Origin of the sequence: Candidatus Neptunochlamydia vexilliferae (genome assembly GCF_015356785.1) — a bacterium.
In the GTDB taxonomy this organism is placed as follows: Bacteria; Chlamydiota; Chlamydiia; order Chlamydiales; family Simkaniaceae; genus Neptunichlamydia; species Neptunichlamydia vexilliferae.
This window is the reverse complement of the sequence record NZ_JAAEJV010000008.1, coordinates 1-49832: the sequence shown is the minus strand read 5'-3', so window position 1 is coordinate 49832 and position 49832 is coordinate 1. Positions and strand designations below refer to the sequence as shown.

General features: G+C 45.0%; 39 protein-coding genes and 2 tRNA genes. 30 read left to right on the top strand and 11 right to left on the bottom strand.

The window, feature by feature from the left end:
• The first annotated feature begins 309 nt into the window (after positions 1-309).
• The 6 genes from NEPTK9_RS02880 (at position 310) to NEPTK9_RS02855 (ending at position 6944) form a co-directional block, all read left to right on the top strand.
• Positions 310-1368: a DUF1207 domain-containing protein gene (locus tag NEPTK9_RS02880; RefSeq protein ID WP_194847324.1), complete on the top strand. Its 1059-nt coding sequence runs from the start codon at positions 310-312 to the stop codon at positions 1366-1368.
• Positions 1369-1580: 212 nt separating this feature from the next.
• A complete protein-coding gene (locus NEPTK9_RS02875) occupies positions 1581-2807 on the top strand; it encodes an amino acid permease (RefSeq protein WP_194847323.1) in 1227 nt (408 codons plus the stop codon).
• A gap of 46 nt (positions 2808-2853) precedes the next feature.
• The gene (locus NEPTK9_RS02870) at positions 2854-3735 is read left to right on the top strand and encodes an MYG1 family protein (protein ID WP_228546994.1); all 882 of its coding nucleotides are present in this window, start codon (positions 2854-2856) and stop codon (positions 3733-3735) included.
• A complete protein-coding gene (locus NEPTK9_RS02865) occupies positions 3732-4067 on the top strand; it encodes a histidine triad nucleotide-binding protein (RefSeq protein WP_194847322.1) in 336 nt (111 codons plus the stop codon). The genes NEPTK9_RS02870 and NEPTK9_RS02865 overlap by 4 nt, the downstream gene beginning before the upstream one ends.
• Positions 4064-5776 (top strand): HEAT repeat domain-containing protein, encoded by a 1713-nt coding sequence (locus NEPTK9_RS02860; RefSeq protein ID WP_194847321.1) that lies wholly within the window; start codon positions 4064-4066, stop codon positions 5774-5776. Before NEPTK9_RS02865 ends, NEPTK9_RS02860 begins: the two co-directional genes overlap by 4 nt.
• A gap of 7 nt (positions 5777-5783) precedes the next feature.
• A complete protein-coding gene (locus NEPTK9_RS02855; protein WP_194847320.1) occupies positions 5784-6944 on the top strand; it encodes a M24 family metallopeptidase in 1161 nt (386 codons plus the stop codon).
• On the opposite strand, the gene NEPTK9_RS02850 is transcribed toward NEPTK9_RS02855, so the two are convergent.
• The gene (locus NEPTK9_RS02850; protein WP_194847319.1) at positions 6914-7552 is read right to left on the bottom strand and encodes a hypothetical protein; all 639 of its coding nucleotides are present in this window, start codon (positions 7550-7552) and stop codon (positions 6914-6916) included. The genes NEPTK9_RS02855 and NEPTK9_RS02850 overlap by 31 nt on opposite strands.
• Entirely contained in the window at positions 7543-7962 is a 420-nt protein-coding gene (locus NEPTK9_RS02845; RefSeq protein ID WP_194847318.1) for a SufE family protein, read from the bottom strand. The genes NEPTK9_RS02850 and NEPTK9_RS02845 overlap by 10 nt, the downstream gene beginning before the upstream one ends.
• 620 nt (positions 7963-8582) lie before the next feature.
• On the opposite strand from NEPTK9_RS02845, the gene NEPTK9_RS02840 reads away from it, so the two are divergent.
• The 18 genes from NEPTK9_RS02840 to NEPTK9_RS02755 all read left to right on the top strand — a co-directional run bounded on the left by NEPTK9_RS02840 (position 8583) and on the right by NEPTK9_RS02755 (position 27267).
• Positions 8583-8903 carry a hypothetical protein gene (locus NEPTK9_RS02840; protein ID WP_194847317.1) on the top strand — a complete coding sequence of 107 codons (321 nt, stop codon included), beginning with the start codon at positions 8583-8585 and terminating at the stop codon, positions 8901-8903.
• Between the two features lie 126 nt (positions 8904-9029).
• Positions 9030-9248, top strand: a complete 219-nt coding sequence (gene infA / locus NEPTK9_RS02835; RefSeq protein ID WP_194847316.1) for a translation initiation factor IF-1 — start codon at positions 9030-9032, stop codon at positions 9246-9248.
• Between the two features lie 461 nt (positions 9249-9709).
• A tRNA-Thr gene (locus tag NEPTK9_RS02830) sits at positions 9710-9781 on the top strand.
• An 88-nt stretch (positions 9782-9869) separates the two neighbouring features.
• Positions 9870-11054, top strand: a complete 1185-nt coding sequence (tuf, locus tag NEPTK9_RS02825) for an elongation factor Tu (RefSeq protein WP_194847315.1) — start codon at positions 9870-9872, stop codon at positions 11052-11054.
• A 46-nt stretch (positions 11055-11100) separates the two neighbouring features.
• Positions 11101-11173: transfer RNA gene (locus NEPTK9_RS02820), tRNA-Trp, on the top strand.
• 21 nt (positions 11174-11194) lie between these two features.
• A complete protein-coding gene (secE, locus tag NEPTK9_RS02815) occupies positions 11195-11467 on the top strand; it encodes a preprotein translocase subunit SecE (RefSeq protein ID WP_194847314.1) in 273 nt (90 codons plus the stop codon).
• A gap of 1 nt (position 11468) precedes the next feature.
• Positions 11469-12029 carry a transcription termination/antitermination protein NusG gene (nusG, locus tag NEPTK9_RS02810; protein ID WP_228546993.1) on the top strand — a complete coding sequence of 187 codons (561 nt, stop codon included), beginning with the start codon at positions 11469-11471 and terminating at the stop codon, positions 12027-12029.
• Positions 12030-12052: 23 nt separating this feature from the next.
• Positions 12053-12481 (top strand): 50S ribosomal protein L11, encoded by a 429-nt coding sequence (gene rplK, locus NEPTK9_RS02805; protein ID WP_194847313.1) that lies wholly within the window; start codon positions 12053-12055, stop codon positions 12479-12481.
• 13 nt (positions 12482-12494) lie between these two features.
• Entirely contained in the window at positions 12495-13193 is a 699-nt protein-coding gene (rplA, locus tag NEPTK9_RS02800; RefSeq protein ID WP_194847312.1) for a 50S ribosomal protein L1, read from the top strand.
• Between the two features lie 4 nt (positions 13194-13197).
• The gene (gene rplJ / locus NEPTK9_RS02795) at positions 13198-13722 is read left to right on the top strand and encodes a 50S ribosomal protein L10 (protein ID WP_194847311.1); all 525 of its coding nucleotides are present in this window, start codon (positions 13198-13200) and stop codon (positions 13720-13722) included.
• A gap of 17 nt (positions 13723-13739) precedes the next feature.
• Positions 13740-14141 carry a 50S ribosomal protein L7/L12 gene (rplL, locus tag NEPTK9_RS02790; protein WP_194847310.1) on the top strand — a complete coding sequence of 134 codons (402 nt, stop codon included), beginning with the start codon at positions 13740-13742 and terminating at the stop codon, positions 14139-14141.
• A gap of 292 nt (positions 14142-14433) precedes the next feature.
• Positions 14434-18207, top strand: a complete 3774-nt coding sequence (gene rpoB / locus NEPTK9_RS09975; RefSeq protein ID WP_194847309.1) for a DNA-directed RNA polymerase subunit beta — start codon at positions 14434-14436, stop codon at positions 18205-18207.
• Between the two features lie 21 nt (positions 18208-18228).
• Complete coding sequence (rpoC, locus tag NEPTK9_RS09970) at positions 18229-22395, top strand: DNA-directed RNA polymerase subunit beta' (RefSeq protein WP_194847308.1); 4167 nt, start codon at positions 18229-18231, stop codon at positions 22393-22395.
• 408 nt (positions 22396-22803) lie between these two features.
• The gene (locus tag NEPTK9_RS02775; RefSeq protein WP_194847307.1) at positions 22804-23805 is read left to right on the top strand and encodes a hypothetical protein; all 1002 of its coding nucleotides are present in this window, start codon (positions 22804-22806) and stop codon (positions 23803-23805) included.
• Positions 23802-24791, top strand: coding sequence for a TOMM precursor leader peptide-binding protein (locus NEPTK9_RS02770; RefSeq protein WP_194847306.1), 990 nt, complete (start codon positions 23802-23804; stop codon positions 24789-24791). Before NEPTK9_RS02775 ends, NEPTK9_RS02770 begins: the two co-directional genes overlap by 4 nt.
• An 81-nt stretch (positions 24792-24872) precedes the next feature.
• Complete coding sequence (locus tag NEPTK9_RS02765) at positions 24873-26117, top strand: YcaO-like family protein (protein WP_194847305.1); 1245 nt, start codon at positions 24873-24875, stop codon at positions 26115-26117.
• Positions 26118-26127: 10 nt separating this feature from the next.
• Positions 26128-26937: a SagB/ThcOx family dehydrogenase gene (locus NEPTK9_RS02760; RefSeq protein ID WP_194847304.1), complete on the top strand. Its 810-nt coding sequence runs from the start codon at positions 26128-26130 to the stop codon at positions 26935-26937.
• Positions 26938-27057: 120 nt separating this feature from the next.
• Positions 27058-27267: a hypothetical protein gene (locus tag NEPTK9_RS02755; protein WP_228546992.1), complete on the top strand. Its 210-nt coding sequence runs from the start codon at positions 27058-27060 to the stop codon at positions 27265-27267.
• 85 nt (positions 27268-27352) lie between these two features.
• On the opposite strand, the gene tal is transcribed toward NEPTK9_RS02755, so the two are convergent.
• Genes tal through NEPTK9_RS02730 form a run of 5 tightly spaced genes read right to left on the bottom strand, consistent with a single transcriptional unit; the run spans position 27353 to position 32383 of the window.
• Complete coding sequence (gene tal / locus NEPTK9_RS02750) at positions 27353-28303, bottom strand: transaldolase (protein ID WP_320412044.1); 951 nt, start codon at positions 28301-28303, stop codon at positions 27353-27355.
• Positions 28304-28340: 37 nt separating this feature from the next.
• Positions 28341-29204, bottom strand: coding sequence for a DMT family transporter (locus NEPTK9_RS02745; RefSeq protein ID WP_194847301.1), 864 nt, complete (start codon positions 29202-29204; stop codon positions 28341-28343).
• Positions 29194-30501 (bottom strand): ATP-grasp domain-containing protein, encoded by a 1308-nt coding sequence (locus tag NEPTK9_RS02740; RefSeq protein ID WP_194847300.1) that lies wholly within the window; start codon positions 30499-30501, stop codon positions 29194-29196. The genes NEPTK9_RS02745 and NEPTK9_RS02740 overlap by 11 nt, the downstream gene beginning before the upstream one ends.
• Positions 30498-31772, bottom strand: a complete 1275-nt coding sequence (locus NEPTK9_RS02735) for an aminotransferase class I/II-fold pyridoxal phosphate-dependent enzyme (protein WP_194847299.1) — start codon at positions 31770-31772, stop codon at positions 30498-30500. The genes NEPTK9_RS02740 and NEPTK9_RS02735 overlap by 4 nt, the downstream gene beginning before the upstream one ends.
• On the bottom strand, positions 31769-32383 hold the full coding sequence (locus NEPTK9_RS02730) for a hypothetical protein (protein ID WP_194847298.1): 615 nt from the start codon (positions 32381-32383) through the stop codon (positions 31769-31771). Before NEPTK9_RS02730 ends, NEPTK9_RS02735 begins: the two co-directional genes overlap by 4 nt.
• A 64-nt stretch (positions 32384-32447) precedes the next feature.
• On the opposite strand from NEPTK9_RS02730, the gene NEPTK9_RS02725 reads away from it, so the two are divergent.
• A complete protein-coding gene (locus NEPTK9_RS02725; RefSeq protein ID WP_194847297.1) occupies positions 32448-34262 on the top strand; it encodes a GNAT family N-acetyltransferase in 1815 nt (604 codons plus the stop codon).
• Here the strand turns inward: NEPTK9_RS02725 and NEPTK9_RS02720 are convergent.
• A complete protein-coding gene (locus NEPTK9_RS02720; RefSeq protein WP_194847296.1) occupies positions 34234-35802 on the bottom strand; it encodes an amino acid adenylation domain-containing protein in 1569 nt (522 codons plus the stop codon). The genes NEPTK9_RS02725 and NEPTK9_RS02720 overlap by 29 nt on opposite strands.
• Positions 35803-35879: 77 nt before the next feature.
• On the opposite strand from NEPTK9_RS02720, the gene NEPTK9_RS02715 reads away from it, so the two are divergent.
• Positions 35880-37157: an aminotransferase class I/II-fold pyridoxal phosphate-dependent enzyme gene (locus NEPTK9_RS02715; RefSeq protein WP_194847295.1), complete on the top strand. Its 1278-nt coding sequence runs from the start codon at positions 35880-35882 to the stop codon at positions 37155-37157.
• Here NEPTK9_RS02715 and NEPTK9_RS02710 read toward each other — a convergent pair.
• Positions 37154-38248, bottom strand: a complete 1095-nt coding sequence (locus tag NEPTK9_RS02710; protein WP_194847294.1) for a TauD/TfdA family dioxygenase — start codon at positions 38246-38248, stop codon at positions 37154-37156. The two genes, NEPTK9_RS02715 and NEPTK9_RS02710, sit on opposite strands and share 4 nt — an antisense overlap.
• A 25-nt stretch (positions 38249-38273) precedes the next feature.
• Positions 38274-38990, bottom strand: a complete 717-nt coding sequence (locus tag NEPTK9_RS09885) for a 4'-phosphopantetheinyl transferase superfamily protein (protein ID WP_194847293.1) — start codon at positions 38988-38990, stop codon at positions 38274-38276.
• A gap of 62 nt (positions 38991-39052) precedes the next feature.
• Here NEPTK9_RS09885 and NEPTK9_RS02700 point away from each other — a divergent pair, with 62 nt between their 5' ends.
• Both NEPTK9_RS02700 and NEPTK9_RS02695 read left to right on the top strand, forming a co-directional pair.
• Positions 39053-40105, top strand: a complete 1053-nt coding sequence (locus NEPTK9_RS02700) for a TauD/TfdA family dioxygenase (RefSeq protein ID WP_194847292.1) — start codon at positions 39053-39055, stop codon at positions 40103-40105.
• The gene (locus NEPTK9_RS02695; RefSeq protein WP_194847291.1) at positions 40102-40950 is read left to right on the top strand and encodes a cupin-like domain-containing protein; all 849 of its coding nucleotides are present in this window, start codon (positions 40102-40104) and stop codon (positions 40948-40950) included. Before NEPTK9_RS02700 ends, NEPTK9_RS02695 begins: the two co-directional genes overlap by 4 nt.
• A 9-nt stretch (positions 40951-40959) precedes the next feature.
• Here the strand turns inward: NEPTK9_RS02695 and NEPTK9_RS02690 are convergent, their stop codons facing one another.
• The gene (locus NEPTK9_RS02690) at positions 40960-42645 is read right to left on the bottom strand and encodes an ABC transporter ATP-binding protein (RefSeq protein WP_194847290.1); all 1686 of its coding nucleotides are present in this window, start codon (positions 42643-42645) and stop codon (positions 40960-40962) included.
• A gap of 575 nt (positions 42646-43220) precedes the next feature.
• On the opposite strand from NEPTK9_RS02690, the gene NEPTK9_RS02685 reads away from it, so the two are divergent.
• Together NEPTK9_RS02685 and NEPTK9_RS02680 are read left to right on the top strand one after the other, a co-directional pair.
• The gene (locus tag NEPTK9_RS02685) at positions 43221-44075 is read left to right on the top strand and encodes an Rpn family recombination-promoting nuclease/putative transposase (RefSeq protein WP_194847289.1); all 855 of its coding nucleotides are present in this window, start codon (positions 43221-43223) and stop codon (positions 44073-44075) included.
• A 367-nt stretch (positions 44076-44442) separates the two neighbouring features.
• Entirely contained in the window at positions 44443-49350 is a 4908-nt protein-coding gene (locus tag NEPTK9_RS02680) for a putative nucleotidyltransferase substrate binding domain-containing protein (RefSeq protein WP_194847288.1), read from the top strand.
• Positions 49351-49832: the final 482 nt, after the last annotated feature.

Below are 49832 nucleotides of genomic sequence, written 5' to 3'. Positions count from 1 at the left end.
AGCTTGCTGAGTCTGTTGTCTCAGCAAGGGCACCTGTCAACGTGCCTATGGTAGCAGCAACTGCGCTAGCTACAAGCTCCTTCCTTTAGGGAGGAGTAGTTGACCCCCCTATCTTAACAGAAATGGGAATAAAGGCAATAATCGTTGTCTATAATTCTATTGAGCAGGTATATAGTGTTTTAAAACAAAATTATATACCTAACAGTGAAGTTTAGCAGTTTCAAGATATTTTTCTACTTGTGTTTAGCTCTTGGTATTCAAGGGTTTTCCAGCCCTGGCAATCAAGGTGACGCAGGGATTAAAGAGGTGGTGACCTCTGAGGATGATGCCTATCTAGAAGGGTACATCCAGGCCCTTGTTAACTCCCACTATTACGAATTTGATGTTCTCGTCTATGTGGAGAACGGAGACGTTTATCTCTACAACCTCCCCAAAAATGATCTGACTCGAGATAGTATCATCTCCTTTGTCTCCGATGTTCCCGGTGTTATCTCAGTGACTCCTGTTGAAAAATTTCCAGAAGAGAAGTTGGCAAAGCTTGAGGAGCGGGAAACCCGCCCCCAAATCAATGGGATTTGGTTTCCTCAGCAAACGGTCCTATACCCCCCGATGATTGCCAATCCGATGGCAACGATCTACTCCGCCGCTTACCGTATTGGGGACAATGTGGTGGGGACCAAGTCGATCGCCGTTTCTTATGGGGATGAGTTCCCGATCTTCCGTTGGCGCGATGTTTTCCGTTGGAATGGAGCGATGCAGATTGGGATTCAGGCGGGTGTTTGGTCGGTCTTTAAGATGGGGGTTCATCATGACAATGGGGAGATTTCAGAGCTTTTTAATACCGACTATTTAGTTGGCTTTCCCCTTACCTATGCAGCCAATAAATGGGCCTTTCGCCTGCGGGTTTACCACATTTCCTCTCACCTGGGCGACGAATTTATCGTCCACCATCCCGAAGTGAAGCGGGTCAACCCCAGTATGGAAGCGCTCGACCTTTTCGTCTCCTGGCAGGTCAATAAGGCGCTTCGGGTCTACGTTGGTCCTGGCTGGGTCTGGCATAGCGACAGTACCTACCCGATCAAGCCCCCCCTCTACGTCGAGTGGGGCGGGGAGGTGCGCCTCCTCGGCCAAAAGTTCTTCTACCACCGCCTCTATGGAACAGCCTTCCTTGCTGTCTACCTCCGGAACTGGCAGGTGAATGGCTGGAACCTCGATGGGACCTACATGGCCGGTTACGAGGTGAGTAAACTCGAAGGTGTGGGCCGAAAGATCCGCCTCTTCGTCAACTACCATCGGGGCTACTCAGTGGGTCAGTTCTTCAAGGACCGCACCTCTTTCACCGGCTTCGGCTTCTCTTGGGGCTTTTAGACCAGGGATAGTATGTTCAGATGTCTTGTTTAAGCGCCTCCTAGGGGAAATTTCTTTGTTGTCCTCCTTCAAAAGCCCGCTGCGGGGTTGCCTGCATCGGACGTTTCGAACTTTCCTCCTATGAGTCGCTTCTCCAAGCCATCTTAACACACTACCCCTGGTTTTTCGTTTGTAACTTAAATTCAAAAAAGGCATAGTGTAAGTACTTAAACATGAAAATTTATCGAAATAAAACATTTGGAAGTGCCCTCCTGGTAGGGGGAACCTCTATTGGGGCAGGGATGCTCGCCCTCCCCCTTGCAACAGGGGCGGCTGGCTTTTGGGGTTCGAGCCTTCTCCTTTGTATCGCATTTGCTTTTATGCTTCTCAGCGTCTTTTTCCTATTGGAAGCGACGCTCATGTCCGACAAGGTCAATGCCAATTTGATCACGATCTGCAAGGAACGACTGGGCTCGGTGGGGGAGTTTGTCGCCTGGCTCTCTTTTTTGATGCTTCTCTATGCGGTGGCAGCGGCTTACTTGTCAGGAGGGGGATCGCTCATTGCAGATGTTTTGGGGGCGGGTCTGAAAACCGAGATTTCTCCCAACATGGGGATCTTTATTTTCCTTGCTGTTTTTGGCTTTATTGTGGTCTTTGAAACAAAGGCGGTCGATGCGATTAACCGGATCTGCATGGCAGGGCTGATTGGAACATTTGTTTTTCTCTTAATTTTTGTCACCCCCCATGTCGACGTGGATCACTACCGAGGGGGAAAGCCCCAGTACCTTTGGGCAGCGGTTCCGGTTGTTGTCCTTTCGTTTACCTCTCATATCATCGTCCCAAGTTTAAGGAGCTATTTGAGTGGAGATGTGGCCAGTCTGAAGAAAGCGTTTCTCTTTGGAAGTCTCATCCCCCTTGTTTTTTATCTCGTCTGGGAGTTTTTAATCATTGGACTCCTTCCTTTAACGGGAAAACATGGCTTGGAGACGATTGGAGGGGGAACTCACCCAGTGGCGGGACTGACCGATGCGCTCAACGCCATTTTAGGGATCCCTTGGGTCGCGATTTTAGTAGGCCTTTTTTCGTTCTTTGCCCTTCTCACCTCCTTTTTTGGGGTGGCCCTTAGCCTTTACGACTTTTTGGCCGACGGTTTTAAGATTAAAAAGACGATTAAAGGGCGGGCCATTCTCCTGGTTTTTATGTTTACCCCACCCCTTCTTTTTGCCCTCTTTTACCCAAGCGGTTTTGTCCTTGCGCTTGGCTATGCGGGGGTCTTTGTAGCGATCCTCTATGGGATTTTGCCGGCCCTTATGGTCTGGCATGGGCGCTACAAGGAACAGAAAGAGGAGCGGTTCCGCGTCTTTGGGGGCAAGGTCACACTCACTTTAATGCTGGCCGGTTCTCTTGCGATTATCTTCTTCCAAATCGCCGCTACCCAGGGGTGGCTCCCTACACTTTAGAAAGTTCTTGAGCAATTAATTTTTACCTCTTAGAATAGGAAAGTTTATGAGCGATATAGAAATAAGACCCCGTAGCCTCGGAACCCACGATGGAAGTTTCCATGCCGATGAGGTGACCGCCTGCGCCCTTTTACTCCTTTTTAATAAAATTGACCGGGACAAAATCGTCCGCACGCGGGCTGAAGAAGAGCTTGCCGCCTGTGAGTATGTCTGCGATGTCGGAGGCATTTACGATGCAAAGATCAAACGGTTCGACCATCATCAGTCTAACTATGATGGAAGCTTTAGTAGTGCTGGAATGATCCTCAAACATCTCAAAGATGAGGGAACGATCGATGAAAAGCTCTACCACTTTATCAACCGCTCCCTGGTGATGGGGGTCGATGCGATCGACAATGGGAAGGGAACGCCGATGGTGGGTCACTGCTCGTTTTCCTCTGTAATTGCCAACTTTGGTCCTGCCCGCCACGATGCAGAAAGCTTTGCTTTCACCGAGGCTTTTTTTCAGGCGCTCGACTTCACCTTTGGCCATTTAAGACGCCTTATTGAACGTTACCACTACATCCAAGAGTGTCGAGGAAAGATCAAGCAAGAGATGGACAAGAAAGAGACCGTGATGGTCTTTGAAGAATCGATGCCGTGGATCGAGTCCTTTTTTGACCTTGGAGGGGACAGACATCCCGCCCAATTTATCATCATGCCAGCGGGGACCCAGTGGAAGCTCCGAGGGATCCCTCCAAGCTACGATAAACGGATGCAGGTCCGCATTCCGATGCCCAAAGAGTGGGCAGGGCTTATCGATCAAGAGCTGAAGGAAAAAAGTGGGATTGCTGGCGCTGTTTTTTGCCACAAAGGGCGGTTCATCTCCATATGGGAAACGAAAGAAGATGCCTTTAAAGCGCTCGACTACATAAGAGGAAAGAAATGACCACCCTATTTGGAAAAATTATCAAGGGGGATCTCCCCTCTGAAAAAGTCTTCGAAAGTGAAACCTTGATCGCCATCAAAGATATCAATCCTCAGGCCCCCGTTCACCTCCTGATCATTCCCAAAAAGGAGTACCCGAGTCTCCAAGGCGTTCCCGAAGAGGAGCTTCCCTTGATGGCCGAGGTGATTGCAACGGCCCAAGCCCTCGCCAAAGAGTTTGGGGTTGCAGACAATTATCGCTTACTGACAAATGTGGGAAGTGAGGCAGGACAGTCGATTTTTCACCTCCACTTTCACTTAATCGGTGGAAAAAGACTTGGCCCGATGGCATGAGACTTATATTAGTTTTACTTTTGACATATACCCTTTTTGCTTCTGAAGAAGAGGTGGTCCGGCGGGTTTACTCCCACCTCCTCATCCACGACTATCGGGGAGCCATTGCTGAGTCTGAAAAAGGGCTTGTAGCACACCCCGACTCACAGAAGGTCAAAAAAGCCTACATCCGGAGCCTTGCCGAAAATGGAAAGGATGATGAGGCTATCAGTTCTTTAGGCCGTTTTGGATTTAAGAAGGAAGAGGTGGGGAGCGATCTCATTGAAACTCTTGCTTGGGGGATTTTGATGCGCTCAGAAAATTCGCCCCAGTTCGTTGTCAATATGGCTTCGCTAGTGAGCGCCTACTACACCGATGATGTGCGGGCGGTCCGGATGCTTTTGCATCAGCTGAGCTCGTCTAATGCTTTGCTGCGGAGGGCGGCAGCACAGCTTGCTGCTCACTACCGCGATATTTCCTTGATTGAAGAGCTTGTCCGTCTTTTGAGCGCCGAGAAAAATTGGTTTGTCCGTCTAGAGGTGATCAAAGCACTGGGGGCGATGGAGGTCAAAGAGATCGAAGAGCCCCTGAAGAAGATCATTATCAGCAGCCGGACCACTCTCGAAGAAAAAGGAGAGGCGATTGCCTCTCTTGTGAACATCTATGAAGAGGTGGGAGAAGAAGAATTTTCCAAACTCGTCACCTCCAGGCGGGCCGGCCTCCGCCACCTTGCCTGTCAAATTGTCTCCCACCTCGATCTTAAAGAAAAAGCTTCTGCTATCTGCAAGCTCCTTGATGATCCCACCTCCGATGTTCGGATTGCAGCGCTCAATACCCTCTATTTTTTAGGACTAAAAAACCTGAGCTCTTCGACTCTTTCTAAGATAATCGACTTCACCGAAGATTCCCATCCCCCCGTTGCCTTGACCGCCGCTTGGGTCACCTCCCGCTTTGCCCCTGAGACAGCGCTTCAGGTCATCCGTAAATGGATCTACTCGACCGATGAGTCATCGCGCCGCTTAGCCGCCTTTATTTTGGGACGGATTGGGAGCGCTGGCATCCCCTTAGCGACACAGGTCTTTAAAATCACCCCCGACCCCTTTGTGAAGGCCAACCTTGCCCTTGGGAGCATTGGCCAGGGAGGGAATCACCAAAAGCTTTCTGACACCCTCTACACTTTTCTCCTTCTTAGGAAAGGAAAGCTGATGTGGGATCATTCAGAGAACCCCCTTTTCGAATTGATCGCCCCCTCACAGATTTGCCACATTCCGCAGGTGCCCCAATATCCCACCATGGTCGATCAGCTCACCCGCCTCGAAATTCTCGGGATGCTTGCCGCGCTCCGTTGCTCAAAAGCGGAAGAGGCGATCAAAGCTTTCCTCAAAGAAGAGCCCTTTGGAGTGACCTATGCCGCTTCCAACACCCTCCTTGAAGAAGGGGGTGAAGAGGCGATCGAAATCCTCCGCGATCTTCTCCAAGAAAAGGACCAAAACATTCGGGTCCAGGCAGCCCTTGTCCTCGCCCTTTCTGGGGGCGAATCTAAAGCAGTCCAGATCCTTCATGAAGCTTACCCCACCGTCGACCGGGAGACAAAGATCAATATCTTAGGAGCTCTTGGCTATATCGGGGACAAAGCTTCGATTCCCTTCCTGATGGAGCTCTTGAAAGAACCCCACCAGGTGCTCAAAGTGGTCGCAGCTTCTGCGTTGATTCAGTGCGTTTACCATTAGGAAAAAAATGAATATCGATGAAATACAAAGGCAGCTAAAGTTTTATCAAATCGACGGGTGGCTCCTCTATGATTTTCATGGGAGCAACCCGCTTGCCCTTTCTGTGATGGAGGTCCCTGAGCCTGTTCTCATGACCCGCCGGTGCTTTTATTGGGTCCCCCAAGTCGGGGCCCCCTCTAAAATCGTCCATCAGATCGAGTCTCACAATCTCGATCACCTTCCGGGAGAGAAAAAGGTCTACTTTAGTTGGAAAGAGATGCACCGGACCCTTGCAGAAACTGTGCAGGGAGCAAAAAGTGTTGCGATGGAATACTCTCCCAACCAAGACATTCCGACGGCATCGGTGATCGATGGAGGGCTCATTGAGCTTATTCGAGGATTTGGTCCCCAGGTGGTCAGCTCGGCCCCCTTTTTACAAACATTTACCTGCCTCTGGTCCAAGAAGCAATACGCCCAGCATAAAGAAGCGGCTAGGGTTCTCGAAGAGGCCGTTGAAGGGGCATGGAGAGGAATTGCTGCTGGAAAGCTGACCGATGAGTACCAGGTACAGCAGTTTATTTTAGGGGAGTTTGAAAAAAATGGGTGTGTGACCGAAGGGGAGCCCATTTGCGCAGTCAATGCGAATAGCGCCGATCCCCACTATGTGCCGACCCAGGACACTTGTGCCCCGATCCAAAAAGGGGACTTTGTCTTGATCGACCTTTGGTGCAAAAAAAAGGGTGGGGTTTTTGCTGACATTACCCGTGTCGGAGTGGTTGGAGAGCCCACGGCGCTCCATGAAGAGATCTTTGCGATTGTGAGGGAGGCGCAAAAGAAGGGGACCGACCTGATCATCGAGAGGTACCGCGAAGGAAAAGAGGTGAAGGGAGCTGAAGTCGACCAGGTGGTGCGTGAGGTGATCGAAAAAAAGGGATATGGGAACTACTTTACCCACCGAACCGGGCACAACATCCACACGACCAACCATGGGCCTGGGGCCAACCTCGATGGGATCGAAACCCTCGATGACCGTCCCCTAATTCCTCGCACTTGCTTTTCGATTGAGCCAGGGATTTACCTGCCAGGGGAGTTTGGTGTACGGCTAGAGTATGATGTTTACATCCACGAAGAAGGAACTGTAGAGGTGACCCTTCCCCCTCAGGAGAAGATTGATTTCGCGAGCTCCTGAGCCTTTGTTTGCTCTACTTCAAGGTTAGTGAACTCTCGACCTGTTTTCGTAAAAACAGCGAACTTTTCACACTCAATAAGATCGTTAATGTGGTACCGGTTAAAAGTGCCAAAGTCGGCAATTTTCCTTGCGTCTGTTTTGTTTGCATAGACATGGTAAAGGTAGGCTTGCCTGACCTTATTGCGGAGGTTTTCGACCCTTTGACGAATTACCCCCTCTCCATGTTCTGGCTCGTCTTTAGCCTTAAGCACCCGAAACTGTGCAGAAAGAACCTCGTTAAGTCCTTCGACCGTTCCTTTGTCAAGCTCTCCTTGAATGGCCCGGTATTGAGCAGCTTCTTTAGCTGCTGCTTCGGCCCAGAGAAGAATTTGATCGACGCTTACCTCCATGGCCGGGACATAGGCAACGATAAGGAGGGTGGCAGAAAGGATAAAATAGATTGGTTTAACTCTGCCAAATGCAACCATAACCGCCAAACCAAAGGCGCATAAGGCGATCCGGGTGACAAGGGCGATGAGCTCGAACTGCCTTTGATTCTCTCCGCAGGTTGTAATTTTTTGCGTTAGCGTATTCTGATCCCAGCTCAAAATCGGGTTTTCTACAGCCATTTTAGACACTCTTGTTGCAGTTTTTGGTAGAGACTCTTCAGTCCAATGGCCCGTCCAGGGGAGAGGGCATCAAGAAGGGCGATTTCCTTCAGGAAGAGGGGAGGACACTCGAGCACCGCCCTGGGAAGCTCCCCATTATAGACATAGGTAATAAGAGAGGCGAGTCCTGCCGAAATCAGGGCATCAGAACTCGCCTGGAGCTTTAGACGTCCATCAACGCAGCTCACCTTAAGGTAGAGGGTGCTTTGGCATCCCTTTACCCGGTTTTCCTCGATCTGGTCTTCCTTGGCGATAGGGGGAAGGGAGCGTCCCATCTTAATGACATGGTTGTATCGCTCTTCCCAACTCTTCAGGGTGGAAAAAACTTTTTTAAGTTCGGCCTGTTTCTCCAGGCAAGATTGTGTGCTCATAGGAAGGGATTTTACGCAATTCAAGGATTTGTGTCTCCAAAAATTCTCTTACTCTAAAGCCAATTACAAAATTACTGATTAATCGATTTTTGGGCATGGTTCAAAATACAGCATGCTGAGGTAACACTTCACGACGTAGCTTTTCTTCGCCTTCGGCTCCGAAGCTGTGTCGGTTCAGTGGATTTTTTTTGTTAAGCTGAAAGTCGAGCAAAGCGAATATGGTAAGTGGCTAAAAACCTGGAAAAAAAGAGGCTTGTTCCTTGGTGAAAGATGTGCAAGGTTTTCTAGGAAGGAAGCTTTCCAGCGAACTGACATGGCTTCGGAGCCGAAGGCGAAGAAAAGCCATGCGGTGAGCTGTCCGCGGCTTCAAAATAGCTCTGCAAAATCGCCCCGTATGAGGGCAGCAGGGGGCTTGCCCCCGACGCATCTTTCATAAGACCAAAAATTGTTACCCTATTTTGAACCATGCCGATTTTTGGAAGATTTTTGCAAATTTTGCAATTGGCTCTCTAGTTATGGTATTTTAAAGTATACTTTGCAGTTTTTTCTTGATGTTAGTAGCGTTCCGGGGTAGTATAATTATCGTTTGATGGGCCAATCTAAGATGTAAGGAAAAATATATGATTTCAAACATACTGTTTGGCAAGCTGCCAAAAGTCATATTCAATAGCTATCGGGGATGCTCCTTTTACAGGACTTCGGAACAGGTTGAACAAGCAGCTAAATATCACTTTCAATCTGAGAAAGACAAATTAGATTTCGAGCAGTTTAAGGATGAGAAAGTCAAAAGCTTTGAGGAATTTAAAAAATCTCCAAGAATTCAAGCTATATGCGGAAATGATCTTGAAAAAATTTCTGAAGCTTATGAAGGTTATTATTTTACGAAGTTTTATGGTTATAAGCACTCTAGATATGGTGGGAGACCAAGTCGACTGCTTTAGATATTGAAAAAAAAATCTTTTTGTCGAGCCAATTGCAATTGGCTCTTTCGAATAATTCCTTTTTGCTGTAAGATCGTGGGGATAGTGATTTTGACAAATTTTTACCGATGGTGAATAAGAGAGTATATGCCGAAAGAAGACACGATTAAGCTAGAGGGGACCGTTGAGGAGCTCCTCCCAAATATGACCTTTAAGGTCACCCTTGAAAACGGGATGGTGGTCCTGGCCCACCTCTGCGGGAAGATGCGGATGCGGAATATCCGGGTCTTTGTGGGTGACGTTGTTAAGGTCGAGATGTCTCCTTACGACCTGTCCAAAGCGCGGATCATCTACCGCCAGCGATAGTCTGTGTCTATAAAGTTCCTTGTATTAACCCTTCGATCAATCCACCACTCAAATACAGGACATCAAAAGCCGGTAATGAGAGATAAAGAACAAACAACTATAAAGCATACAGATAAAAAAGAAAAAAAAGGTTACCCCCTCTGTAAAAATCAAACGCTTATAGCCGGTATTTTTTTTTCTCTCGTTAGGAGTGTTAACTCTTTCTTTAGGGAGGGGGGATCTGGAAATACACAGACCTCTGGTTAAACAGGCCTAAAGCTACCTAAAATCGCTCTGGTTACAGAGAGGAATAGCGAAAAAAATCGATTTATTTTAGAATTATGGTTGCTTTTTTTTTACAGGGTAGATAAGCTTGAATGCATTCGCTTGAGAACTATAAGCGCGTCTGACCTTCCACATCTTTTTTGGGGAGTTAGGGGGCGAGTCCTTGAGTTAAAACCCCTACTTGTTAGGAGTGAAGAGCCCAGATAGCTCAGGGGTAGAGCATTTGCATGGTAAGCAAAAGGTCGTAGGTTCAATTCCTATTCTGGGCAGAGAATTCTTAAGGTCTAAGGAGATCTTAAGAGATAAGAAACTAAACATATTTTATAAGATTGGAGCCTAAGCGGAGGATACACTACAATGGCTAAGGAATCATTTCAAAGGAACAAGCCCCACGTTAATATTGGGACTGTTGGTCACGTCGATCACGGAAAGACAACACTAACCGCAGCGATCACAAACTACCTTGCAAAGAAAGGTGGCGCAAAATTCCGTGACTACGCTTCGATTGACAATAGTCCTGAAGAAAAAGCGCGTGGAATTACTATTAACTCAAGTCACGTTGAGTACGAAACAGAAAACAGACACTACGCTCACGTTGACTGTCCTGGACACGCCGACTACGTCAAGAACATGATCACCGGTGCGGCTCAAATGGATGGAGCAATCCTCGTCGTTGGAGCCACTGACGGACCGATGCCTCAGACAAAAGAGCACGTCCTTCTTGCAAAACAGGTTGGAGTTCCTTCAATCGTTGTCTTCTTGAATAAGATGGACCAAATCAGCAAGGGTGACGAGGAGCTCGTCGAACTCGTTGAGATGGAAATCGGTGAGATGCTCGAGGCGCAAGGCTATAAAGATTGCCCCATCATCCGTGGGTCTGCCTTAAAAGCTCTTGAAGCTGATCCAGAGTGGGAAAAGTGCATTGACGAGCTTATGGCTGCTGTCGATGAGAAGATCCCAACTCCTGAGCGTGAAGTTGACAAGCCTTTCCTTATGCCTATTGAGGACGTTTTCTCAATCTCTGGACGAGGAACTGTTGCAACTGGACGTATTGAAAAAGGGATCATCAAACTCAATGATAAAGTGGAGATGGTTGGTCTTCGAGACACAAAAGAGACTGTTGTTACAGGAATCGAGATGTTCAACAAACTTCTCGACGAAGGGCAAGCAGGGGAAAATTGTGGTCTCCTTCTCCGTGGAGTTGACAAAAATGATGTTGAGCGCGGGATGGTTCTTGCAGCTCCTGGAAGCTGTACGCCTCATACTAAGTTCCAAGGAACGGTTTATATCCTCAAAAAAGAAGAAGGTGGCCGTCACAAGCCTTTCTTCACTGGATACCGTCCACAGTTCTACATCCGTACAACTGACGTAACCGGAACGGTCACCCTTCCAGAAGGAACTGAAATGGTGATGCCTGGAGATAACGTCGAGATTACAGGAGAACTTATTAGCCCTGTTGCGATGGAAGAGGGAATGCGTTTTGCCATCCGAGAAGGTGGCCGAACCATCGGTGCTGGAACCGTTTCCAAGATCATCCAGTAAAACGGAAGTGAGAAGAGGTCCTCTTTCGGGAGGATCTCTTTATTGTGGGTGTGTAGCTCAGATGGTAGAGCAGCGATCTCCAAAGTCGCAGGTCGGGGGTTCGATCCCCTCCGCACTCGCTTAAGAAAAGTTAGAAATCAATGAAGAAAAAGCCAGATATGACGGTTTCGCAAAAGATAGAGCAACTAGCAGCAGCCAAAGCCAAAAAGGCGAAGAAGAAGGGAAGCTTCCTCCACGAAATGAAAGAGGAGATGAAGCGGGTCTCTTGGACCTCCAAAGAGGACCTCGTCTCCTTTGGGAAAGTGGTGATCGGTGCAATCTTTTTTCTTGGACTCGGTATTTATCTGGTCGATTTATTTATCCGCCTAGTCCTAAATGGAATAGGCAACCTCGTGCGATTAATAGGAGCGTAAGTTGAGTACAGAAGAAGGTCAGTGGTTTGTCATCCAAGTCATGTCGGGGCAGGAAAAAAAGGTAAAGAAAAACCTTGAAGAAAACCGTGCCTCATCGGGGATGATCGATCTTGTTCAGGAAGTGATTGTTCCCACAGAAAATGTGGCAGAGGTCAAGCGGGGAGAACAAAAAGTCACTGAAAAGCGGCTGTGGCCCGGCTATGCACTCGTTAAGATGAAACTGACCGATGAGTCGTGGATCTATGTCAAAGAGACCAATGGAGTGATCGATTTCTTAGGAGGTGGCGAGCCCGCTCCTTTAAATGATGCTGAAGTGGCAGAGATGCTTCATGACCTCCAAGCTCGTAAAGGAGAAGTGGCCTACAAACATAAGCTTAAAGTTGGCGATCATGTCAAGATCGTCGATGGAGTGTTTGTCAACTTCTTAGGAACAGTACTTGAGGTCAGTCACGAGAAAGGGCGCCTCAGCGCAATGGTCTCGATCTTTGGGAGAGATACCCGGGTCGACGACCTCGAATTTTGGCAGGTGGAAGAAGTTCCTGCAGATGCAGAAGTAGAATAAGGGAAGCAGAATAAGGAAAGATCATGGCAAAAAAGAAACTAGAAAAGAAAATCAAACTGCAAATCCCTGCGGGGAAAGCCAGCCCAGCGCCCCCTATCGGTCCTGCGCTTGGTGCGGCAGGGGTGAACATCATGGGCTTTTGTAAAGAGTTTAACGCAAAAACACAGGACAAGGCAGGGGATATCCTCCCCGTTGAGATCTCTGTCTTTTCTGACAAGAGCTTTACCTTTGTCACCAAGCAGCCTCCAATGGCACGCCTCATCTTGAAAGAGCTTGGCATCGAAAAGGGTTCGGGCGTTCCCAACCGAGATAAAGTAGGGAAAATGACCAAAGAACAGGTCAAAAAAGTAGCTGAAAAAAAGCGCCCAGATCTTCGCGTTCACTCCGATGAAGCAGCAATGCAAGTTGTTGCAGGAACCGCAAGATCGATGGGAGTCGATATCTTAGATTAGGGAAAGGAAAGAGATGGTAAAACATAGTAAAAGATACAAAGAAATTCAAAAGCTCCTAGAGCCTAACAAAAGCTACACGCTCGCTGAAGCGGTAGAGACCTTGAAAAAGGGACCTTCTGCAAAGTTCGACGAGTCGGTCGAAGTGGCTCTTAAGGTGGGCGTCGATCCGAAAAAATCAGACCAACAGGTCCGGAGCACCGTCTTCCTCCCCCATGGAACAGGAAAAACCATTCGAGTGGTTGTCCTAGCAAAAGGGGATAAGGCAAAAGAGGCCTTAGATGCAGGCGCTGACGAGGCAGGCGATAAGGAACTTATCGAAAAAATTAAGGGGGGATGGACCGACTTTGATGCGGTGATCGCCACCCCTGACATGATGCGTGAAGTTGGAAAGCTCGGAAAGGTTTTAGGCCCCCGAGGTCTGATGCCAGCTCCTAAGGCTGGAACAGTCACAACCGATGTGAAAAAAGCTGTTGAAGACCTCAAAAAAGGGAAAATTGAGTTTAAAGTCGATAAAAGTGGCGTCATTAATAACTTTGTTGGTAAACTCTCTTTCTCGAGGGAAAATCTCGTCGAGAACATTGAGTCCCTCCTGTCGGCCATCTCAAAATCGAAGCCGGCAACCTCAAAGGGACAATTTATGCAATCCCTCTTTATCTCATCAACAATGGGAGCGGGATTTAAAGTAGACTTAAACTCCATGGCTTTGGGTTAAAAATATGCGAAAAGAAAAACAGTTTCTCTTAGATGAGATTAAAGAAAAATTAGATCAGTCCTCTGCTTTTGTTCTAACAAGCTATCAGAAGATGGATCCTAACCTAACAGCAGACTTTAGAAGCTCGGTGATCCAAACCGGTGGAGCCTTCTCTGTTGTTAAAAAGAGGGTCTTTCTCAAAGCTGCAGAAGAAGCCGGAGTTGCCATCGATAAAGAGATGCTTAAAGGGCATGTCGCGATCGTTTACTCTGGTGACGATGTCGCAGCAACTACAAAGGCTGTTTACACATTTAAAAAATCAAATGACGAACTCCTAGACGTCCTTGGAGGCCTTTTTGAGGGAAAGATCTGTTCTCCTCAAGATCTGAAAGAGATTTCAGAGCTCCCTTCTATGGACGAGATGAGAGCTCAAATTTTAGGCCTCTTTAAAGCACCTCTTTCTGATATTGTCTCTCTTTTTGAGGCGCTTCAGTCAGATGTCATTGGCTGCATAGATGAAAAAGTTAAAAAAGAAGAATCAAAACAATAAACCTGAGGAAAATAACCGTGGCAAATCAAGAAGCAAATATTGAACAAATTGCAGATACGTTAAGTGGACTTTCTGTCTTACAACTTTCTAAGCTTAGCAAACACCTTCAAGAGGTTTGGGATGTAAAACCTGCTGCTGGAGCTCCTGTAATGATGGCTGCCCCTGCTGCAGGAGACGCTGGAGCTGCTGCTGAAGAAGCAACCGACTTCCAAGTGATCCTTGAAGAAGTTCCTACTGACAAGAAAATCGCATCTATTAAGCTCGTTCGAGAAGCAACAGGACTTGGCCTTAAAGAAGCAAAAGAACTCGTTGAAGGAGCTCCTAAGCCCGTTAAAGAGAGCGCTCCAAAGGCTGAAGCAGAAGAGCTTAAGAAGAAGTTTACTGAAGCAGGTGCAAAGGTTACCCTTAAAGGTGTCTAATTGTTACCTTACTAACGAATAAACCGATGGGCAGAATCCTTAGAGGGTGTTTTCAAATTGCTTTCGGTGGGGAAAGGAGAGGTTTTTTCCAGGGGAAACATGTTTGGAGATCGGAGCAAACTTGCATGAGTTTGTGTAAGTCGAAAACTGTTTCCTGGGGAAAAAGATCCCTTTCAAATCACCGGAATGATTTTGCAAATACCCTCTCAGATAAGGGTTCTTCTCCTGCGCATTTGCATTAAATGCTCCACGTGAGGAGCAAACGTATCAACCACTTTATGGAGGCATTTCCATGCTAAAAAAACCCCCAGAGCGGGTGAGTTTTAAAAGCCGCGAAGAGATTATTGATCTTCCAAACTTAATCGAGATTCAGGTTAAATCCTTCCGTCAGTTTTTCCAAGAGGATAAGCTCCCCCATGAACGAGAGAACATGGGACTTGAGGAAGTTTTCCGAGAGATTTTTCCGATCAAATCGTATGATGAGAAAACCGTCTTAGAATATCTCTCTTATAACCTAGGAGTCCCCAAGTACTCTCCTGAGGAGTGTATCCGCCGAGGGGTCACCTACAACGTCACTTTAAAGGTCAAATTCCGCCTCACCGATGAAACCGGAATCAAGGAGGAAGAGGTCTACATGGGAACAATCCCTGTCATGACCGATGAAGGAACCTTTGTGATCAACGGAGCCGAGCGGGTCATCGTCTCTCAACTCCACCGCTCACCTGGCGTCTCCTTCGAGCAGATGAAACACACGAAAGGAAACGTCCTTTACTCTTTCCGGATCATCCCTTATCGGGGAAGCTGGCTGGAGGCCTCCTTTGACATCAACGATCTCATCTATGTCTACGTCGACCGAAAGAAAAGACGGCGAAAGGTCTTAGCCACCTCTTTTATCCGTACCTTAGGCTACTCCTCTGATGCCGATATCATTGAAGAGTTCTTCAATACCTACCGTGTCAAAATCAAGTCAGATAAGGACTTCCCTAAACTTGTGGGTAAGATCCTTGCTGAGGATATCCTAGATGAAGAGACGGGAGTTGTCTTTGGAAAGGCTTCTGAAAAGTTGACGACGGCGATGCTCAAGCGGATGTTTGATGCGGGAGTAAATGCCGTTCGTATCGCTGAAGATGCCGATGAAACAAGCCCGATCATCAAGATGCTTGCCAAGGATCCAACCGATTCTTATGAGTCGGCCCTTAAAGATTTCTACCGGAAAATTCGCCCCGGCGAGCCTGCAACCTTATCGAATGCGCGCTCAACGATCATGCGCCTTTTCTTCGACCCCAAGCGCTACAACCTAGGACGGGTCGGACGGTACAAACTCAATAAAAAAATCGGTCGGGAAACAACCGATGAAGGACTTGAAGTTGTCACCTTGAAAAAGGAAGATATCGTCGATGCGCTGAAGTATCTCATTCAGCTCAAGCAAGGAAATGAAGATGCTCACATCGATGACATCGACCACCTAGGGAACAGACGTGTCCGTTCAGTGGGTGAACTCATTCAAAACCAGTGCCGCATTGGGCTAGCGCGGATGGAAAAGATCATCAAAGAGAGGATGAACCTCTTTGACTTTTCTTCTGACACCTTAACCCCTGGAAAGCTGGTTTCTGCTAAGGGACTCGCTGGCGTTCTCAAAGATTTCTTTGGACGCTCACAGCTCTCTCAATTCATGGACCAAACCAACCCCATTGCGGAGCTGACTCACAAACGACGTCTCTCCTCTCTTGGACCTGGTGGTCTCAATAGAGAGCGAGCCGGTTTTGAGGTGCGAGACGTTCACTCGAGTCACTATGGACGGGTTTGTCCTATTGAAACCCCTGAAGGACCAAACATTGGTCTGATCACCTCCCTTTCTTCTTTTGCGAAGATTAACGAGTTTGGTTTCATCGAGACCCCTTACCGGATCGTCAGAGAGGGAGTGGTCACCGAAGAGATCGAATATATGACCGCCGACCTTGAAGAAAGGTGTGTGATTGCGCAGGCCTCTGCAGTTCTCGATGAACATAATATGTTTAAGGAGGAGATTGTTTGGGCCCGTTATCGCGCTGAGCCTCTTAAGATTGAAGCTGACAAGGTGACCCACATGGATGTCTCCTCGAAGCAACTGGTTTCGGTAGTGACGGGGCTCATCCCTTTCTTAGAGCATGATGATGCGAACCGTGCCCTTATGGGATCGAATATGCAACGGCAAGCCGTCCCTCTACTAAAGACCGATGCGCCTCTTGTGGGAACAGGGCTTGAAAAGCGGACAGCGCGCGACTCAGGAGCCGTTGTCATTGCAGCAGAAGATGGTGTGATTGAGTTTGTCGATGGGTATAAGATCATCGTTGCTTCTAAAGCAAACCGGATGAATAAGAAGACCTATCTTCTAAAGAAATTCATGCGTTCAAACGCTGGTACTTCGATCAACCAAACCCCTCTTTGTAATGTGGGGGATGAGGTGATTGCAGGGGATGTCCTTGCCGACGGTCCTGCAACCGATAAGGGAGAAGTGGCCCTTGGAAAAAACGTTCTTGTTGCGTTCATGCCTTGGTGTGGATACAACTATGAAGATGCGATTATTATGTCGGAAAAGCTCATCAAAGAAGATGCGTATACCTCGGTCTACCTCGAAGAGTTTGAGCTGACTGCTCGTGATACAAAGCTGGGTAAGGAAGAAATTACCCGCGATATTCCTAACGTTTCAGAAGAAGCGCTTGCGGATCTCGGTGAAGATGGAATTATCCGTATTGGTGCCGAGGTCAAGCCGGGCGATATCCTTGTTGGAAAAATCACCCCGAAATCGGAAACCGAACTCTCTCCTGAAGAGCGCCTTTTACGGGCGATCTTTGGTGAGAAAGCAGCCGACGTCAAAGATGCCTCACTGACCGCTCCTCCGGGAACCGAAGGAATCGTTCAAGATGTCAGGGTCTTTAACCGGAGCGAAAAGCTTTCAAAGACCGATGAAGAAAAGGTGGAAGTGACCGCCCGTGTTAAAAATATCCACCGAGAGTTTAAAGAAAAAGAGACCGATCTCTTAATGCAGTTCCATGAAAAACTAGGAGCCCTCCTTCTAGGAGACGAAGCTCCTGAGTCGATCATGCACCGGATCACAGGAGATGTCATTATCAAACAGGGAGATAAGATCACCCAGGATATGCTCGAGACCTTAGAAGCAGAAAATCCTGATCACCTGATTCTTCCCCAAAATGACACCTATGAGGTTCTCCGAAAGATCCTTCAGGAGCATGGAAAGGCGATGGAACATCTCCACATGGAGCACAAATCAGAGATCGAATATCTCCGCAAAGGGGATACCGAACTCGATCCTGGTGTGATTCGTCAGGTGAAAGTCTATGTCGCGACCAAGCGAAAGCTGCAGGTTGGAGATAAGATGGCAGGGCGCCACGGAAACAAAGGGGTGGTGTCAAACATCGTTCCTGAAGCGGATATGCCCTACCTTTCCGATGGACAAACAATCGAAATCATCCTCAACCCTCTTGGGGTTCCCTCTCGAATGAACATGGGACAGCTCCTCGAGACCCACCTCGGCCTCGTTGCTAGAAAAGCAGGGATCTATGTGAAGAGCCCTGTCTTTGAAGGCTTTCCCGAGGATCGGATTTGGGAGATGATGAAAGAGTTTGGCTACTCGGAAACAGGAAAGAGTTACCTCTACGATGGGCGGACAGGCGAGCGTTTCGACAACCCCGTTGTTGTTGGCTACATCTATATGCTCAAGCTCTCTCACCTTGTTGCTGATAAGATTCACGCAAGGGCGATTGGCCCCTACTCCCTCGTCACCCAGCAGCCGCTCGGTGGTAAGGCGCAGATGGGAGGACAACGTTTCGGGGAGATGGAGGTCTGGGCCCTTATGGCTTATGGCGCTGCCCACCTCCTTCAGGAAATGCTCACCGTGAAGTCGGATGACGTTTCTGGAAGAACCCGTATTTACGAGTCGATCGTCAAAGGGGATAATACACTCAAGGCTGGAACGCCCGAGTCGTTCAACGTCCTCGTAAAAGAGATGCAAGGTTTAGGTCTTGATGTCCGCCCTGAGCGCGCAGAAGAAGAAGAAGAATTTTAAGGAGCTCCCCGGAGAAATTTCATGCACGAAGATGAATTTCATGATTCACAATTTGACAAACTAACGATCAAGATCGCATCGGATGATGTGGTCCGTAACGAATGGTCAAGAGGTGAAATCAAAAAACCTGAAACGATTAACTACCGAACATTTAAACCCGAAAAGGGGGGACTGTTCTGTGAGAAGATCTTTGGACCCACTCGCGACTGGGAATGTGCGTGTGGAAAGTACAAAAAGATCAAACACAAAGGAATCGTTTGTGACCGCTGTGGTGTTGAGGTGACCCTCTCAAAGGTTCGCCGCGAACGGATGGCCCATATTGAGCTAGCTGTTCCCGTCGTCCACATCTGGTTTTTCAAAACACAACCCTCACGGATCGGAAACATCTTAGGGATGTCGGTCTCTGACCTCGAAAGGGTGATCTATTACGAAGAGTATATTGTCACCGACCCAGGAGAGACAACTCTTGAGGTGAAGCAACTGCTCAATGATCACGAATTCCGCGAAGCGCAGGAAAAGTGGGGGCAAGGGGCCTTCAAAGTCAACATGGGTGGAGACGCCATCCGAGAGCTTCTTGAAAAAGAAGACCTCACCGCGGTAATGGCAGAGCTCAAAGAAAAGCTCCGAAAAACCCGCTCGATGCAGGCGCGGATGAAGCTCGCAAAACGGCTCAAGATCGTTGAGAACTTTGCTTCATCTCCGAACAACCCCGATTGGATGGTGATCTCTTGTGTTCCCGTGACTCCACCCGATTTAAGACCACTTGTGCCTCTTGATGGAGGGCGGTTTGCAACTTCTGACTTAAACGACCTTTACCGTCGTGTCATCAACCGGAACAACCGTTTAAAGTCGATCCTAAAACTCAAAACCCCCGATGTAATCATTCGAAACGAAAAACGGATGCTTCAAGAGGCTGTCGATGCTCTCTTCGATAACGGGCGGCATGGCCACCCCGTCATGGGAGCAGGAAACCGTCCCCTAAAAGCCCTTTCAGAAATGCTGAAGGGGAAGCAGGGCCGTTTCCGTCAAAACCTCCTCGGTAAACGGGTCGACTACTCTGGACGTTCCGTCATTATTGTTGGTCCAGAGCTCAAATTTAACCAGTGTGGTCTTCCGAAAAAGATGGCCCTCGAACTCTTCGAACCCTTCATCGTGAAGCGTCTGAAAGCGCGCGGTCTTGTCTATACAATCCGCTCTGCAAAGAAGATGATCCAAAGGGGAGATCCTGAAGTCTGGGATGTCTTGGAAGAGATCATTAAAGGGCACCCGGTCCTTCTTAACCGAGCGCCGACCCTGCATAGACTTGGAATCCAGGCCTTTGAGCCCGTTCTGATCGAAGGAAAAGCGATCCGGATTCACCCCCTTGTCTGTAGCGCTTTTAACGCCGACTTCGATGGAGACCAGATGGCGGTTCACATCCCCCTTTCTGTGGAAGCGCAGCTTGAAGCGAAGCTCCTAATGATGGCCCCTGATAATATCTTCTTGCCATCGTCTGGAAAACCGGCTGCAGTTCCCTCACAGGATATGATCCTCGGCCTTTACTATCTCATGCACGATCCGATCTATTTCCCTGAAGAACATGGGAAGCCTGTCAAGGTCTTTGGATCGTCTGAAGAGGTCCTTCACGCCCTTTATGGCTCGGGAAGTTACAACTGGTATGAAAAAGAGGCTCCCAAAGAGGGACGCTTTGATGATTACGGTTTAGGTCTTCATATTCATGAGAAGATCAAGCTGCGCCTAGAATCTGGAGTGATTGAAACCACCCCAGGGCGCGTTGTCTTCAATACGATTGTTCCTGAAGAGCTCGGTTTCCAAAACTATGCTCTTCGAAAGAAGAAGATGAGTGAGCTTGTCTTAAGCACCTACAAAAGTGTTGGGCTTGAGATGTGTGTCCGCTTCCTTGATAGCTTGAAAAGGCTGGGTTTTGCCCACGCAACCAAAGCATCGCTTTCTATGGGAGTGACCGATATTGCCATCCCTAAAGATAAGCAAAAGATTATTGAAGAGACCCAGAAAAAAGCCGCCCTTGTTGTTGAGCAGTATGAAGATGGTATCATCACCGAAGGAGAGCGGAAGTCAAAGCTCATCAATATCTGGACCGAAGTTTCCGAGATGCTTGCCGATGAATTCTTCAAGATGATCTCAGAACCTGAAGGGACGCTGCTCAATCCTCTCTATTTGATGATGGATTCAGGAGCGCGAGGAAACAAATCCCAGGGTAAACAGCTTGGAGCCCTCCGAGGACTCATGGCTAAACCCTCTGGTGAGATTATCGAATCTCCGATTACAGCGAACTTCCGTGAAGGTTTGAGTGTTCTTGAATTCTTCATCTCGTCACACGGTGCCCGTAAAGGTCTTGCCGATACGGCCCTCAAGACAGCTGACTCCGGATATCTGACCCGCCGTCTCGTGGACGTTGCCCAAGATGTTCTTGTCACCGAAGATGATTGTGGAACCCTCAACGGCATTGAAGTTTCCGCCATTAAGCAAGGGCAGGAAGAACTTCTCCCCATTAAAGATCGTCTCTACAGCCGTACCGTCTGTGACGACATCTACATGCCAGGAGACCAAACCAAGCTCTTAGCTAAGGCTGGAGACATTCTTACAGCCAAGCAAGCTGAAGCGATCGACGATGCCGGAATTGAAACGGTGAAGATCCGTTCTACCCTTACCTGTGAAGCCCGTCGTGGGGTGTGTGCCCGTTGTTACGGAACCAACCTTGCCAATGGACGAAAGGTGGCACAGGGAGAAGCGGTCGGAGTCATTGCTGCCCAGTCGATTGGAGAGCCTGGAACACAGCTGACGATGCGGACCTTCCACTTGGGAGGAATTGCCTCGGCCCACGCCACTCCCGATATGATTGCAGAAAAGGAAGGAATCGTGATCTATACCGATCTCCGCACCGTCCGCAACAAAGAAGGCAAGTGGTTGGCGCTGAACAAAAATGGCTTTGTCCACATCGTCAAAGATGAAGGACGGACCCTTGAAGAGTACAAAAAGCTCCTCAGCACCAAATCGATCGAACCCCTTCAATCCTTTACCATCGAGCTAGGTGCACAGATCCACCTCGAAGATGGAAGCAAGGTGAAGAAGAAAGCGCGTGTCGGTCTTTGGGAGCAGCACAACATCCCCATTATCTGTGAAAAGCCTGGATTTGTGAAGTATGAAGACCTCGTGGAAGGAATTTCCGTCCTCCGTGATGTGAACAAGCAAACCGGTCAGACCGAGCTTGTCGTCCGCCAACACCGTGGAGAGCTTCACCCCCAGATCATCATCTATGCGGATAAAGGGTGTGAGGAGCTTATCGGAACCTATGCAATTCCATCAGGAGCGATCATTTCAGTAGCCGAAGGAGAGGAGGTCTCTGCAGGAGATCTTCTGGCCCGTCTGCCACGTGGAGCGATCAAGACAAAGGATATTACCGGAGGTCTTCCCCGTGTCGCTGAGCTTGTTGAAGCGCGCCGTCCTCGCGACGCCGCTGAAATCGCCAAACTTGATGGAGTCGTCGACTTCAAAGGAGTCCAGAAGAGCAAGCGGATCGTTGTCGTTAAAGATGAAGACACCGGCATGGAAGAAGAGCACCTTATTCCTTTGACCAAGCACTTGATCGTCCAAAGAGGCGACATGGTGGTCAAGGGGCAGCAGCTCACCGACGGCCTTGTTGTTCCCCAAGAGATCCTCGAGATCTGCGGGGTGCGCGAACTTCAAAAGTATCTCGTGAACCAGGTCCAAGAAGTCTACCGCCTCCAAGGGGTCGACATCAACGACAAACATATCGAGATCATCGTCCGTCAGATGCTCCAGAAGGTCCGGATTACCGATCCCGGCGATACCACCTTCCTCTATGGAGAAAATGTGGGCAAGAAGACCTTCCACGAGCAGAACACCAAGGTGATCGAAGAGGGAGGAAAGCCTGCCCAGGCAGCCCCTGTCCTACTCGGGATTACCAAGGCCTCGCTTGGCACCGAGTCGTTCGTATCGGCCTCGGCCTTTATGGAGACGACCCGTGTCCTTGCCGACGCTGCCTGCGAAGGGAAGACCGACTATCTTCTCGACTTCAAAGCCAACCTCATTATGGGGCACATGATCCCAGGAGGAACCGGCTACCAAGACTACGAGAAGCGGGTCAAGAAGCTCGTCGACGCCGAAGAAGAGGATATCCTCGACTTCGCCTTCTCAGACTATTAACCTCCGAATGTCGACACACTCTTAAAAGCAAAAGGGCTGCAGTTGCAGCTCTTTTTTCTGTCAGAGCAAAGTTATACCCAAACAAGTTCAAGAATTGGATTTTCGACAGCTTTCGCAATGAAAAATATTTCTTTGCAAAAAATTAAAAAAAACTATATTGGTTGTAAACAATTTTTAATCTAGGAGTTTGAAAATGACATGTAAGTATGTTGTGAAGCCAGGAGATTCTTTTTGGGAAATTGCAGAGAAAGAGTTAGGAGATGGATCTAATTTATGGGACCATTATAGTCGCTATAGGTCTCGATTTTAGAGTGCCATATACAATTGCTGACTGAGCTTTTTTTTACTTGATTTTTATCAAATTTCTTTTTAGGCTGAACTTCATTAGAACTTATCTTGGAGGATTTAATGGGAAAATCAGTCAACTCAAAGCCTTTTTCACTAACAGCATCTGTGCAGCAGATGGATCCGTATGATAATACCAAAAGCTCAAATGCTAGTTTTGGGAAAAGCGGTACCGGTAAAATAAACTTAAATGTCCTTAAACAAGCCAGTAAAGCGAGTAATTACGATACGAAAAAAGCTAAATCTAACGTTGTTTTTGAGCAAGAGAAAATTTCTAGCACTAATTTAAAGCTTAAAAACCATGTCCCTCAGGCAAAGCCTATTAGTAAGCCGTATGGAATAAATACTATCAGTAAAGCTGTAGCTCTTACCAATTCATCTAACCTTATTAAGCAGGCAAGCTTTAGTGATGAGGAATATGATGCTGTTGCAGAAACTCTGAAAGAGCTTGGACTTGAAACGGACTTTGGTTCGATGAAACTTGATAAGAATAAGCATACTACTTTTGCAAAACCAAGAACAAATAATCAAAAGATTAGAACTAAAGAGGCCAATAGGCGTGCCAAAGAAAAAAAGTGGGAAGCTGAAATCGAAAAATATGTGCGGTTTAAAGAAAATATAAGAATCAAAAATGCAAAGCTAAATAAAGATCCTCCACAATGCATAGATTATTTAATGTCAGAGTTGATGTGTGGCAGCATCGATCCTGATTGTAGTTATGATCCAATCTCAGTTCAACCTGAATTTGAGGAACCAGCGTGCTGCGGTTCGTGGGGGAAGGTCTGTGTTTCAAATCGTTATTCTTGTGAAGATAATTTCTGTGGATGTTTAAACTGCGTTTCATGTTCTGTGAGCACTCTTGGGCTTAACGTGCTATGTGCGATTCCTCGAACCCCTATGGTATATGGGCTGGCAAGAGAGTGTGATTGTTGTCCAGAAGCATTCCAAAGCTGCTCAGTAGGCACTGCTAAATTAGGCTTAAGTCTTTCAAGTTGTTGTTGCTGTGTTACTGGTTGTTGTTGTTGTGGAGGCTGTTGCGCAGCAGTAGCAGAGGATAAAATATGAAAATAAAAGCTTATCCATCAGAGTTAATCCCAACCTTGGAAGGGGCGATTGTGAAAAGGGGACTCGTTTCCTTTTCGGTTAAAGGAGATGGAGTCTATGAAGTTTTAGACACCTTATTATCTGAAACTTCAGAATCTGGGAAATCTGAAGAGGAAATCCTCTCTTACTTTGTAAAAGAAAAGAAGAGGCAGGCTAAAGAGCTTATTGAGAACCTGCTAAAGCACCAGTTTCTCTACCTTTCAGAGGGAGAAGATTCAAAAGTTGAAGAGCCATGCGATGTTTTTTACTGGGAACAGGGAGTCAAAAAAGAGGATATAAAAAAAACACTTGGGGCGCAAGCCTTTGCTTTTTTAGGGGTCAATTCTATTACACGACAGCTCATCGCTCTTTTTGATGCAATGGGTCTGGATAATTATACACTTATTAGTGTTCCTCATCTTGATACTGTACCAGCAAAAAAGGAAAAAGCCTTTTCTTATGAGGAGTGGAAAAAGTCTAGCTCTACAACTGTCGCGATTGCTTGTTCTGAGAATGGGAACCACTATTTTATAAAAGAGATCAATCATCTTTGTTTTGAAAAAGGGGTAGAGCTTTTTCCTGTGATTTTAAATGGTAAAAGTGGCTATATCGGCCCGGTTATTGTTCCATGGGAGACTGCCTGTTTCGAATGCTTTTTGCTTAGAAGAGAGGCAAATGCTTCGGACTTTAAACTGACTCAAGCGATCGAAAAAGATCGACCAACCGAGAGAAAAGCTTTTGGGTTTCATCCAGCGTTGGCTTTGAGCCTTGCAGGCTTTGCATTTATTGAGCTTGAGAGGGCTTATGGAGGAGCAATGTTAAAAAAGAGGGTGAATACTATTTTGGAGGTGAACCTCTTAGATAGTCTACTTATCGAAAGGAGAATCTTAAAGGTGCCTTATTGCACAACATGCTCTCCAGCAAATAAAAACCCCGAACTTCCTATTGAAAAGAGTCTCACAATATGAAGGAGAAATACCATCAGAATCGCTGAAGTTGCAAAATATCTTGTCGATCCAAAGTTTGGAGTCATCAAGCATTCTGGGCCGATGGCTTTAGAGGTGGGGGCGCCTCCGCTTTTTTCTTACTTCGCCTATTCCTCTAACACCAAACCCTTGACAGGATGGAAAAACTTTGGAGAAACCGGTGGGGTTGCTCCTGATCGACCGATTGCTCTTGCAAAAGCGCTTGGAGAAGCGGTGGAACGTTATTGCTCTGCTATTTATCGGAAAAAAGATCTTCCGTTGACCTCTGTTCGCAAAGCTTCTTTTAAATGCGCCTCTCCCGAGTTATGGGATCTTTATACCGAAGAGCAGTTTGAACAAGAGAGCTTTCCATTTGTTCCTTTCAATGAGGATACAATTGTGAGATGGACTCCTGCATTTGATCTGGTAAAGGGCTTTATGATTTATATCCCAGCTCAGTCTGTTTATGTTCCCTATTATGCTTTTAGTCAGGAGGATCCAGAGCGTCTGCTTGGACAATCAATTTCTACAGGGCTTGCATGTCACGAGACCTTTATAAAAGGGGCTATCTCGGGGATCTGTGAGGTGGTTGAAAGGGATGCTTTGATGATCACCTGGCAAGCAGGAATCTCCCCTCCCAAGATCGACCTCACAACGATTCCTCAGCATCTAAAAAACTTGGTTAAAATCTCAAAAGGTCTTACTGGGATGATCGATATCTTTGATATCACCCTTGATAATGGAATTCCTACCTTTCTATCAGCTTATCGCTCCTCTTTAAAAACAGAAACGGCATTTTGTATGGCTGCGGCTACAGCCCCTGCGCCCGAAGAAGCCCTTAGGAAATCTTTGGAAGAGCTGGTTCATACGAGGCGTTATTCTCAGATCTTATTTCAAACGCATCCTCCACTAAGTCAGGAGACTATAGAAACAAAAAATATCAGAAGTAAAGAGGAACACCTTCGCTTTTGGGCAGATCATGGAAATATGGATAAAGCTTCCTTCTTATTTCAGTCTGAAGTTTGCCGCTCTTTTTGTGATGTTCCTTCTATTGCAACCGGACAAGACCATAAAGACTTAATTGCCTTGGTAAAGGCGATTTCAAAAACAGGACACACTGTTTTTATTGCAGATATTACCTCGCCAGATATTCAAAATCTTGGGCTCTATGTCATACGGGCAGTCATTCCAGGCTATCAACCCTTGCAAATGGGTCACTCTTACCGCGCTCTAGGGGGAAGTCGGCTATGGACTGTTCCCCAAAAGATGGGATACCGCGGTATTAAAAAAGAAACTGGGGATATAGACCTTCCCCATCCTTACCCTTAGGCTTAAGATAATGGCAACACATAAAGATCATTGGGATGACCTCCTATGGGGAGTACCACCAAATCAAGAAAAGTTAGAAGAGGGTTGGGAGGCCTTTCATGAAAACTCCAAGCTATGTCGTTCTGACCGCTATCTTTCCCAGACCTATGTCCTACAGATGATGAACCAGCTTGCACTTTCTATTGAATATGGCCGAGGAACTCGCATTCCTCTTCCCGAAGAGTTATATTCACTGGATATTTCTTTAGGTGAGGTGATTAAAAAGCGGAGAACAGCAAGATATCTTTCTTCTATTCCTCTAAGCTTTAAAGAAATTGCAACCTTGCTTCACTATGCTTATGGGGTGACAAAAAGTAGTACAACAACCCCTTTTAGGGCTGTCCCTTCTGGTGGAGCCCTTTATCCTTTAGAGGTTTACTTCCAAGTTTTAAACTCTGAAGACTTAGAGCTGGGACTCTATCATTACAATCCAATCCGCAACAGTATTTTTCTTCTAGAGTCTGAAGAAGATTTTGGAAGCATTGCGGACCATATTGTATTTAAAGAGATTGCAGATGGAGCTTCCTTAATTTTTTTTATTGCTGCTTCCTTTAAAAAGAGTACCTTTAAATATAATGAGAGAGGTTACCGTTTTATCCTTATGGAAGCAGGTCACCTGATGCAAAATATTAACCTTACTGCAACGGCTCTAGGACTGGAGTTAGCTTTGCTTGGAGGGTTTTTCGACAGAGAAATTGATGACCGGCTTCATTTTGATGGGATCAACCAATCAACGATTTATATCGGAGCAGTTGGAGGAAAAGGTCGCCCACCTTCTTAACCTGAATTTCATGTTTATCATCTTGAAAACTAAATGGAATCTTCCCTAAAATATTTTTTGACGCAGACAATAAGGACAAATCTTATGATTATCAGATGTTTACCAAAGGTTTTTCGGACAATGTACACAACAGGTGCAAATCCATACATAGAATCAAAAATAAAATGGAATAAGCTTTGGATTGAAGTGATGAAAGAAGAAGATCCCAAGCTAGCAGCTGAGGCGGACAAATGTTTTCAGCAGGAGGCTAAGGAGATGTACAAGGCATTAGAAAAGCAAAAGATATTTGAGCAAATTGCGGGCAATATTCTTAAAAAGCATGGCTATTGAAAGTAACAACCTCAGTTCTCTAATCGGGCAGAAGTCAAGCTTTAGTAGCTGGCGACAACCGAAAAGTTGAAACGGAACTTGGCTTTTACATCAACCCTTCGATGAGTTTTTCGAGCTTGACGGTATCCTTCGCAAAGTTGCGGATCCCTTCTGCGAGCTTTTCGGTCGCCATGGCATCCTCATTGACCATCCAGCGGAAGCTCTTTTCGTCGACACCGATTTTCTCAAGCTCCGCTTTCTGAGCCCGGTCTGCTGAAAGCTTTTGAGCGACAGCTCCTTCACTATCTGTCAGTTCCTGAAGGAGTTTTGGAGAGATAGTCAAAAGGTCGCAGCCCGCCAGCTCGAGCACCTCGTCGACATTCCGGAAGCTGGCTCCCATAATCTGGGTATTGTAGCCAAACTTCTTGTAGTAGTTAAAGATATTGGTGACCGAAAGAACCCCTGGATCTTCATCGGCGGGATAGGACTCTTTCCCTTCGGCTTTTTTGTACCAGTCGAGGATCCGCCCGACGAAAGGGGAGATGAGGGTTGCCCCCGCCTCAGCGCAAGCGATCGCTTGCCCTAAGCTAAACATCAGAGTCATGTTACAGTGGATCCCTTCCTTCTCGAGCTCTGAGGCGGCAAGGACCCCTTCCCAGGTCGACGCAAGCTTAATCAAGATCCGCTCTTTGGGAATGCCTGCTTCTTCATAAAGGGCGATATACTCGTGCGCCTTTTTTAGACTCCCTTCGACATCGAAGGAGAGGCGTGCATCGACCTCGGTCGACACTCTTCCAGGAATCACCTTGAGGATTTCCTTTCCAAAGTTCACAAAAATTTTAGTGATGGTGAGTTCTTTGGCCTTTTGCCCACCTTTCGACTTGCCGTACTGAACCGCCTCTTCAATCAGCGGCTTATACTCTTCAATCTCGGAGGCTTTTAGAATTAGGGAAGGGTTGGTGGTGGCGTCGGTCGGTTTGTACTTCTTAATCTCATCGATCTCTCCGGTGTCGGCAACGATGACGGTGTGCTTTTTTAGCCCTTCAAACTTATTCACGATAGTGCTCCTTGGTTTTCTTCCGTATACCATACGGCTATATTTTTCTTAGAGCGGTTTGTTTCTTTGGCCTTGTTAGAAAGATGATACTCAGGAGGATTAACACACTTCCTGCATAGGTTGATAAAGAGGGAATCTCAGAAAAAATGACCCAAGAGAAAAAGGTGGAAAAGAGGAGTTCAATATAATGGAGAGGAGCCAGGAAAGAGACCTCTTCCAGAATATAGGCGTGGAAAGTGCAGAGGAGGATGAGAAGGGAAAATAGGGCTAGTGTGCCACTAAAAAGCCAACCGGTTATGGGAATCGGGGTCCAGTAAATAATTCCAAGGGGAAGGGTGAAAAGAAACCCAAACAATGAGGAATAGAATAGCATGTTAAAAGGCTCTTCTTTATCCGCACAAAATTTGTTTAAAGTATCGAGAAGGGCATAAAAAATAGTCGCAATAACTAAAGATAAGACTAAGGGTTCTTGGGAGATATCGGTTGGGCGGGTTGCGATGATGACACCTATAAACCCAAAAAGGGTGATAAAAAAGCGTTTTTTGCTGACTTTCTCTTTTAAGAAAAGAGGGGAGAAAAGCTGAATAAAAAGGGGAAGGGAAAACCCGATCACTGTAGCTTGGGTAATCGGAACCATTTTTACTCCAGCAAACCAGGAAAAGGTTGCTGTGATAAGTAGAAGCGCCCTAAGCAGATGAAAGGGGAGGATTTTCGAGCGATGCACTCGTTTTTTTAATGCAATTGGCATGAGAAAAAGAAGGGCTATTGTAAAACGGAGAAAGATGAGTTGGGGAAGGGGAATATTGTAGCCAACCCATTTTACAACGATATCAGCAAGTGAGCAAAAGAGAAGCCCAAGGGAAAAGAGAAGAATTGCGGTAAACCGAGGGTTAGCCTTCATTATTTTTTAAAAAGGTTTGGATAAGGGTGGTTTTTTGAAAGGAGGGGAGTTTAAAGGTCTTCTTTACCTCTGAGGTGAAGTGGTCAAAATCTCCAAAAATTAAAAGCCAGATAGCAATCATTCCTTCCTCTACTTTTGGGTTAAATCCAACAGGAAACACTTTAAAGTCTCCCGGAAAAAGTGAATCATTTGAGTGGACAAGATTTTTTTTTGAAAAATCAATATAGGCTTCTAGCTGATCAATAGAAAGGGAGTCGACAAAAGAGACAACCCTTCCTTGGTTTTCAAGTCCCATCCGTTTTAATAGGAAGGCAATTGGAAATCCTCCACTCCACCGCCCATTGATTTCTGTGATATAGTGTTCATCCTTGTTTTGAAACACATCCAAGGAGCAGATATTTCCCCACTTTGAGGTGTAGCCAAGACTTCGGATACCTTCAAGACACTTATTGAGGTTACTTAGCTGAGCAGGTGAGAAGGGGATATTGGGGTAATAGACATTTCCAAACCACTGACTGTGGTCGACAAGCTTTTTACGGGCGTTATATAGGATAATTTCATCATCTCTTATAACAAAGTCAACAGCAAGCTCGTTGAATCGCTCATGCTCCAGTCTCTCTTGGAGGATAAACTTTTCCCCTTCTTTAAAAGGAGTGATAAATGCTTTTAAATCGGCTGGATTTTGAATGGTTGCAACATTAAAACCGCCGCCAAGACCGTCTGCTTTAACCATGAAAGGCTTGGTATTAAAGGTTTTTACGACTTCTTCTATGTTGTCTAAAAGAGCTTTTTTCGAAAAAACCTCTGTTTTAGGGATTAAAAACCCCTCTTTTTTCGCCCGCTCACAAAGAGCAATTTTTGAATTAAGCTGCTTACTGATCTCTAGTTCGGTGCTGATCTTACAAAACCGGTTGAGTTCATAAGAGTAACAGACAGAGGTGATGAGACTCTCTTTATCTGCAATTTCTAAAGCTTTTGGATAGAGCTGGGCTCTTTTGGTAAAATAGAGCTGAGAGGTTACCTCCACTCCAGCCTTCTTATAGAGAGCGATGTGGGCGGTAAAAAAATCCTTAAAGGTAAGAAGTTTATCTTGGAGAACAACCCTATCGTTTTCTTTAGAAAGGAGAATGGTTGCCATCGAGTAGGAGATGATATCGGATTCCATCATCTCAAGGTGTTCCCTTTCCCGCTCAGCAAGCTTTTCGTAGGGGGCGAACATCAGTGGCTCATCCCCTACCATGCAGTAGACGATAGGGCGGTCTTTAGTCGGAAAAAAAGGACCAATTTGAGGGGTCATTGCTCTACAAGGTCCTTAAATGGGTAACCCTTTTCAATTAAAAAGCTCTTAAGCTTTTTAAAAGCGACAAGCAGTTGATCGATCTCTTCTTCGGTGTTTGTTGCTGTAATAGTGATTCTTAGCGACTCTTTCCCCCTTTTTACCATGGGGTAAGGGGCAAGGGTGAGCAAGATATGATTTTCGTATAAGAGTTTAGAGATAGCGATGATATCATCAGACTTTCCTAACAAAACAGAGAGAATTGGAAAGTCAGAAGGTGTTTCAAGGGTATAGCCGAGCTCTTCAAGGCCGTCGACTGCTTTTTTTGTAAGGTCATACATCTGCCTTCTTCGCGCTTGCCCTTCGGTTTTATTGATTTGGTAACCAGCAAGGAGAGCGGCAAGGGCTGAGGCGGGTCCTGCACCACCGAGATCGTGGGGAGTGGCTTGAGAAATAAGGAAATCTCGAAGCTTCTGATCACAAGCGATGAAGGCTCCAAATGTGCCATAGGCTTTTGAAAAGCAACCGATATAGACCATATTGTCATAGGAAAGACCAAAGTGCTTGATCAACCCATTCCCTTTGTGTCCATAGGGGTGTTCAGGGGAGGGGTTTTCCCCAACAACCCCAAATCCATGGGCATCGTCGACAAAGACAAGGGCATCATATTTTTTAGCGAGTGCATCGAAGCTGGGGAGGTCGGCATACTCTCCCGTCATACTATAAACCCCATCGGTTAAAATGAGTTTTTTCTTGACTTGTTGATATTCAACAAGAAGCTTTTCTAAAGCCTCAAAATCCCCCGTAGGAAAACTTACAAGTGTTGCTCCGCTGTCTCGCGCTATTTTTGCCCCTTCATACATCGTTGCATGGGCCGATTTATCGAGGAAAATCACCCCATCTTTCCCTGCAAGGGCGGGAATCACCCCATGGTTCAACAAGGTGGTTGAAGCAAAAATGCTGCAGGCTTCACTCCCTACAAGTTCGGCTGTTTTTCTCTCTGCTTCGGTTAAGAGGGTGACTGTACTGACAAGACGGCACCAGGCGATGACTGTTCCAAAATCCCTTGTTCCTTGAACTGCTGCTTCGATGACCCTAGGGTCAAAATCAAAGCCTAGGTAGGACTGTGTTGCAAAATCAGCGAGGTAGTGTCCCTTTTCATCTTCTAGTGTCCTTTTGGATACCTTCCGGGTAACGACATCGAACATCGGGCTTTTTGCACAGATATCAGCAATGGTTTTTCTCCGATCGCTTAAATTATCATCAACGAAAATTTCTTGTATCTGACTCATAGGGTTCCTTTTTTGGGGGTTGTATAAATAGCTAAGATTTGATTATAGGCTCCTTTAATTCTCTCAACAGTTTTGGTTGCTCGAGCTTTCTCGGGTTGAACGATCTTTGGAAGGGGGTCAAAGGGGGGAAGTGCTTCACCAGGGTCAACAGATTGAAAGTACTTTGAGCGGAGACTATCTGCAGCCTGATTTTTTTGCCATCCGGAGATTAAACAGACATCTCCAGGTCTTAGCCAACGATCAATGATAGAGTTTGGTTTATCGATATAGGCAACCACGTTAAAAGGCATCCAAAGAATGCGGGGAAATTGTGAGGCAACGGTAGGATCCACCTCTTCTATCGGCTTAGAAATGCAGCAAGTCCCTGGTTGATTGATACTTATTGTTTCTGGATCGATGTTTAAATAGTCGACTAAATAATTGGAGGCCACTTCATGGTACATTTTTTTTCCTCCTCCTACTACAACCAACTCTTTAAAAGGGAAGGGGATGAACCGGTCTAAAATAGCGTGAAGATGACAATGCTCTTCTTCAAGAAAAGGGGCTGCAGTCGTTAGGGATTTTTCCGAAAGCATTCGAGAGAAACGGCTAATAAAGGTAGAGCTTTCCATTTTTTCCTTACCAAAAAAGATCATACTATTTTAAAATATAGAATATCTGCAATGAAAAAATGTTATGACACCTATCCTAGCTCCTAATTTACTAATCAGGCCAACACAAAAAAAAGATCGCACCGAACTCTTTCAATGGTTAGATGATGAAGAAACTCTAAAGTGGTTTCCTTTAGCAAAAACCAAGGAAGAAATCGGAAAAGCTGTCGATTACTGGGTGGGTTACATCAAGGAAGGATCAAGCTTAACGATTGAAAAAGAAGGGATTTGCTGTGGCATTGCAACCCTATTTACAGATCCTTATACAAAGACCGCTCATCATTCAGAACTGGGTATTATTATAGGCAAAAAATGGAGAAATCAAGGGTTAGGAACACAGCTATTACACGCGCTTTTTTCTTTAGCTAGAGATCAGTTTAAGATGGAATTTCTCCATCTTCTTGTCTATGATGAAAGCCCTGCACTTTCTTTGTATAAAAGGTTAGGTTTTAAAGAATTTGGAAGGCAGCAAAGGTGGATTAAGGAAGCAAGTGGTGACTATCGCGCCTGTATCTTTATGGAAAAAGAGCTTTCAACCGATCAAGTCCTCTTTGTTGGCCCCACATTAGGAAGTCAAGGAGAGCCGGTCATCTACTCCCTTGACTCTGATGAATCAAGTGCCATTACTCCTGAAGAGGCTTTGTCAGAAGAAGCAAAAGCCTCCGATAGAGAGTATGCCCAAAACAATACCGCCTTTACCCTTGCAGCAGCCGCAACAGCTAATAAGGAAGACCATGTCATCCTAGATACCGCCTTTCAGCAGGCTCCTTCTCTTCTTGAGTGGCAGTTTTCTATCCATGAAAAACTGGGATTAGAGGTCACAAAGAATATCCACTTTGCCCCTTCCAAGTCTTTTGCTCCTTTAGCAAAAGAGTTAGCAAAAAAAACAGGGATATCAACGATCTCAACCATTGGCTACTCATTTTTGTTAAACGAAACTTTTTCGATAGAAGAAGAGCTAACGATTAGCAAAAAGGTGAATGCAAAAACCTCCCTTTTAGAGCTTTCAAAGCTCTATGAATTTCCCATTTCGCCTTCAAAACTTCTTTCCTTTGATGACCTGACTTCAGAAGCATTAGAGTCCTTAGGTTTTCCCAACCAGCCGGTTTACCTAAAGGCAAATGGCTTGGGAGGAGGATATAATGTTAAGAGGATTGCAACCGCCAAGGAGCTCGATGCTTTTATTCGTTCCAATCATGACACTAAGCCCCAGGTTTTAGCGCAAAGAGGAGTTCCTTCAAGCTTTGTGGAAACGGAACATATCTTTATCGTTTATCCCGAAAGGGTTGAATATCTCTACCCCTCTATCCAGTTGACCGCAGGAAGCTCTTGGTATGGGAACCTTTTTAAGAAGACAGCTGAGCTAACCTCAAAAGAGGAAAAGGCGCTTTTAGCAGCAACCCGGGCTCTTCAAAAAGAGGGATATGCAAAGGAGAAAGGGACCCTTGTTGGTTTCGATTCTCTATCAAACGGAAGCGAGATCTACATTCTTGAATTTAATGCTCGCTGGCTGGGAAGCCTTCCTGTTGCACGTCTTTTGGATCACCTTGGTTTACTAAATAAAGAAGAGGTTTTTTCCTCGTTTGACTACATCCATGAAGAGGATTTAAAAAAATACCAAGAATTTGGAGAAAATCACCTTTATGGGACTTCCAACACGTCCGGATTTGCCTTTATACCCCTCTCTTTTTCTCCATATTCGACCGACTCTAAGAGGGTTGTTTATTATGTGGTTACTGGAGATATTGTAGCCTTTGCAAAGAAGGTAAAAGAGGAATTCGGAGAGCGCTCTTTCGAGATGCTTGATGGCTCTATGGACCAATTAAGGAACTTTCTTTGAGTTCTTCCATTAACCGTATCCTGTCAACCTTTTCACTTGAGGTTTTTGGCAACGTTTTTTTCTCAATAAATTTCCAAGGGATCATATATTCGGGAAGATGCTTTCCTAAAAAATCAGCAATCTCTTTCTTACCGATTGTTTTGCTTGGAGCAAGGGAGTAGAGGCAATAGAGCTTGTTCCCATACTTTTCATCCTTTATAGGGACCACACAAAATAGGTCGAGCTCATCGATTTTTGCCAATGCTGCTTCGATTTCCCCAAGCTCGATCCGGTACCCCTTGACCTTGACCATATGATCCCTTCTTCCTCGGTAGTGTAGGAGCCCCTCTGTATCTCTGAATCCAAAGTCTCCTGTCCTCCAAAAGGTTGAGGGGTAGGGATGAAAGGGGCTAGTGATGAGGTTTTCCTCTGTTTTATCCTTGAGTCCAAGATAGCCTAAAGTGACTGTTCCCCCTCGGCACCAGAGTTCTCCAAGCTCATTGGGAGCGCAAATCCCACTTCTATCCTCCCGAACAACAATAATTTCGGTATCATCGACGACATGACCCAAGGGGATAGGGGTATCATCTTCAGGGATCTGATCGATATGGTAGTAGGTGATGATGTTGGTTTCTGTTGGACCATAAATATTGCTGATTTTAACCTGAGGTAAGAGGTTTTGGAAACGTCTCAAAAGGGGAGTAGGAAATGGCTCACCAGCATACATGATCTGCCTTAAAGCGCTTCTCCTCTGGTTTAGCCCACCGTGGTTCATCAAGGTGATTAAGGTGGAAGGGGTGGTGTATAAAAGGGAGACTTTCTCTCTTTCCATCAGACCAACATAGTCTTGGTGTTTTTCCTCCCTGTTCCTTTTTTTATGCCAATCAAATAGGACCAGTTTAGCCCCAGCGGCGAAGGTATCAAAAAGGTCAAAGGTTGAAAGATCAAATTTGAAGGGAGCGCGAGAAATCATGACATCATCTTTTGTCAGTTTAAATTCTTTTTTCATCCAGTCGATGAATGTCCGCCCATTTCGATGAGTAAGCATAATCCCCTTAGGGACACCGGTTGATCCCGAGCTATGCAAAATATAGGCCAGATCATCGGAGACCTGGTTTTTTCCTTCCACTTCTTTTGAAGAGTTGTTTAAAATTTCTTCCCCATCTAAAAGAATCACCTTTAACGAAGGGTTATCTTGAAAGAGCTTGCGGTGTTTTTCAAAAAAGGGGGAATCGGCAAATACGAGGTCAAGGCCTGTATTTTCAATAATCATTTGCAAACGGCTTGATGGAGACTTTTCATCTAGAGGGACATAGGCGCACCCCACTTTTAACGCTCCTAGAATCGCTGCAATACTCAAAGGGTGAGGGGTTGCTAAAATGCCCACATAAGGTTTATTCCACATCTCTTTTTTTTCTTTTTCAATCAAGTGGCCGCATTGATTGGATAAGAGATTAAGCGCTTTGTAGGAGTAGCTTTTCCCAGATTCTTCAACAAGGGCGATTGCTTCAGGGGTTCTCATGACGGTTTCTATAAATAGATCATGCAATAGGTACCTCATAAAGTCTCCTTAAACGTTGTCAAATAATTAAAATCATTCTAATGTAGATTCATATATTTTTTCACGAAGGATCAACGATGCAAGATCGATTTATCTCTACGATTGGCGAAGGGCAAAGAGATCCTCTCCTTGCAACCCTCAGGGAAAGCCACCAATACAATGTTGTTATCCATTCGGTGGATGGAAGAGAGCTCATCGATTCCAAAGGAAAAAAGCTCCTTGATTTTGCCTCCTGTAATTATATAGGTTTTGACCAAGACCAAGAGGCCCTTCTTGCTGAAGGAGTGAAGGCAGCCAGAGAGTTTGGAATTCATACGAGTCGCGCACGACTTATGGGTTACCACACCCTTTTTTCGAACTTAGAGGAAAAACTCGCTCACTTTATGGGAGGGGAGGAGGCTCTTTTATTTCCAAATACGACATTAGCAAGTATCGGAATTATCCCCGCTCTTATGCGGCATGGAGACCTGATTATCTTGGATAAAGCAGCTCATGCGACGATGTATCAAGCCTCTCAAGTGGCTAGAGATAAGGGAGCTCTTTTAAAAAGCTATGAAAATGAGGACTTTGACTCTTTGAAAAATATTCTTGAAGAGCATCGAAGTGCTCCTAGAAAAATGGTCTGTGTCGATGGGGTTTACAGTATGACAGGGGATTATGCCAACCTCCCCAAGCTCCTTCCCATTATTCGAAAGCACAATGCCCTCCTTTATATCGATGATGCCCATGGCTTTGGATTTATTGGTGAAAACCCTACCCCCCAGATGCCCTATGGGTTTAGAGGAAATGGGGTGATTAATCATTATGGTTGCCAGAAAGATGATCCGATTCTCTATGTTGCCGGAACAGCAAAAGGACTTGCTGCAGCCTCAGCTTTTGCTTTGGTAACCCCCAAGATGAAAGAGTTTCTAATGGCATATGCCAAACCTTTAGACTATACCCATCCCTCCACTCCCTTTGCTCTTGGCATCCTAAACGCTGCTCTCGACCTCCTTCCTAAGGTGGGTGAAGAAAGGCGACTTAAAGTTTTTCAGATGACCCACACCCTTGTCGAAGGGCTGCGGCAGATGGGCTTTTATGTAATGACTAAGACCCTATTTCCGATTATTTCGGTTTGGGTTGGAGAGACCGACCGCCTCCTTGAGGCTTCAAGAAAACTCTACAACAAAGGGATTTTCCTAACCTCTTGCCCTTACCCGACGATGCCCCGAGGAAAAGAGGCTCTTCGCCTCACGATTACATCGAGTAACAAGCCAGAGCACATCGATGCACTTCTAGATGCTTTTCAAAGTATTGCACTTGACTGGAGAAGTATTGGGGCCCCTTTTCACCCCATGGATCTTGAAGGATCCTAAGCGGGCGATACATCCATAAGGGATCCAAGCGCTGCCAAGAAAACCCGCCTTCCTTTAAAAGGCATCCTTCCATGAGAGGTGAGGCGATTGTCTAAGGCAACGATCTCTCCCTTTTTTAGGGGAACCACCGCAGCGCTCTTCCAAATAGCAAGGTTAATCTGAACCCGTTCCCAAAATGAGATTTTTGTCCCATCGGTTAGAGAGTAGTGACCCACTTCAGAAAGATAATTGGGGTCTTCAGGGTTCCGATTAAAGAGACTTTTGACCCAGAACTTGATATCCTTATAAAGGGTGGAAAAAATGATCCGGATTGCTCGGAGCTTATTGAGACATCCACCTAAGTGACTATAAGCAAACCAAGTATCGATGTAGGTGTTATAGCTAAGGGTTGGGGCGATATAGATGAGATTGAACCAAACAGGGTCAGGACACCCCTCACAGTTAATAACGGCAGGAATTTCAAAGCGAAACCGGGTTAAATTATCCGATATTCGGACGGTCTCTTTTGAGTTGTGGGAAGCTCCCAATTGCTCAATAGCTTCCATGCTTTTGGGAATCCTTCCATTTACAAGAAGAGCCTCGTCATGCATCACAAGGTCATTTCGCATGGCTTTTCCCCTAAGCTTTTTTTTCAGTTTTTCTGGTAGGAGTCGGTAGATTTTGCGACAATCCGCAACAAGGGTTTCTCCTCCTTCTTTAGAAGGCTCTAAAGGGTGAAAAAAAATGGTCTTTGGAATCTTTCCAACATAGGCATCTTCATTATGCATCCCCTTAGGGATTAGAGATTTTTTAATGTTGGGGTTTGCAACCTCGCAGGTATACTTTGTATGCCAGGTGCGTGTGCTACAATTAAATGGATGACGGTCACACAGATGAGGGTCGATTTCAATCGCGATATCTTCAAAATCCTGGGCGGTTTCAACATCGAAACCCTTAAAGTAGATCCCTCCATATTCGATCATTTTTTCCTGAATGAAAGAGTGAGATTCTTTTAACCACTGTTTTAAATGACTTGTAGAGGTATCTTGTAGAGGCTCGATTTGTAATAAAAAGTGGTCTGGAGACTCTGTGATTTTTACTGCTTGGCTCATTGGGCTAGCTCCTTTTCTAAAGAGCTTACTCTAAAAGATGTTTTTCAGCAAAAAAATTTGTTTGAACGAGCATCTTAGGGTTTTTAAAAGAGCAAGATATGACATATTTTTCTCCCTTAAAGGAGAGGGTAGTGCTATGGAAAAACCACTGTGTTCCGGTAATAGCCCCCCTTTGCTCGGGACTTTTCAAGTAAGGGATCAAGGGAACGGAAAACCGGTCCAAAGAGTGGAAAAGCCCTTCTCCAATTCCTTTCACATAGGACTCTTTACATGTCCAAAGAAAATAAAAAGCATCGGTTTGTTCTTTTTTATTAAGGCTCTTAAACTCTCGAAATTCTTGAGGTGAAAAAAACTGATCAACAAGACCCTCTAAGTCTTCGATTGGGCCCACTTTTTCGATGTCTATGCCGACAGGACAATCACCTGTGATGGCTAAAGCGGCTAAAGGCTCTGTATGGGAAAGGTTAAACCACAAGGGGAATTCATGATCAATGTAGGGCTTTCCAAAAGGGGTATAATTGAATAAAAGCTCTTCCGGGGGCACTCCCGTATATAGAGATAGCACTTTTCTTAAAAGGATACGGTACGCCCAAAATGTCTTTCTATGCCTATCAAAACGAAATGCCTTCCCTCTTTCAATTTCATCGGAAGACAAAAAGTGGGTCTTGATCTCGACCTCAGAAGGAGACAGGTACCAGATATGAGTTTCCCCACTTTTTAGTCTACAATTTCTTGGCTCCACTGAAACCTCTAAGGGGAAAGTTTTTCTTGACAAACGATTTTTCAAGAGATTAATATGGTCCCATGGAAAAAGTCAAGATTGAAAAGTCAGATAAACATTTTCTTATCGAAGTCTCGCCAAAAGAAAATTGCTCTCCCGATTTTCTAAGAGACTGGGCTCTTGATCATCGCCCTTTTTTAGAAGAGCAAATCGGAAAGTATGGTGGGGTTCTCTTTAAGGGATTTTCTATCAAGAAAGGGAGCGATTTTGAAAAAGTCGCTCTTGCAATCGATGAGAATCTGACCGACAAACATGTTTTTGATGGTGCTGTTGGGACAAAAAGAACACGGTTTGTGTCCGATGTTGCAAGTCCAGATCTTAAAGATGTTCCGATGCCTTTGTCGATGCATAACGAGGACTCGTTTGTCTCAAAGGTTCCTCCTAAAATCATGTTCTGCTCCTTGACCTCTGCACCCTGGGGTGGGGAAAGCTTAGTTGCTGACTGTCGAAAGGTGTATCAATCCCTTCCACAAGAGGTTCAGAAAAAATATCGCTTACAGAAACTCAAGAGTATGCTTGTCCTTGAAGATAAGCTCTTTCTTGCCAATAGCCTTATCCCGAAAAACATCGAGTTAATCGAGGCATTTGCCAAAGGAGAAGGAGCCCACACGGTTAAGCGAATCTCTTATGATATGACCCGTTTTTTATTTACCGTTCCGGCCACCCTTACTTTAAATGGTGAAGAAGATGTCTGGTTCAATACACTTCATCAGTCGGTTTTCTATAATAAGTGTGTCGATATCTGGATGGCTTACAAGATGCTTGGAGGGATAAAAAATCGCCTCCGCTCTTTGAGTTTGATTGGAAGTTCTCTTTCAAAAGATTTTATCACCTTTTTAAAGAAGGGGAGTGACCCCCTTAAAATGCATGACTGCCACTTAGAAAATGGGGAAAAAATCACCGCCTGGGACCGCTTCCAGATGGGGTTAGCCTTTTGGAAAAATACTGCGGTGCTCCCTTTAAAAGATGGGGAGTTTTTTGTACTAGATAACCGTTTGGTCTCCCATGGAAGAATGCCCTATAGAGGGCGTAGAGTGATGGTCTCCGCAATGACAAAGCCCCAACCTATCGCATGAAAATTGAGCGTTTAAAGCAGTTCCCAGAAGGACGAAAAGCCCCTTGCATTATCACTGAAGGACTTGACAGTTGGCCTGCTATTAAGAAATGGTCCCCCAACTTTTTTAAAGAGGCTTTTGGAGATCTCAAAGTTACCTTAAACTATAATTTGCCAGACCAACTCTCTCCCTACCTCCATGGTTCCGAGGGGCATGCAAAGGAGATGACCTTAAAAGAAGCGGTTGACTTTATGTCTTCCACCGATCGGTGCTACCTTGCTCAACAAGAGATGACGGCATTTGAAGGTTTATCCGACGACTACGATCTTTCACCTCTGCTTCCTAAAGAGGCCCCTAAAGACCCCATTTATACCTACCTATGGATCGGGAAGAACACTCAATCTGGCCTTCACTATGACTACAATGATAATTTTCTCATCCAGATTGATGGGAAGAAAAAGGTTTTTTTGGCTCCCCCCGAAGCGGCGAAACATCTCTACCCATTGCCCCAAAATTTTACAAAGACCCAGGTAAATCCGGTGAGTCCAGACTTTGAAAAATTTCCCAAGTTTCGGAAGGTGGACATATGGAAAGGGGAAATCGGTCCTGGGGAATACCTATTCATCCCTAAAGGGTGGTTCCACCATATCTATGCGCCAGATGCTTCGATTTCTATGAACTGCTGGTATGGAAAAGAGCTTAACCGTCGAGAACAATTTCTCTTCTTTTATCGCTCGGGACCTCGAACCTGGCTCCGGTTTTTTAAGGATTTTTTCTGGCATGGGGCGCTACGCCGCCCTGAGAAGGTCCCTCTGTTTTGCTCCCCCTCTTTAGGCAAGCTCGCCTATCAAAAGCTGTTTTCGTAGGTGGTTTTTTTAAGCGTTGAGAAGAGGCATGTTTTGAAGGTTCCAAAGGTTATGGTAAGCTCCTTCAGGGTTTTGAATCAGTGTATCGTGAGTTCCTTCTTCAAGAATCCTTCCTTTTTCGAGGAAAAGGATCCGGTCCATTTGCTTGAGTGTCGATAAGCGGTGGGCGATCGCTATGACAGTTTTCTCTTGCACCAGCTCCTCTAAGCTCTCTTGGATTTCCCTTTCTACGCGACTATCTAACTGTGAGGTAGCCTCATCCAAAATCAGAATAGGGGCCTTTTTAAGGAATGCACGGGCAATAGCAATCCGTTGCCTTTGCCCTCCTGAAAGCTTGATCCCTCTTTCTCCTACTAAAGTCTCGAACCCCTCTGGAAGGGTTTCGATAAACCGGTAGATATTGGCCCTTTTGGCTGCTTGAATGATTTCATCATGGGAAGCTCCAGGTTTACTGTAAGCAATATTTTCTTTGATGCTTCTATGAAAGAGTAGGGTTTCTTGAGGGACAACCGAAATGCTTTCCCTTAAGGATGTTTCTGAAACCTCATTGATATTTTGAGAGTCGATGAGAATGCTCCCTTTTTCAGGGGTGAAGTAGCGGAGTAAGAGATGGATCAATGTTGACTTTCCTGCCCCTGAATGGCCCACAAGGCCAACCTTTTCTCCTGGCTTGAGGTCAAGCGAGAGGTCTGATAAGATCTGATCCTCTTTTGAGTAGCCAAATGTGACATGGGAGAGTGTGATGGAAGGACTTTTAATCACTAGAGGTTTCAAAGAAGCCTCGCTGCTATTTGTAAGTTTTCCTTTAAACAGGCTAAAGGACTCTTTAAGTTCTCCCCAATCTTTGACAAGGTCTGTAATGTTAGTCACTAAGCTATAAGAAACCTCTAACATATGAAATAGAGCGCCTAGGATGAGGGCAAAGTCTCCAACAGTGATTTTTCCCTGCTGCCGCATGTAGATGAGGAGAAACAGGACCCCTATAGACATCGAAAGGTAGATCCCCCCGATTAGCAGTTGGAGCAGCCACTCATACCTGAGCATCTTTTTTTCAGAGATAAGGACGGTTTCAAGCCCCTTTTTTATCTGGAGCTTTTCTTTCTTTCGGTTGGAAAAAAGGAACACACTAAAAATATTACCGATGGAGTCGACAATAAGACCCGATGTTTTTTGTTTTTTAGAGGTGTAGTCCTCACTAAAACCGTGGAGTTTTCTCGATAAACAGTAAACCGTTGGGAAGAAAATTGCATAGAATGCAAGGAGTAAAAAAAGGAAGACCTTTGAAACGATCAAAAATAGGAAAACCGTTGAAAGGAGAACGGTCACCCGATTGATAATATTGAACTTGATATTTTCAAAGACCTTATTGCTAATTGTTTGAATGTTTTCGATTTTTGCAGAGATTGTTCCTGAAAAGCTCTCTTGGAAAAATCGGTAAGCAAGGTCTAAAACATACGAGTAGACCTGGTGGGTTAGGTCGCGCTTGATCGACACGATCGAGCGGAAGTTAACCCAATTTGAGAGGGCCCAAGAGCTTTCTGCAATCACCTGCCCCATGACAAAAAGGAGAATGGGTACTGTGAGGTCGGAAATCATAAAGGTTTCCCATTCGACGAGTCGGTCCAAGGTCATCTTTGTCGCATACTGGGTAATGGGGACGAAACAAGAAGCGATCAAAGGGGCTTGAAGGATCAACAGAAGCTGCCATCTATAAGGTCTTAGATGCTTCCAGAGGTATGAGAGAATAAAAATTCCTGAAATAGGGGTGTTCATGAGACTGTAAATTAAACTGTGTAAACGCCATCTAGATGCCACCTCAAAATATGAGGGTGATTCTTTCCAGCTTCTAACTTCAATATGTCCTTAGAGCGCATTTTATAGCATTTGTCGTATAAATCAATCTTTTTATTTCTTTTGGGAATTAAAAAAAATGTTTTTAAAGTCTCCCAGTAGCTCATCCAAGGCACCAAAGCTACAGGATACCTCTTACTCCACTTCTCATCTATTTTTTTATTAAAATGAATGTTTGCAAAATCTTGTAAAATCCCTTAAAATGGATTTAAACAAATGTAAAGCAAGATCAGAAAAAGAGATACAAATTGTTATGGTATGCATGCTCACATTCGAGCAGAGGCGAAGATGAAGAGACTCATAAGAAAACTTAAGGGTTGAAGCTGCCTACCAGGGAGGCTATAGGGAAGGGGCTGCTCGATTGGGGAAGTTATGGAAGAAACAATTGAATCTCTTAGCCAGACAGAGGAGAAATAAAAATGAGCCGGTATTTAAACCCAACAAATGACGTTTCTTTTAAAAAGCTTTTTGGAACAGAAAAACATAAACCTTTGCTTATTAGCTTTTTAAATTCCGCTCTATCTCTAGAAGGGGATCGAAAAATCAAAGAAGTCACTCTTCTTCCAAAGGATCAAGCACCTCTCATCAAAGAAACGAAAAAAAGCGTTCTTGATATCAAGTGCACAGATGAGCGAAATATTCAATACATTGTTGAAATGCAAAATAAGAGTGTCCCTGGATTTATCAAGCGGACCCAGTTTTATCTTGCTCATAGTTACGTTTCTCAGTTCCCTGAAGGAGCTGAGTACGTTGAGCTAAAACCTGTTATCCTGCTTGCCATTGCAAACCATGTTCTATTTCCTGAAAAAGAAAAGGTGATTTCCTATCATAAAACCCTTGATACAGACACATTAGAGCATAACCGAGAAGATATGTCTTACGTTTTCATTGAACTTTCTAAATTCAAGAAAGAAGAAGAGGAGTTAGAAACGGTCCAAGATAAATGGTTGTACTTCTTTAAAAACTGGGGAAAAACGAACGAAGTTCCTTCTAAAGTCCAAGAAAAAGAGCTGATAGAAGCTTACCATTCGATGGAAGAGTACAATTGGAGCAAGGCTGAAAGAGAGGCATACATTCAGGCAAATATGGCCTTGACTGATGAATATGATGCCAGAAGAAAGGAACGTGAAAAAGGCGTTGAGGAAGGGCTCGAAAAAGGACGGCAAAAAGAAAAGCTAGAAATTGCCCAGAAGATGCTCAAACGAGGCCGGTCTATCGATGAGATCGCTGAAGATACTGGACTTTCGAGCGAAGAGATCAAAACCCTCAGCTAAGCTTTTTTCTAAGGTGGGGGGGGTAACCTCCTTTCTCTAGATTCTGCTCTCGAAATTCAGGGCTAAGGGATTCAGAGAAGGTTTCCTTAAAACTTGCGATTTTTTTGCCGAATGTAAATAGTCAGGCACTATTTTTGAGGCAAAAAAATCGCAAGCTTTTGGAAAGATTCCTGCAAACCTAGCGTTAAATTTTGAGAGCAGAAACTAAAACCTGATAACAAAAATTCTGATTCCATTCCCTAAACTCTTCAAAAACAGCAAAGCTTCGACTTTTATTAAGGCCATTATGCAAAAAGCTCTTTACAATCAATTCATAATTGACTAAACTTCAAGAAGTTTTTTTAGATTTCATTGAATAGGTGTCGAAGTGATCCATACAGATCCCCTTTACTCAAGCAGCTCATCCTCTTCAACTTCTTGTGCCTCCCCCAACTCCCTTTTAAGCAGAATTGAGAAAGCCATTCAGGAAAAAAAATATGAAAAGGGGGTTGACTATTTAGGAACTGCCATTCTATCCCACATAAAAGAAAGGGAGATCAGCACTCTATATAAAGGGATCTTTCTTCTTACGCCTAACCTAAGCGAGCCTCTATTTGCAAAGCTTACAGCAACCTTTGGTGATCTATTTACCCTCTCTTCTGAGCCTTGGGAAAGTCAGATGAAACTTGCAGAAGTTTGTGGAGATAAGCAGCTCGCCATTGCTAAGGGGAAAAAAGAGAGATACCCTTACTTCTCAACTGCTATGCATTATTATGCTAAGGCGATCCAAATCAGTAAGAAACATTCCTGTAAAGAGATTAAGGCCTTGCACCAAAAAATTTCTCAGCTTCCCCTAAACTTTGCAATACAGCAAGATCTTTTCAGGGGACGGTTGGAACAAAGCAAACTTTCGCCAGATAGATTTGCAAAAGATCTCAAAGCGATCGATATTTTTAAGGAGCGAGGGTTTCCAAAGCAACTGATCGAACAGCTCTACGAAACTGCAAGTAGCGTTCTAAATGAGCTCTTTCGCGTTGATAAAGAGCGGAGGAGTGGCTTTAGACACTGTGCCACCATGATCGAAAATGGGCTTAGTGGATATGTTCTGTCTAAATCCCCAACCATTTGGTCGGAAGGTGTTCATTCCAACTTTGATCACTTGCGGACCAATTTTTTAAACCACAAAAATGGGACGCTTGCCTCCATTCCTCTGTTCCAAAAACACTTTTTCCAAGAAGTCTTCCTCATTTTAGGTGAGCCTCCTTGCCAGTATGATTTCCGGGCCATGGGATCGATGGCCAGAGAGGAGATGTGTCCCTATTCTGATCTCGAATGGTTTATCCTTATCGAACATAAAATGCACACCCCCTATTTTCAACGGTTCATTGAACTCCTTGAGCTCCTTATCATCAGCTTAGGAGAGACTACCACAACCGGTATCCCTGTCTTCACGAGTCTAGGTCTTAAACATCCCTCGGGCTTTCATCTTGATACCCCTCCAGATAATATATCGTTACTCATCGCAACTCCGGATGTTATGGCGCAACATATCGCTGGAGACGATACCCATTACGAACCAAATAGCCTCCAAAACACCCTTCTCAAGTCACTTACCCTATCTAGCAATAGCGATCTGCTCTTTAAAGATTTCCATACAAAAATCCAAAAAACTTTAAATAAACCATACGCTCATCCCAATCCAGATATCCAAATGATCCGGGAAAAAAGGGCGATGAAACTTTTCACAAAAAGACTCAAAGACTATAGAGAAGCATGGCCGGAAGGCTTCCCATCAATCCTTAATATTAAAGAACAATTTGTTCAACCACTTTTTCACCTCCTCAGCGACCTCGCCCTTTACTTCGACTGCCCCTCTAAAAATACTTTAGAAGTAATCAAGGAGCTCGAAAAAAAGGGGGTTTTTCACGCAGAAAGCAGCGCACTTCTGAGAAAAACAGTCGAAGAAATCTACCAGATTCGGGTCCGTCTCCACCTGAACTATGGGGAGCAAAAAGAAGTCACAAGCCTTGACCCCAATCTCGATACAATCACTCTAACATCTAAAGAAAAACAAGCCTTGACCTGTAGCTATTACCTCGTTATCAAGCCTCTTTATACTCTTCTTCAAAAAACAAGGCCCTCCTTTAGAAAGCGGTTTAACCGGGCACGGTTGATTAATTTGAGCTTTGAAGGAGCTTTAGTTGAGGAATCAAGAGGAAAGGCGCAGCTCCAGGAGTATGTCAATTATTTACTAAAGATGGGCGTGCCCAATGGTTTGCATGAAAAAAGGTATCGCTTGCTTTCCCAAAAGCCCCAATTAGAGTCTCTAAGAGCTGCTTACCTAGATGCTTTAAGTTCTGGTAACAACAAAAATTTAACTTCGATCGTTAGGGTGGACAATCCCTCTTTCTTAGCAACATCAAGCTCATTCAATCAAAAAAAAATTCAGGCTAGAAACAGCCACTTTGAAACTACCCTCATCCACAAGCTTGCTCTGATTCCCAATCGAGATGGAACCCGTCAGTCAGTGATCCGAGAAGAGCATGCTTTCTGGGCCTCACTACAGTACCTAACCCAAACCCATCCCTCTCCAGCAAAAATCACTTTTCCCAACCAACCAACAACCTACTTTAAAGAAGAGTTTCGTTCACAGGTCTTTGACCCTCAAGGAAACATCAAAAAACAATATTCAGGAAGTCTCCATAACGTTGCTCGCCTCAAAACTAACACTCTCGATCTCCACATCAAACAAAAGCCAAGCCACCCTCTCATGGAGTACGCGACTTACAACCTCATCTCCCGCATTGCAGGAGAGGGAACGCCTCCTACTCTTCTTGCTCGCTTAGAAGTTAAGGGGAGACCCCCTTACCCCCTCCTAATCTCTAAAACCATCCCTGGAGAAAACCTCAAAGCCGCTCTCAGGAAAAAGCTCGATCTAGATGATGTCCACTTCAGCTGGATGCTCCTTACTACCCTCCTACTCCGTCCTGGAGATGCACGTGCTGTCAACTATATCCTCAAAGATAAAAAACTCTACTCTATCGATAATGACATTGCTTTTGTTTCTCCCATTGTTAGGTCCAACTGGTCTACTACCGTCCACTTCTGCTCTATCCTCTTCTGCCTTAACCCCACCTTCCAGATCAATCCTAGAGTTTCCAAAGCCTTCACCCAGCTTGATCCCGACTTCATCCTCAAAAGCTGGATTCAAGATCTTGAAAAAAAAGAAAAAGAGTACCTCTCCTTATTTAGTCTAGAAGAGAGAAAAAGACTCTATGAGGAAGATAAAGAAAATCAGTTTACCCCCACTCTCCTCTTCCGCCAAGGAGAGATGGCCACCCTCTATACTCAATTCAAACACCTCCAACAAGTTCTGAAAAAAAATCCCCAAATCCCCGCCCTTAAGCTCCTTTCTTCTCTCATTAACCTCCGAACAAACGACTTCAGTACCAGTAGCATTGGTCCCCGCATTGAAAGAGCCTATACCACTAACACGCAAGACCCCGAAGATCGTCTTAAACAAGCTACTGGAAGAAGGCGAGAAAAATCCCAAACCACTCCCCAAGCGATGCGTGCTTCCCTAGGTAGAGTCCCTAAAATCGAAGAAATCGAAAACCAAAAAGCCTTTTCGATTACCAAAGCCAAACAAGAGCTTTTCGCCTACCCCATTTCCAAAATTGCCCGCACCACAAAGCAAGGAATCGAAGTCGACTTCTCCGCCATGACAGGAGATCTTCCCCGACAAGAGCTCCTTCTTGAAAGCCTCAAACAGATCTTCCCCAGAGGAAGTCTTGCCAGCCTCCGCCTTCTTAACTGCGAAGCCCTTACCGAACAAACCCTTGACCCCTTCCTTCATCCCCAGCTTAAAATCCTTGACCTTCGCTGTTCAGGACTTAGAAACCTCAACAGCCTTGCTCAAAAAGCCCCCAACCTCCAAGAGGTCTATCTCAGCGGTTCCAAAAATCTCGAAACCTTTGAGTCAGGCGGAACTCTATTTAGTGGTCCTGTCGAGCTTCCCCATTTGCGAGAGCTTCATATTGCCCGTTGTCCTCAACTGAATTCTGTTCGGATTAAGTCTGATTTTTTAAAAGTTTTTAAGGCTAATAAAAATTCTAATCTAAAGCTTTTGGAACTTGATCTTTATTGGCTAGATAGTATGGATCTATCCAAAACACCAGGAATAGACAAGATACACTGTCAGCAAAACATTGCTAATAAACGAGCTAAGAGGTTGAGCAAGGGAATGCAAGACTTAGGTAACCAAAAAATCATCAAAGTAATTAAGGAGTCTAAACTAGAGCGAATCAATTTTAGTTATGCTCCACTTGATCTAAAATCAGTAAAAGTACTTGCAGATCTTTTAAAAAACAATCGGAGCCTAACTCAACTTGATCTTTGGCATACAAGCCTTACGAAAAAGGCAATACAACCACTGATGGATGCTCTTAGATTGAATAGCACTTTAAAAAGCCTCAATCTAGCAGGAAGTGATATATCTATAGAATATGAAAAAACTATTTATAAAAAGCTTCAAAAAAATAGGAGGCAAGTTAAGCATATAAAAAATGGCTTCTTCCCAAGCTGCTCATCCTCTTCCAGCACTAGCTCTCTTTCTATTGCTTTAGCTTCTTCTAGAGTAATAGTTCCAACACCGAAAATTGCTTTTGGAGTCAAAGAATGGAGGAAGTACTTTGGTTTTGTCGGAGATGCGCCTTCTTTGCCTTACAATATCGAAGAAATTTTAAATAGTCCTTGTCCTATATGGAATGATAAAATAGTCAAAGAGACACATCTTCTTACGCTCATCCCTCAGACTATAAATGGAAGTCCTTTGACAATCAATACACTGGAAACAATCATTCAAAAACCATTGGTAGGTGACAATACTTCAAAATATCAAAATTATCCTACCTATATAAAAAAGGGTTTAGGAGACCAAAAGGTTCCTTATTCCTACTGGGTTTTAGTGAGTCGTGATGTTATTCCTAATAGCCATAAAAAAAACTATTCATCTCAAAGTGAAATATTTAAAGAGTTAACCCAAAGAAGTCGAACTCCATATATTCCTCCTAAAGCGATCGAATTAGCCGTCACGATTCTAATGGAATACTGCCGCTCAGGGAAAAGACTATATACGAATTATACTCGCTGTCGGGATAAGGTTGATAATCGTTTTGGACTTCATAAAGTAGATCCTGTAACCGTTGGTGACTTTTCTTCTTCAGGTCTTGTCTTTCGTCATGATGATTGGTTCTATATAGGCACTGGTATAGCGGCATCAAGAAGGTTTTATTAGAAAAGATATTATCCCAAGCAATTGACTCTATAGTAATGATTCTATGCCTGGGATTTATACCCGATGCCAGGAAAAAATAGAAAATAATAAGTGGCCTGTGGTTATTGGTGGGTTTGCTGCCAATGGCCTCTCCGTTGGTAACAAAGGCTGGGGCATCAATGTCTACGGCGTAGCGGCTGCTAGATTTTTTTGTTAGTCATTAAAATTTAGCAGACTAAAAAAAATCTCACCAATGAAGTTGGTCTGCTCGAGGATTTCTCGCTGTTAAATTCTCATAGAGAAAAAATCTATTTTCCAAATAACTTTCCCCCAAATTTTCCTTGATTTCGGATTTTCTTTCCAGAGAAGAGTTTTTGAGACTCAGAAATTTTCAAAATTTTGACCCCCAATAGTGTCAAAAAAAACGTCCCCCTATAAAATAGGGGGACTACTACTAACATCGCACACACACACAATAGGAGGCGATAATGGCAAAGATAGCA

Coding starts and splice junctions, on each gene's coding strand:
- NEPTK9_RS02875 (WP_194847323.1), top strand. CDS start 1,581: ATGAAAATTTATCGAAATAAAACATTTGGAAGTGCCCTCCTGGTAGGG.
- NEPTK9_RS02870 (WP_228546994.1), top strand. CDS start 2,854: ATGAGCGATATAGAAATAAGACCCCGTAGCCTCGGAACCCACGATGGA.
- NEPTK9_RS02865 (WP_194847322.1), top strand. CDS start 3,732: ATGACCACCCTATTTGGAAAAATTATCAAGGGGGATCTCCCCTCTGAA.
- NEPTK9_RS02860 (WP_194847321.1), top strand. CDS start 4,064: ATGAGACTTATATTAGTTTTACTTTTGACATATACCCTTTTTGCTTCT.
- NEPTK9_RS02855 (WP_194847320.1), top strand. CDS start 5,784: ATGAATATCGATGAAATACAAAGGCAGCTAAAGTTTTATCAAATCGAC.
- NEPTK9_RS02850 (WP_194847319.1), bottom strand. CDS start 7,552: ATGGCTGTAGAAAACCCGATTTTGAGCTGGGATCAGAATACGCTAACG.
- NEPTK9_RS02845 (WP_194847318.1), bottom strand. CDS start 7,962: ATGAGCACACAATCTTGCCTGGAGAAACAGGCCGAACTTAAAAAAGTT.
- NEPTK9_RS02840 (WP_194847317.1), top strand. CDS start 8,583: ATGATTTCAAACATACTGTTTGGCAAGCTGCCAAAAGTCATATTCAAT.
- infA (WP_194847316.1), top strand. CDS start 9,030: ATGCCGAAAGAAGACACGATTAAGCTAGAGGGGACCGTTGAGGAGCTC.
- tuf (WP_194847315.1), top strand. CDS start 9,870: ATGGCTAAGGAATCATTTCAAAGGAACAAGCCCCACGTTAATATTGGG.
- secE (WP_194847314.1), top strand. CDS start 11,195: ATGAAGAAAAAGCCAGATATGACGGTTTCGCAAAAGATAGAGCAACTA.
- rplK (WP_194847313.1), top strand. CDS start 12,053: ATGGCAAAAAAGAAACTAGAAAAGAAAATCAAACTGCAAATCCCTGCG.
- rplA (WP_194847312.1), top strand. CDS start 12,495: ATGGTAAAACATAGTAAAAGATACAAAGAAATTCAAAAGCTCCTAGAG.
- rplJ (WP_194847311.1), top strand. CDS start 13,198: ATGCGAAAAGAAAAACAGTTTCTCTTAGATGAGATTAAAGAAAAATTA.
- rpoB (WP_194847309.1), top strand. CDS start 14,434: ATGCTAAAAAAACCCCCAGAGCGGGTGAGTTTTAAAAGCCGCGAAGAG.
- rpoC (WP_194847308.1), top strand. CDS start 18,229: ATGCACGAAGATGAATTTCATGATTCACAATTTGACAAACTAACGATC.
- NEPTK9_RS02775 (WP_194847307.1), top strand. CDS start 22,804: ATGGGAAAATCAGTCAACTCAAAGCCTTTTTCACTAACAGCATCTGTG.
- NEPTK9_RS02770 (WP_194847306.1), top strand. CDS start 23,802: ATGAAAATAAAAGCTTATCCATCAGAGTTAATCCCAACCTTGGAAGGG.
- NEPTK9_RS02765 (WP_194847305.1), top strand. CDS start 24,873: ATGGCTTTAGAGGTGGGGGCGCCTCCGCTTTTTTCTTACTTCGCCTAT.
- NEPTK9_RS02760 (WP_194847304.1), top strand. CDS start 26,128: ATGGCAACACATAAAGATCATTGGGATGACCTCCTATGGGGAGTACCA.
- NEPTK9_RS02755 (WP_228546992.1), top strand. CDS start 27,058: ATGTACACAACAGGTGCAAATCCATACATAGAATCAAAAATAAAATGG.
- NEPTK9_RS02745 (WP_194847301.1), bottom strand. CDS start 29,204: ATGAAGGCTAACCCTCGGTTTACCGCAATTCTTCTCTTTTCCCTTGGG.
- NEPTK9_RS02740 (WP_194847300.1), bottom strand. CDS start 30,501: ATGACCCCTCAAATTGGTCCTTTTTTTCCGACTAAAGACCGCCCTATC.
- NEPTK9_RS02735 (WP_194847299.1), bottom strand. CDS start 31,772: ATGAGTCAGATACAAGAAATTTTCGTTGATGATAATTTAAGCGATCGG.
- NEPTK9_RS02730 (WP_194847298.1), bottom strand. CDS start 32,383: ATGGAAAGCTCTACCTTTATTAGCCGTTTCTCTCGAATGCTTTCGGAA.
- NEPTK9_RS02725 (WP_194847297.1), top strand. CDS start 32,448: ATGACACCTATCCTAGCTCCTAATTTACTAATCAGGCCAACACAAAAA.
- NEPTK9_RS02720 (WP_194847296.1), bottom strand. CDS start 35,802: ATGAGGTACCTATTGCATGATCTATTTATAGAAACCGTCATGAGAACC.
- NEPTK9_RS02715 (WP_194847295.1), top strand. CDS start 35,880: ATGCAAGATCGATTTATCTCTACGATTGGCGAAGGGCAAAGAGATCCT.
- NEPTK9_RS02710 (WP_194847294.1), bottom strand. CDS start 38,248: ATGAGCCAAGCAGTAAAAATCACAGAGTCTCCAGACCACTTTTTATTA.
- NEPTK9_RS02700 (WP_194847292.1), top strand. CDS start 39,053: ATGGAAAAAGTCAAGATTGAAAAGTCAGATAAACATTTTCTTATCGAA.
- NEPTK9_RS02695 (WP_194847291.1), top strand. CDS start 40,102: ATGAAAATTGAGCGTTTAAAGCAGTTCCCAGAAGGACGAAAAGCCCCT.
- NEPTK9_RS02685 (WP_194847289.1), top strand. CDS start 43,221: ATGAGCCGGTATTTAAACCCAACAAATGACGTTTCTTTTAAAAAGCTT.